This is a genomic window from Photobacterium profundum (genome assembly GCF_003026285.1).
Taxonomy (GTDB): domain Bacteria; phylum Pseudomonadota; class Gammaproteobacteria; order Enterobacterales; family Vibrionaceae; genus Photobacterium; species Photobacterium profundum.
This window is the reverse complement of sequence record NZ_PYOD01000027.1, coordinates 1-42,057: the sequence shown is the minus strand read 5'-3', so window position 1 is coordinate 42,057 and position 42,057 is coordinate 1. Positions and strand designations below refer to the sequence as shown.

Sequence of the window (42,057 nt, the reverse complement as noted above, 5' to 3'; positions counted from 1 at the left end):
TTTCCTATGTGATTTTTAAAGTGAGTACCATCAACAGCTTGTATCAGTTTTGAGACGATAAGTTATTTTTGAGATTTAATTGTTTTCCCATTTTAAAACGTAATTGCCTATTTTGTTTTATTGCTTTTTGTTTATGTGGTTTTTTTATTGTTATTTTTTATCTTGTTGTTTTGTGAGGTTTGTTTAAATGTGGAAATTTTATTATCTGCATCACTATTATATTTAATTTATTAATTCATATTTTTATCGTTATTTTTTGTTTTTTCTTTTTGTATACTTTTTTATTGAAATACAGTGGCTTACGTTTTTATTAGTGTGTTTTCTGTCAGAGCTTTGTCAGAATTTTAGTTTAAGTGGGTGCTGGGATTGAATTGTTGGATAAAAAAGAAGTATATTATTTGAGCGATTCTTAGGTTGATAGGAAAATAGCCTATATTTATTTAATCATTAGGTTCTAATTAAACTCATTAATAGCACTGTTTAATTTATCTATTGAAATACCAAGATTATTACAAATATATTGGAAGTACTCATGCGATTAATATCATTATTACTTATATCTACATTCACGTTAGCTGGTTGTGGTTCTGGCGGTTCTGGCGGTTCTGATAGCGGTCAAGTTTCATCTGGCGGAAACTCCAATACTGGTGGTGACAGCACTGTACCTGATAGCGGTGGAAGTACTGTTCCTGATAGTGGTAATGATGGTGGTACAGACCCAGAAGATGGCGGTGGCTCACCCCCTCAACCAGCACCCGATACAGGCTTCCAAGATGAAATGCTAACAGCAGTAAACGCAGCTCGTGCGACACAACAAGATTGTGGTGGCACAATTATGCCACCAGTACCTGCATTAACGTGGGATACGCAATTAGAGCAAGCGGCTTATACGCATTCAAATGATATGGCAAATTATGACTTTTTCAGCCATACCGGTTCAGATGGCTCAAGCGTTAGTACGCGTGTTACGGCTCAAGGTTATACATGGAGCTCTGTTGGTGAAAACATCGCAGCAGGGCAGAAAGATGTCGATGCGGTTATGAAATCATGGATTGAGAGCCCTGGTCACTGTTTAAATATCATGAGTGCAAACTTCACGCAGATGGGCGCATCGTTTGTGACTAACTCATCGACGCAGTATGGTATTTATTGGACTCAGGTGTTTGCAAAGCCTCGTAGCTAACCTGTTATTAAAATAGGCTGATACTTGCGATTTCAATTACATTAATTGAATTATATCGAGGTAATCACAGCGACCTGTCCATCACTGAAATAGTGGCTGCTTTTTGAAAAAGCAGCGGGGCTTGCAAAGTGCTTAAAAGAAACCTGCCAGCCTTTATTTTGTGCATGTTGAGCGAGACTATCTCGTTCAACATCAACATCCGGATCGATGGCATGTAACACGGTAATAATCCCTTTATAGTGAGCAATTTTTAAATGGTTGTCGTAGCTGATTGCACCGAGCCATATTTGTTCACCTGTTGTTGCTAATGAGCCGGCATACCACCATCGAATATGGTTTCGTTGTAGCAGGTTGCCTGTCTGTTGATAAGCTGACCACTGTGGTTGTTGGTTCCAGTATAAATCAGAAATGGGTGGTAAATCTTGCGCCATCAAAGATAAGTATTTTTTCATTGAGACATTGTCTCGTGAGAATGTTTTATTCTCAATCCAACCTAACTCTTTCATCAAGGTATTTGGCTTATTGCCAATTAAAACAACATTAATGGGTTGCGCTTGGTAGACTGGTGCTAAACCCGGATATGTTTTATATTCCAAGGTGCTTAAATCGGCTGTGGTTTGTAGGTTCGTTGTTTTATTTAGTTTCAAGCTGTCGAACGTTCCAGAATACTCGTTGTTTTTTAAGATGGGGGATTCGTATGCATACACATCACTGATAAAAAAGTGTACGTAGTTCATGCCACATAAAACAACAATCCAACATGCTGCAATGCCAAGCCATCTACTTTTATGTTTTTTTCGATAAAAAAATGCGCTACAAACAGTGGCAATAGTGACTGATATAATCAGTAAACTGTGTTCAGATAAAAACAGGGTGATTGGTGTAATGTCGGGCAATAAATTGATACCCGCCGCAAGCATATAGCCAAGAATGACGAACTGACCGACACCCAGTAACAACCCAATGAATGAATAAAGCGTAAAGACAGTCCATGACATTGCGTAGCTTCCTGCAAGAAAAGGCATGATCCAAGCAACAGGACCAAGTAGCCGCGCGACAGCAACTACTAGTGGCCCTCGTTTATTAAGCGCGAGTTTGGCTTTAGCAAAGGGGCGGCGTGTTTTAGGCATTTTGCGTGTTAGCCAGCGTCTTCCGTTATACCCCAGATACCGACCAATACAATAGCTAATCTGGTCGCCTAGAAAGCCACCTAAGAGAACAAAAATCACTCCTGAAATGAAACCATTATGAAGCGAATATCCAGCCGCTAATAGGAAGGGTTCTCCGGGAAAGAAGAGGTTAGGACCAATTAATGCGTCTAGAAAACTTCCACCAAAGAACCACCACCATGAAAATTCCATTTTTACGCCTTAGTGATTTGGTTGAGTTGTTTGAGGTTGTGCTTGTTCAGGATCTGGCGTTTTAGTCGGTTGCTGTTGCTGTTGCTGTTGCTGTTGCTGTTGTTCTGCCCCCGTCTTTTCGTTGTAGTTATCGAACTTGTATTCCATTTCTTGATTACGCATTTCTCCAAAAAATAAACGGCGTACGTTCGCTTTTAAATAGGTTAAGCCCATTTTGATGAAGCCTTCTTGTTCAAGGCGGCGTGGATCGAAAGTAAACGTGACGGGCAACATGCGGTAGCGCCAGGTTTTTGCTGCACGTTTTACATAATCACAGTCTTCACATAGCGTGATACTTTCATCAAACCCGTCAATCTCGTTGTGTACCCGTTTGGTAGAAAACAAACATGCACCTACAGACGTAGGGAAGAAGAATGATGTAGCAAATAGACCTGCATTGAATATGCCGTAGCCAAGACGATAGCTCAGTGATAGATCGTCTGCACCCATGTACACGCCAGCGACTTCTAATTTATTCTTATCGAGTTTGTGCAATGCATCGGTTAGAAATGTTGGTGAAAGACGCACATCGGCATCAAGAAATAAAAGTCGCTCGTGCTTTGCAAGGCTAGCACCAGTATTTCGACCTAGGCTTGTACCTTTATTGTCCATTCGATGAACAGTAAGTGCAGGTAAGGCCTTAGCAAAGCCCTTTGCAACGTCACATGTGTTATCGGTACTGTTTGAATCAACCACAAGCACTTCAAAGTCTTGGTGAGTTTGTTTACTAAGATCATCCAAAAGGCGACCAATACGTTTTTCTTCATTTAGGGTAATAACAACAATACTTATAGCGTTCATAATTTTTCTCCTTAGTATGTATGGAGTTGATTATGAAAGAGAAGGGCTGAATAAAAGGTGAGGGCTTGATTCATATTTCGTTCATCAAGCCCTTATTGACGTTATTTAAGGGTATATAAGACGGTTTTAGCTAGGGGAATAGCGATTAGATTAGTTACATTGAGGCTCTTTAAATTGGATAAGACGAACCAACAGATGGTGTCCTATCCAGATAGCAAGTGACGTGCCTATAACTGCAACAAATATAGAGCTGAACCGGTAACAGATTGAAAAAAAAGCGTCTTGCTGCTCAGGCACAAACGATGTTGTTAAAGGCACAGTTAAAGCAGACATTGCAGAAAAGCCAATACTGGCTTTAATGGTACCCGATGCTAACCACTTACAGAATATACCTGCTGCGATTGCGTACGCCATCAAAAATAATACTCCGTTATTAGAAAGTGTATATAAACCCAACTGCACCATCATGCCGGCTAAACAGCCTAAAAAGGTGCCAATAATACGGATTTTTGCAGCCCCTAAAGAACCAATTAAAGTCATAGGGGTTAAAACGATGAATATGGATGCTTGTGCCGATAATGAATCACTTAAATCAGCAACTTGGAATAAGATGAATGCAGCCATCGCCACAATCCATCCTAATGCTGCTTGGCGTACTCTACCAATGTCATCTTTACGTTGGTTACTGATATGTATTTTTCTCTCACTTGCTGTTGAAGTGCAAGCCTCTTTATTTGAGGTATTCGCGTTCTCTTTTTCTATGGAATCTGCAGACGAAATACCAACCAACGTTGATGATGATTTTTCAGGAAATAAATACAATGCCATCGCCACGATAGGCGCGGTAACAAGGGCAGAAGCCCATAGCCCCATTACGAATTCTTCAATATCAAAACTGTTGAAGCTACCGAAATTGAGTAGAATCGAGCCAATCAATAGCCCTGTATAGCCAAATAAGTAACTACTTTTATGGGTCATCGCAATGCATTTGGCCATTAATAGAATGCCAACAGCTAGCGTCATCAATACGGGATAAGGCTGGAAGAACCCCACAATAAAAGTGACCTGTATGCTTACCCAAACAATCCCCAACACTAATTGAATTAATATGCCTGAGTTCCATTGGTCAATTTGTGTTAGAACAAATAGGGGTAATAATGCGGCAAACAAGCCGTAAGACCAACCAAACAATAATGTTACAGCTAATCCCGCGACACAACCGAACCATATGCGCATTGTTTTCATTATCGATTACTCACGTTAATAGCGATGATTTAGTAGATGTAATGCAACATGCCGACTAGCGAAACTTGTATTTTGGCCAATAATGCCCAGATAGGGTTACTGCTAGGGTAAATAACAACAGTGGCTCGTGAGCCTACAAATAGTTGTTTAGGTAAAGGTTCATCTGTTGATAAATTCACACGAACCCGTTGGGCATCTCGTACCCATCTGTTATTTGTTTCAACAGCCGTTAATTTACCATTAGGACTTTGCTGTGCGGCGGCTACACCAAAATCACGGCTTTGAATGTTGAATGCGAATGTTTCGCCGGGAAATGCATCAAAAGTCACTAAGGCAGTTGAATGCTCATTCATTAGTGCAATGGCTTTTTCTCGAAAATCAGCCGTTACCCATAACGAATTGGTTGGAATGAATGTCAATAATGGCATATTAGTACTTGCTGTGCTGCCGACTTCAAGCTGTAAGTTGGTAATAATGCCATCACTAGGCGCATTAACTTGGGTGTGTGATAAGTCGAGATTCGCTTGCTCTAGGGCGTTTTCAGCAGCGTGAACCATACTACTTTCTCCGGGAGTTATGCCTAGTTGCACTTGTAATGAAAGTAAGTCTTGTTGTGCGGCATGAAGGTTAGATAAAGCTACACTGTTATTTGCTAACGCGTTATCTAGCATTGATGCTGATACTAGCTTTTGTCGTGCTAATTTCTTAACACGCTGATACTCACTACGCGCATTATTATAAGACGCCTGAGTTGTCGCCACTTTTGCCTTACCTGAGCTCACTTTTGCGTACAAAGCACTTTCTTGTTCATGAGCCTGTTTAAGTGCGACTTCTGCTTTTTTTACCGCTAAGGTATATCGACTTGTATCAATACTAAAAAGAGGTGTCCCTTTTTTTACAGCTTGGTTATTGCTCACTTGTACATCAGTAACAGTACCTGTGACTTCTGGTGCTATCTGAATGACATAGCCTTGAACACGGCTCTCTGTTGTTAAAGGGGCATGCCTATCTGCAACTACTATGTAGCCGGCGAAAAGAATAAAAAGAATGATGAGGCTTTGCATCCAACGGCGAAATTTTAATTCAGCAGTTTGCATGGAATGTCCAAATGTCGATAAATAAGGTTCTATTATAGAAATTGTTGATTAGATTAAATAGAATGACAAATACAACATTTGCGACCTATTAGTGAGACAATGAAAGTAAGTATGGATGATCTTTATCTGTTTGTTTTAACAGTAAGGCATGGCGGAATAAGTGCTGCTGCCAAGGCATATTCGTTACAACGTTCAAAAGTAAGCCGAAGGTTACAAGAATTAGAAAAGGCGCTTGGCAGTCAACTGTTAATTCGAACCACTCGGCATATCGAGTTAACAGAAAATGGACGTTTACTGTACGAGCAAGTGAATCAGCCTCTAACAATGGCTAATCAAGCGGTAAACTTGCTTGAAAACCGACAAAAAGAGTTACAAGGGGTATTGCGAATAGCGGTGCCTGCGGCGTTAATTACCTCTAGCATGTTTGCTGAGCTGATTGATAAATATGCAGTCTGTTTTCCTAATGTATTACTAGAAATACAGCACTGCCAAGAAAGTATCGACTTAAAGCGAGATAATATCGATCTACAGTTATTGCCTAATATTCTGAAGGTTATTAATGAAGATTATGTTCAGCAAACCTTATTGCCATTTCCTTGCTGCTTAGTGGCTTCACCCGATTATATTGCTACACATGGTGCACCGAAAGATCTTGCGAATTTAATGGACCACCGCATTTTAGTTAGCAGGTATAATTCGACCGCATTGGCTGATGGCTTAATGATTCGATTGTGTTCTGATGATTTACGTTTAATACACCACATGGCGAAATCAGCTCATGGTATCGCGTTATTGCCGACAATATTGGTTCGTGAAGCCGTCACTGCGGGTGAGCTAGTTAATGTATTATCTGGCGAACGTTTTCCTGAAATTAAGCTCACATTAATTTATCCTTCACGGGAATATTTACCAGAGAAAACCCGAGCGATGATACAGTTGTTACGTGACACTTTTACTAATGATAGTGTCACGTTGTAACCTTGCTTTAAACGTGCTGACAAAACCAGCTCGTGTCGTTCTTCGTGAAGATTTTTACTTAATAGTTAGCGAGATGTGTCTATTTTCACTATGTTTATTGAGTGGCACAAGTTCAATAAATTAAAACGATCGTATAAAAATACGGCAATATGTAGAGTTGTTCATTCTAGTATCAAGGAGTCGATATGAAGCGTTTGCTCTTAGCGATCGCCCTTTGCCTTGGCATGACGGGAGTCGCACAAGCAATGAAAGTAGAAGATGTAAAAACCCTTACCCTAGAAAATGGAATGAAAGTATTAGTGGTAGAAGATTACACAATCCCCAATGCTAATATGTATTTATTCTGGAAAGTTGGTTCACGAAACGAAGCACTTGGCATTACGGGGTTGTCCCATTTTTTTGAACATATGATGTTTAATGGGGCAAAAAAATACGGTCCGAAAATGTTTGATCGTGTCATGGAATCTGCTGGTGGTGCAAACAATGCTTATACCACTGAAAATACCACGGTATACACCAATTGGTTCCCTTCAAGTTCGGTCGAGAAAATTTTTGATTTAGAAGCTGATCGTATTGCTCATTTAGATATCAATGAAGAAATGCTAGAAAGCGAACGCGATGTTGTGATGTCTGAACGTCGAACAGGTTTAGAAAATTCAAATTGGCGGGTGCTAAATGAAGAGGTTAAAGCGGCTGCATTCCGAGTTCATCCTTATAGCTGGTCTGTTATTGGCCATGAATCTGATATTTTAAATTGGAAGTTGGATGATTTAGTTGAATATCATAAAACGTATTACGCGCCGAATAATGCCTTTGTGGTGATTACGGGGGCGGTTGAATTCGATGAAATTAAAACACTGGCAGAAGAATATTTTGCTCCAATTCCTTCTCAGCCCGAGCCTCGTAAAGTAACGGCAATAGAGCCAGAACAAAAAGGCGAACGCCGTGTTTACGTTCAAAAAAGCTCGGTTACCACGCCAAATATGATGTTGGCGTATCATGTGCCGCAAACCACACACCAAGATTATTACGCATTATCTTTACTCGAAACCATTTTAGGTTGGGGAGGAAGTTCACGGCTAGAGCGTAATATTGTCGATAAAGGGTTAGCGATTTCAGCTGATACTCATATGCCAATGTCGATTGATCCGAATTTGTTTTATTTCTATTTGGTAGCGAGCGAAGATACAAGTTCGGCTGAACTAGAAAAAGCCTTTATTACGCAGTTAGATGATGTGATTAAAAAAGGCGTGACTGAACAAGAACTCACTAAAGCAAAAAATATGAAACTAATGGATTTCTATCGTGAACTTGAAACTATTGATGGAAAATCAAATACGATTGGTACGTATGAATTATATTTTGGTAGTTATAAAGCCCTGTTTGATGCCCCTGATGAATTCGAAAAAGTGACAATAGAGGACATCAAACGTGTTGCCCATATTTACTTTCGACAATCTAACCGCACTGTTGGTGTGTTAGATGCCGCTGAACAGTAGAGGAGTGAAACTAATGACGATGAAATTACCGATTTTAGTCGCTTTTAGCTTGGCACTTGTCGCCTGTACCATGCCACCAAGCGTTAATAATACCAATATGCAAGCTCCAGGCAATGAAGCAACAATGGAGCAGACGATTGCGGTTACTAACCAGAAATCTGCGATTTTTAGTAAAACAGCATCTGATTCGATAACACCGAATATAGATTCAGAGGCAAGTAACACCGCGGGAAAGGTAGGCGTAATAATGGATTCTTCAGCAAAATTGAATGATGATAAGGCTTCAAGCGTGGTTAGTGTAAGTGGTGTAAAGCCAACACCACAAATTTTGGGTTTTGAAGATAAAACAGATACCGAACGTTTAGCTGGAGCCAGAGGCAATAGCTTACTAATTGTTGAAAAGAAGGGTAGCGCGGTGAAAAAAGGGCAGTTTTCTTTTCCCGAATACAAGAAAGCAGTACTTGCAAATGGTATGACAGTTTATTTACTAGAAAAGCATGATATTCCTGTTATTACTGTAAAAGCCATTGTTAAAGCTGGTTCAGTGAATGATCCTATTTCTGGTTTAGCTTCAATGACAGCGGAAGGCTTGTTATTAGGTTCTAAGAAATACAATAAAGTGCAGTTAGAGCAAGTTACCGATAATATCGGTGCAGGCTTTGAAGCGGGATCGAATAAAGAATCGAGCTATATCAATGCTGACTTTCTCACAAAAGATGCGGATGTCATGTTTGATGTGATTAAATCGGTACTGACTGAACCGACTTTTAATGCGAAAGAATTTGCTAAATTTCAAAAACAGAATGTAGAGTTACTGGCACAGCAAAAAGAAAGCCCTAACAAGGTTATTCGGGGTTATTACTCAAAGTTTGTGTTTGATAAACATGCATATGCCAACCCTGTAGATGGTGATCAACAGTCAATCGCGACTATTACTCCTAAACAATTAGCCACGTTCCATAATTCTTATTACCAGCCAGTCAATACTGCCATTACCGTGGTAGGCGATTTCAATTCCAACGTGATGAAGCTTGAATTAGAAGCCTTGTTCGAAGATTGGAATAATACACAGCCTGTACCTCAGCTTGATTTAAATTATGCCGTGCCAGTAATGGATAAGAGCCGAGTGCTGGTGGTTAATAAAGCCAACGCAACTGAAACTACGTTTATTTTTGGTGGGGTAGGTATAGCGAAAGACAATCCCGATTATATTGGCATTCAATTAGTTAATACCATTTTAGGTGGGCGTTTTACATCATGGCTTAACGATGAATTGCGAGTAAATTCAGGATTAACTTACGGAGCAGGCTCTGGTTTTAGTGCTTGGTCTCAATCGGGTTTATTTTCAATTAACTCGTTTACCCAAACATCAACAACAGAGCAAGCGGTTGATTTAGCTATAGAAACGTATGAACGCTTATGGGGGGAAGGTATCGATCAAGAAACACTTGATTCAGCAAAAGCCTATTTGAAAGGTCAGTTTCCACCACGTTATGAAACGTCGGAGCAACTGGCTGATATATTAGGTGATATGTATGTTTATGGTATAAACGAAAGTTATATTAACAACTTTGAAAGTCAGGTTGATTCTCTGACGCTTGATGAAACACAAAGCCTAGTTAACCAATATTTCCCGAATGAAAACTTACAATTTGTGATGATAGGCCAAGCTGCAGAACTTCAACCGTTTGTGAGTAAATACGGTTCAGTTGAGATGTTAAATATTGAGCAAGTTGGTTTTGGCGGTTAAAGTAATTGCGAATAAAACGCGGCAACTTGTTTAGCCACCCATTCTGGTTCATCCAATGTTAGGTCGTGTCCTGCTGTAGTGTGGTTAATTAGCGGCCACTCAGTATGTTTAGCGAGTGACTCACTGCACTGATGGCTTACTAGCCGATCGTTTGATGACCCAAGCAACATGACTGGTTGCTTGGGTTTTTCAGTAAAACAGAACATGGAAGATGCAAGTAACTGGTTGAATACGTTTTGTGCTGTTATAGGGCACTCTTTTTTCCATTGGGTCCAATTTTCAATGACTTTAGCTTGTATTGGTTGGTTCGATGTCATGTTGAATATTAACGTTTCTTGTTGTTCTGATTGGCTTAATAGCATACGAACAGTGGTTAGGTATTGTCGCCAGTTCAAGCGTTGATAAAACGGAGACAGTGGTCGTACGCTGGTATTCATTAAAATGGCAGAGCGTATTTCAGCAGGAAAAAGCGTCATCCAGCTAATTGCAATCATCCCCCCCATTGAAAGAGCAATCAAATCAACGGGGGTATCAGTAGTAAGTTTTAGGCGTAATTGAATACGTAAATCTTGCACCATTGCTGGAATACTTTTGGGTGATTGCAGTTTATGACGCTTTCCATTGCCAGCTAAATCGACACAGATTATTTGACGTTTAGGGAATTGCGTATTGAGTTGATTTAGAAAATCGCCCCAATGTCGCTGTTCGCGTAATAACCCTCGAATTAACACGATGGGATGTGTATTTGAAGTATTCAATATTTTCATACTTACATTGCCCACTTCTTATTTCTTCATTTTAAATGTACTAGGTAGAACGGTATCTAATGCATTTTTTTTGCCATCATTAGGCGGTAGTCTTCACTGCCAATAATCCACGATGGTCGATTAATGATTTTAGCAATAATGAATGTTGGCAATATACAGATTAATAACGGTAGCGATTCATGGAGGTAGACTGAAGCCCGTGCTTTTTCATCAGATACGTAATTTAATACGGCAAGAACATCGAAAATAGCGCCTAGTAGTGCGAGAACCGAGAGAATGACGAGGATCAACCCAAGAAAGTCGCGAAAATATACTTTGGAAGCGTCCATTTATAATACTCCTGTAATCATAATACATAATTATAGGTGATGATTTATCTTCACCCATTCCTTGTGGTGTTAAATATACGCCTAGAGGATAAGCACTAAATTGACTTACATCATACAAATGGATTGATTCAATTTGAAAAAACAAAAACGGCTTAACACCAAGATGTTAAGCCGTTTTTAAAGAAAGTGACAGGTTCTGTATTAGAAGCTGTAGCGAGCACCTAGCTGGTAGCTCATTTCTTTTAGTTCGTTGTAATCACGGTGCATTAGGTTTGCTTCAATGCTCATGTGATCAGACACTTTAATGTTGTTACCAAGGCGAACTTCGTACATTGTCTTGTCGTAATTAGCCATACGAACAGCTGGCTCAACAGTCCACTTGCTCATTAGCTGGTAACGTGCACCAACTTCACCTGTAATACCAGAGTCATCAACGCGACCCGTTACTGAAGTATTTGAGAAATTAAAGACTTCTAATTCTACTTCTGTACGAGAGTAACCCGCTAAACCGTATACGGTTAAGTCGTTATTGATTGGGTGGAAGTAACCTAAGCCTAATACGCTGTTAGAGATAGTAAGATCATCTTTAACTGTTGCGTCACCACGCGTTTCTACAAAGAAGTTGTCAGTGAAGTTCCAGCTACCACGAAGATACATACCAGCAGTATTGTCTGTTTTGCTGGTAGTCATAGTGGATGCTGATGCTGATGAAATAAGGTCATGATTGTAAGTAGAAACCTGTAAACCACCTGAAACGTAGCTGAAATTTTGTGTCAGGTTTTGCTGTGTTGTTTCAGTAGTTTCCGCTTGTGCAGTAAAAGTTGTTGCTAAAAGAGTTGCAAGGGGAAGCAGCATGAATTTATTCATTTTAAAATCCTAATTATATTTATGACAACATATTAATTACTTAATGTTGTTCTTATGTTTTCAACGATGAGGATATTACCCTTATAAAAAACATTGTGCAATAATTATTTGCACGGTGTTTTTTTGTTGGAAGGTGCTGAACATGCTGTTATGCGAGTAAGCTACATGTTTTCGTTAATGCAAATATCAATAATTAGAACTATAAGGCTGTGTGGTTCTAGTTATTGGCCTTGAAGTACCCATCGAAATGCATCAGAGAATACTTTTTTACCATTTTCTGGAATAACTAATCCGTGAGATAAGATTATACGATCGAAAGGCCATGTAAGAATTTCTTGAATAGATTGGCGTAAGCGGGCCTTATCTTTGAATGATAATCGCCAATATAAAGGCATAGCTGGGCGGTAATAGCATCCATTAATGAAGGCTAGCGCCAGTGTGAGTGGGTTGTGGGTATTGTGTAGCCACGCTAATGTATCGCCAACGATTAATGTTTTAGATTGTGGATCACAGAATACGATCTCTTCCATCGTATCACTGCCACGAACAATAGTTTGGAGCAATTGATTTCGCCATAACTCAGGTGTTTTTGCGCCTAATGCATCATCGAATGCTAAATCAGTTCTTTTTTGTTGTAAGCCTGGTGGGGTGAAAAAATATGCTTCAGGGTAGGCAAGCCACCATTCTGATAAAAACAAATGATGATTCATGTTGGGTGTGACGATTATTTGAATTTGCCCTAATTTCGTTAACTCTAATTGCAATTGAGTGGTAAGTTGAATCGGAGAATGAATCAGAAGTTTATCATTTTCTAGCCTGATCACAGTCATACGACTGCCCACAGGTATGCCATTTACTTTAAGCGGCATATCGAAGTACCAGATGCGATCTTTCGTCCATTCAGTCATTGGTTATCCTTAACCGGCTAATAAGCGAGTGTATGAAAGATCATGCTTACAAACACTCGCTGAATGGGCTTTGTCGTGTAGTTTTCCTTTAAAAGCCCATTAGTTTAAGTAAATTTTCTGCTGTATCTATTGCTTGCTGGCGATTTGCAATATTCAATTTCTGATACAAGTTACGAATATGTGTTTTGATCGTTGTAGAAGCAACATCGAGTTCAGATGCAATTTGTTCGTTGCTAAAACCGGCGTAAATTAAGCCAAGCACTTGCCATTCACGTTGAGTCAGTGGGCTTGTACGAATCAGCTCTGGTACATCCGGCAGGTTTAGAAGCTTTTCGACAAAGTTTTCATCAAAGTGTACTGAACGGTTACGTTCTTTGCTGGTCATTTCACGAAGAAGTTGCTGTACTCGGTGAAGCTCTAATTCATTTAGCTGCTTTGTATCAACTAATTCTTGCAGTAAATCGCAAATTTCATTTGCATCACACAGAAAGTTACCGATCATGCCAGTACTGTTCGTCAGAATTAATGCTTGTTTTAGGTGCTCTAAAGCAATTTTACGTTGGCCTTGTTTTTTACACAAAATCGATTGTATAACAAGGTTACGATTACTATCCGTTATTAAGTTGTGCGCTTTACAATTATCCTCAAGCATAGTGAAGATCTCTTCTGCTTGATGATATTCTTCTAAAATGATGCTCGCACGGGCGATGTTTCGCCATTGTAATTGCTGGAAGTGGTTACAAGCGCTATCAGGACGTTCAGCTTGATGCAACCAGTTCGCGATATTGTCTTTTTCACCTTTTACCTGCCAGTAAAAAAGATTAGACAAATCGGTGTTTGCACGCCAGTCAATATGATAATCAGCGCGTTCCATTAAGCTGTTACACAATTCTAAATAACGTGCTGCTTTATCTATCTCACCACGACTAAGTGCAATACGCGCCAACATTGAGTAAGCATGTAATGATTTGGTGTCATCAAAGGGAGCGAGTACTTCTAAGCTCTTATGCGCGCATTCTTCTGCTTCATCGAGTCGGTTCCAGCACCATAAAATCTGAGCGCGTAGGCGTAACAGAAATTCATGAAGAGGAACTTGTTGTAGATGTTGTTCTTTTACTAAGCGATAGGCTTGGTCGAGTAATTCAAATGCAGCTTGAACATAACCTTGAGCAACAAGAATTTCACTTTGTTGTAATAGAGCCCACAGGGCTTGATGATATACATGGTACTGACGTGCCATTTTTTCTGTTTGCTGCATCATAGGTAGTGCACGGCTGAGATTACCTAAACAGTGGTGTACTTCACCCACAACAGAGGTGGCAACGATACGACTGCGGTATGTAGTTGAAGGCAACTGTCCTAATGCTTGTTCAGATAACTCTAATGCATCTAATGGTTTACTTTGGTTAATGGCAACTTGAGCACGAAGCGCATTAAACTCACCTTGTAATCCATCGTCTAACACCAAATTTCGTTGTTTCATTTCTTCCTCAGATTCAGCGATTAACTCACCAACATCATCATAGCGGTGCTGACTTTGTGCCAACCAAGCGCGTAATAGGGTAAGGCGTGGTGCGCTGAATAGTTTCTCAGTGCTGAGTGTCGATACGGAGTCTTCTAAGAGTTTTAATTCTCCGTGATGGTACATATTCCAGCCGTAATCAGTTAGGATCTCTATGGTGAGATCTTCATTTTTACTTTTCATTGCATGCATTAAAGCTTGTTGTGGACTATTTTGTTTTAGCCATGCTTTTGCAGCGTTGTTGTGTAACTCTGTTCGTTGTTGTGGTATTTGAGAGTAGCGCTGGTGGCGTAAAAATTCTGCGAAAAGGTTATGGAAGCGATACCAGTTATCAGCCCCTTCAAGTGTATTCAAGAATAAACCAAAACGGTTGAGTGATTCCAACATAGAGAGTGCGTCACTACGACCCGTTAAGTCAGATACTAATTCAGCATTGAAAATATCTAATACTGAACACTGTAATAGAAATTGCTGGGTTTCACGATCTAATTGGTCAAAGACTTCTTCTGCTAGATAGTCCCACAAATGCCCGCGGTTAAAATTTGCCATTGAAAGGGCAGATTCCGCTAGGTTATTGGGCTTTTGTTGGGCATGCAGGGCGATAAGTTGTAAAGCTGATGGCCAACCTTCGACTTGTTCTCGCAGAGAATTGAGTACTGTTGTTTCAACCTCTGAAGAGACTCGCTTGTGAAAGAAGCGCTCGGTTTCTTCTTGATCGAAAGCCAGTAAATGGTTATCTACTTCAATCAATAAATCGCGTACTCGTAAATTTGCAGTGCCGAGTGGCGGTTGAGTACGGCTGGTAACCACTAATGTGACGCAATCTGGCATGTGCTTGAGGAAAAAGCGCATACCTTCATGGATCTCTTCATTATTGATCACATGGTAATCATCAAGAACTAAATACGTTTGTTCACTATAATCTGATAATTCACCAAATAATTCACTGAATAGCGTTGTTAAACACGCAAATTGGCGGCGTTCTGCCATTGCTTGGGTTTTTAAGCAGGCATTGTTTGTTGCTTTATTAATGGATTGCAGTAAGTAGTTTGCAAACCTAAAGGTATCGTTATCACTTTCATCAACGTTAAACCATCCAGTATGTGAGTGTTTATTCAACCACTGCGCGGCCATTGTTGTTTTACCGTAACCGGCAGGCGAACGAAAAAGAACAAGGCGATAATAAGGCGCTTGATCGAGGCTTTCCAGCAATCGAGAACGAAGAATTGCGTTATGAAGGCGTGCTGGTCGAGTCAGTTTCGAAGGTATCCACATAGTATTCTTTACGTCTTTTATAAGGGTTCAAGATCCGATTTGAAATCTTCCTTTCGTTACAAAGGAATAGTAAGTATGTGCTTTATGCTACTTGCTAATCAAAATCATGCAGTAAATGGCTACTACAATATTTGATCCTAACCATAACTTTACCTTTCTCATGGGTTTAAAGCGTCCTTCTATCGTCTCTCATCCCTAAAAGTATGAACCACTTCACATAATGCGTCTGTGACACAAAAAATTAAGCGGGTAGTTGCACATGGGTGTTTCATTCATAAGTGTGAACTAGGTTGCATGGTTAGCTTGTGATTATTCATCTACACCCTATTTTTATGGAGAGCGTCACAAAAAATACTCGTTAATATTACCTACGCCCCTTCTACTCATCCCTCATACCCCAAAGTTAGGAGGATGTTTTTATGAATAAACACAGGCAACATAGATTCCAGTTGAAATAATCCTAGAGAGAGAATGAACCATGACTACACGTGGTCAAACACAACAATTTGATAAAGCTTTATTTAAAGCATCAGTAGAAAAACACTTAGTGACTACTTATGCGAAAACGCCAGAGACAGCAGATTCACGAAGCTGGTATCTAGCAGTCGGCAAAGCATTAGCTGAGATCAGCACCGGCAGCCTGCTAGAAACGGAAAAGCAAATTGCAGAACAAAATGTACGTAGTGTTAATTACCTTTCTTTAGAATTCTTGATTGGTCGCCTTACTGGTAACAACCTTATCAGCATGGGGTTATACGAAGAAGTGAGCGCAGCAGTAGAAGAGCTAGGGCTTAACTTAACAGATTTACTTGAAGAAGAACGTGATCCTGCATTAGGTAATGGTGGTCTTGGCCGTCTAGCTGCTTGTTTTATGGACTCTTTAGCCGCGCAAGAATACCCTGCCGTTGGTTACGGTCTTCATTATGAATACGGTTTATTTAGCCAATCTTTTGAAGGTGGACATCAAGTAGAAGCGCCAGATGCGTGGCGCGGTATTGAGGGCTACCCTTGGGAAGTTGTTCGCCCTGAACTTGGCCAAACTGTTGGTCTGTTTGGTTCAGTTGAAACATACACAGATAAAGCGGGCACTAGTTGCCGCCGTTGGGTTCCAGCAATGACCGTTGAAGGTGTTGCTTGGGATCTTCCTATTGTTGGTTACGACAATAAGAGCGTTTACCCTCTGCGTTTATGGGAATGTCGTTCACCAGTACCATTCAATCTAGCTCGCTTTAACGATGGCGACTACGTTGGCGCACAATACGGTCAATTAGAAGCTGGTAACGTCACAAAAGTGCTTTACCCAAATGACAATCATGATCAGGGTAAAACATTGCGCTTAATGCAGCAGTATTTTCATTGCGCATGTTCTGTAGCCGATATTCTTCGTCGCCATTTTGCGGCTGGTAACAAAATTGAAGATCTTGCGAAACTTGAATCTATTCAATTAAATGATACTCACCCAACAATTGCGATTCCTGAACTAATGCGCATCCTTATTGATGAGCACAAATTAGGTTGGGATGCGGCATGGGCAATTTCATCGAAAGTATTTGCTTACACAAACCATACATTATTGCCTGAAGCACTGGAAAGATGGAGCGAGTCTCTAATCGCAGACATGCTTCCTCGCCATATGGAAATTATTTTCGAAATTAACCACCGTTTCATGACGTTGGTTGAAGAGAAGTGGCCAGGTAACAACGAAATCAAACGTAAGCTTTCTATTATTGAAGAAGGCCAGCAGCGTATGGTTCGTATGGCAAACTTGTGTGTGGTCAGTACTTACGCCGTTAATGGTGTAGCGGCTCTGCACTCAGAGTTAGTTAAACGCGATTTATTCCCTGAATTCAATGAACTATTCCCAGGTCGTCTTCATAACGTTACAAACGGTGTTACACCACGTCGTTGGTTAAAGTTCTGTAACCCAGGCCTTACTGAGTTAGTGAATGAAAAAATCGGCACAGAATGGCCTGCAAAACTTGAGCAGTTGTCTGGTTTAGCTAAATTTGCGGAAGATAAGAAATTCCAGAAGCGTTACCTAGCAGTGAAGAAAGACAACAAGCAACGTTTTGCTGATTGGGTTCAAGACAACATGGGTATCGAGCTTGATACTAATGCAATCTTTGATGTTCAAATTAAACGTCTACACGAATATAAGCGTCAGCACTTGAATTTGCTTCATATTCTATCGCTTTACCATCGTTTACTGAATGAACCTACGTTTGATATGCACCCTCGTGTGTTTATCTTTGCCGCGAAAGCAGCACCGGGTTATGCATTAGCAAAAGATATTATCTTTGCAATTAACAAAGTTGCAGACAAAGTAAATAACGATCCTCGTCTTGGCGGTAAGCTGAAAGTTGTATTCGTACCTGATTACCGTGTAAGCCTTGCGGAAATCATTATTCCTGCGGCTGACGTGTCTGAGCAGATATCAACAGCAGGTCTAGAAGCGTCGGGTACAGGTAACATGAAGCTTGCACTTAATGGTGCACTAACTATCGGTACGATGGACGGTGCAAACGTTGAGATCCGTGAAGAAGTGGGCGACGAAAACATCTTTATCTTCGGTTTACTGGTAGATGAAGTACTGAAACAAAAAGAAGAGGGTCACGACCCTTACCGTTACTACCACGCTGATAGCCTTCTACGTGCGTCGCTAGATTTATTGAATACAGACGAATTTACACCGGGCAACCCTGGTCAGTTATCGGCGATTCGCCAAAACTTACTGGACGGTGGTGACCCATATTTAGTGCTTGCTGATTTCGCAGACTACGTAAAAGCACATGAGAAAATTGATGCGGAATACCGTGATCAAGCAACATGGGCACGTAAAACGATTTTGAATACAGCACTTGTTGGTAAATTCAGTTCAGACCGTAGTATCCGTGACTACGTTAATAATATCTGGAAACTAAAAGCAGTCTCAGTTAAATAACTGCTTTAAACGGCAAGTGCCATCATTGGTACTTGCCGTAATCATTAACTTTCTTGCTTGTTGATGGCAGTTGCTAGTTAGCAAACAAAGGCATCGATATTTGGAAGTTAAGCGCCACTCTGTATTGGTATCAGCAAATTAAACATCGTAGCGACATTAAGATCGCTATCGGAGAGAACGATGAAAGATGATCAAGTATTAAAACAAGTTGCAGAAATGGCTGGCCTAGCTGACAGTTATGTCAGTGCTTGGGGTGATGAAGCTCAAGTAGAAAACGAAACCCTACGTCGTTTATTATCTGCGCTTGGCTATGACACCAAAAATGATGATGCATTAATGGAATCTGCGCTAAAAAGACAGCGTCCAGATGTATTAGCACCTGTTAAGGTTGTTCGTAATGGCGAACCCATGCACATTACGTTACACCTAGGCATAAGTGCACGAGCAAGTGATTTCAGCTGGAAACTTACTACCGAACAAGGTGTAGTAATGGAAGGTTGGTTACAGTCTCAACTTATTTCTGATGATCGTGAAAATGGCGGTCCTCTTGTTTTTGCATTACCTGATGATTTGGCGTGGGGCTACCATAAATTAGAAGTTTTCCGTAAACGCCGTAAGTCTCCATTTGAAATGACATTGATCGTAACTCCAACGTCTTGTTATAAGCAGCAAGCGCTGCTGGATGATAAGAAACTTTGGGGCACCAGTGTTCAGCTTTATTCTGTTCGCACCAACCATAACTGGGGTATTGGTGACTTTGGCGATCTAAAACAATTAGTTGCTGATATTGCGGCTCGAGGTGGTGATTTTGTGGGACTCAACCCAATTCACTCACTGTTTCCTGCTAACCCAGAAGGTGCAAGCCCATATAGCCCATCTTCACGACGTTGGTTAAACTTGATGTACATTGACGTTAGCTCAGTATCTGAGTTTGCGCAGTGTGACGCAGCCCAACAGCTTGTTGGTAGTACTGAGTTTCAACAACGTTTAGTGGAAGCGCGTAATACTAATTGGGTGAATTATAGCGAAGTGTCTTGCTTAAAGATGGCAGTACTTCCGTTACTATTTGATACTTTTAGTGAGCGTCACTTAGATAATAATACAGAACGTGCAAAACAATTCTTACAGTTTGTTGAAGAGGGCGGTGAGAGCTTACTTCATCAAGCAGCGTTTGATGCATTGCATGCTGATCTTAAGAAGAAAGATGATAATGCTTGGGGTTGGCCTGTATTCCCAGAAGAGTACCGTCATTTCGATAATGCTGCAGTTAAAACTTATATTAAAGATAACGCTAAGCAAGTTCAGTTATACATGTACTTACAATGGCTAGCAGACACTCAGCTTGCTGAAGTGAACGAGTTAGCTGAAGAGAAAGGCATGGCAATGGGTCTATACCGTGACCTTGCCGTTGGCGTTTGTGATTCTGGTGCTGAAACATGGGCTGACCATGGTGCGCTTTGTCAAGATGTTAGTGTTGGCGCGCCACCTGATATTTTGGGGCCATTGGGTCAAAACTGGGGGTTACCACCGCTAAACCCTGAAGCATTAAAAGAAACAGCTTACGAACCTTACATCCAGTTATTACGTGCAAATATGCGTAACTGTGGTGCACTACGAATTGACCACGTTTTAGGCTTGTTGCGCCTTTGGTGGATTCCGAAAGGTGAATTAGCAACGCAAGGTGCTTACATGTACTACCCAGTAGATGACATGATGGCAATCTTAGCATTAGAGAGTCACCGTTTTCAGTGTACCGTCATCGGTGAAGACTTGGGTACAGTGCCAGATGAAATTATAGGTAAACTGTCTACTGCGGGTATTCACTCATACAAAGTATTCTTTTTCGAAACAGCGGAAGATGGTGGTTTCTATTCTCCGGCTCATTATCCATCACAATCTATGGCGGCATTATGTACGCATGATATGCCAACACTTCGTGGTTTCTGGCATTGTGATGACTTGAAAATGGGTGAAGAATTAGGGCTTTACCCAGATAAAGAGCAACTTGCGGGATTATTTGCAAGTCGTGCTGAAAGTAAGCAAAAAATCCTTGATAGTTTAGACTGGCATGGTTATCTTCCTGAAGGGGTAGGTCACGATGCGAGTTATGTTCCAATGGATCTGCACCTGAGTGAAGGTATGCAGATGCATTTGGCTGCTAGTTCGAGTGCATTGCTGAGCCTACAATTGGAAGACTGGTTGGAAATGGATAAGCCAGTTAATATTCCTGGTACAGTTGATGAATACCCTAACTGGCGTCGTAAGCTTTCTACAACATTAGACGATTTATTTACACGTCAAGATATTATTGATCTAACTCGTCGTTTAACAGACGCACGAGGAAAAGCAAGCCAGAAAAAATAATCAGGAGTAGTGCGTTGGACACGATCAAAGTGACACGCAGTGAAAAGGAATATATGCAGCTCGAAAGGGCTGCTTTTTCGGACCCATTTTCGTTTTTAGGTCCACAGTATCAGTCAACAGGCATCGCACTACGTGTGTGGATGCCTGGCGCTGTTTCAGTGGTAGCCGAAATTGAAAATGGTGAGAAATTTCTTCTTACACGCGAAGATGAAAGTGGTTTCATTTTAACTAGTAAGATGGATTTTACCGCTGCAGTATATAAGTTACATATAAGCTGGCCGACTGGTGAGCAGACAATTCATGACCCGTACCAGTTTCATGGGTTTATGCCTTCAGGTGATGCACTAGTATCGCCTTCGAAAATGCATAGCGAGATGGGTGCACAGTTGATCTCCCTTAATAAAGGTGGTCAGCCAATATCTGGTGTACGTTTTCTTACTTATGCACCGAATGCATCAGCAATAAGTGTTATTGGTGATTTCAATGTTTGGGATGGTCGCCGTCACCCTATGCAACGTTTGGATGATGGCCTATGGGGCTTATTTATTCCAGACTTAGACGATGGCACCCAGTATAAATTTGAATTAAAAGATAGCGCAGGAAATAGCTTACCGCATAAAGCTGATCCTTGGGGTTATTCATCAGAACAGTACCCATCTTTTACTTCTATCGTCTACGATCAGTCTCGTTATCAATGGCAAGATAAAGCATGGCAAACACGTCCTGTTAGTGTGAAGCATCAAGAAGCATTGTCTTTTTATGAGCTTCACGCGGGCTCGTGGCGTAGAAATGAGCAGGGTGATTTTTTAACATATCGCGAACTTGCAGAACAGCTGATCCCTTATTTATCAGAGATGGGATATACCCACCTTGAATTAATGCCGGTTTCAGAACATCCGTTCTATGGTTCATGGGGTTATCAACCTATTGGTTTGTTCTCACCAACAAGTCGATTTGGTACACCTGATGATTTCAAATACTTCGTTGATCAATGCCACTTAGCGGGTATCGGTGTCGTACTTGATTGGGTTCCAGCTCATTTCCCTTCTGATGATCACGGTCTTGCTAATTTTGATGGCACAGCATTATTTAATGACCCAGATCCTCGTCGTGGTTGGCATCAAGATTGGAAGAGCTACATCTATGATTACGGTCGCGATCATGTACGCCGCTTCCTAGTATCGAATGCATTGTTTTGGTTCGAGCATTATCATATTGATGGTTTGCGTGTTGATGCTGTGGCATCTATGTTGTATCTCGATTATTCCCGTGAGCACGATCAGTGGATTCCAAACCACGATGGTGGTAATGAGAACTACGATGCAATCAGCTTGCTACGTTGGATGAATGAAGAAGTGTATTCTCATTATCCAAATGCGATGACCATTGCTGAAGAATCAACGGCATTCTCTGGTGTTTCTCGTCCTACTGATATGGGCGGTTTAGGTTTCGGCTTTAAGTGGAATATGGGGTGGATGCACGACAGCCTTTCTTATATTCAAGAAGAGCCTGTGCACCGTAAATTCCATCATAATACGATTACCTTCCCGCTGATTTATGCATTTAGCGAGAACTATGTACTGTCTTTATCTCACGATGAAGTAGTTTACGGTAAAGGTTCGCTATTAGATAAAATGCCAGGCGATGAATGGCAAAAAAGTGCTAACTTGCGTACATACATGGGCTACATGTATGGCCAGCCAGGTAAGAAACTGAACTTCATGGGGGCTGAAATTGCTCAAAGTGCCGAATGGTCACATGATGGTCAACTAGAATGGCACTGGTTAGAGTATCCACGCCATTATGGCATGAAAAAGCTTGTCAGTGATTTGAACCATTTGTACCAAGATTTGCCAGCATTACATGAACTCGATTGTTCTCCTGAAGGGTTTGAATGGCGTGTTCAAGACGATGCTGAAACCAGTGTGTTAGCGCATGAGCGATTTGCACTGAATGGCGATAAAGTACTCGTGATTTCTAACTTCACACCTGTTCCTCGTGAAGGTTACACCTTGGGTGTTCCTGAAAAGGGCGACTATGAAGTACTGCTTAATACTGATGCTGAAAAATATTGGGGTAGCGGCACACCAATACAGCAAACGGTGAAAACGCAGTTGTTAGAAAAACACGGCTTAGCACAATCCATTACGTTGGATCTACCGCCATTATCAACGGTATTTTTAGCATTTAAAAAACACGCATAAAACGCGTGTATAGTATAAATGTGTTTAAAAAAAACGATATGTAATACCTAGTTGCTTAGCAACGTGTTGCACTTACTTTATTAAGATTCAATAGGTTACTAAGTAATGAAGTAACAAAAAAATACGTTGAGTATTTAGAAAATAAAGCCTGTGATCATGCATCACAGGCTTTTTTTTATTCAATCTATAGATAAAACATATGTTTATTTTGTAAATGCTAATCAGTGTCAATTTATTGTCATCTTTGCAATGGTACGGTGGGGCTATGTGGCTGTAATCGCATATTTCAGGTCAATGACCATGCTGTTGAATATAAAATAATAAGAGAAAAATAATGACAAAATCTCCCAAAGAGATGACACATAAAGAGTTGGATAAAGAAGTTGAATATTCACAAGGAATTAATCTGATATCAACCACCGATCCAGCTAGTCACATTACTTATGCAAATCAGCATTTTTGCGATGTTGCGGGGTATAACAAAGAGGAAATGGATGGAGAATCACATAATCTAGTTAGGCATAGTGACATGCCGAAACAGGCGTTCGCTCAACTTTGGCAATACATAAAGTCAGGTAAGAGCTGGATGGGGTTAGTGAAAAATAGTTGTAAAAATGGCGGCTATTATTGGGTTTCAGCTTTTGTAACACCGATCACCAATGACAAAGGTGAAGTAGTTGAGTTTCAATCTGTACGTAGTCGACCCGATCAGGCTAGTGTTAGTCGTGCAATTCAACTCTATAAGCAATTGAACTCGGGCAAGAAAGCCAGCACATTACGGCCTCGCTTTGCACAAACCATTTTAATTCCATGTCTTCTTTCTGTCGCTCTTGTATTGGCGATGGTACAAATATTGATGTCTGGCCTAAATATCATTTCTATCGCGATGCTTTTGGTTATTGTCATAACGAGTGGGATCAGCATACATCTGTATCAACGCTTTAAAAAATTAACAGAGATAGCAAAAGAAGCTTACGACAATCCATTAATGGAGCATGTTTATACGGGAAAAAAAGATGATGTATCTGTGATTGAATTAGCATTACGTATGCGTCAAGCAGAGCTACGAGCCATTGTAGGGCGTGCTAGCGAAACATCGGGTGATATTCTTATTTCTGCTGAGGATGAATTTGGTAACACACAACAAATGCAGACCAATCTTGAACAACAAATGGCGGCAACAGAGCAAGTAAGTGTTGCCATGGGACAAATGTCTTCATCGATCCGTGAAGTGGCAGAAAGCGCAGCACAAGCATCGACGATTACCTCTGAAGCCCAGCAGATGTCGTTAGAAGGACAACAGAGTGTTGAAACGACTATTAATTCTGTACATGCATTGCATCAAGAGTTAGATAACTCCAAGCAGGTCATTAATGCATTATCGGATAGCAGTAAACAAATTGAAGGCATTATGGATGTGATTGGCTCGATTGCAGATCAAACTAACTTATTGGCATTGAACGCTGCGATTGAAGCGGCGCGCGCTGGTGATGCAGGGCGCGGCTTTGCGGTAGTTGCTGATGAGGTGCGTTCGTTAGCGCAAAAAACGCAATCATCTACGGGCGAAATTCAGCAGATGATTGCACGGCTACAACAAACAGCTAGCCAAGCGGTCGATGCTGTTGAACGTGGCGGTGCATTGTCGAAACAATGTAATGATCAGGCTGCAGAAACGGGCACCTTATTAGAGCAGATCAACGAGATGCTTAACCTAGTCACAGATAGCAGCCATCAAATAGCCTCGGCGGTGGAAGAACAAGCTGGTGTTAGTGATGAGATCTCTCGTAATGTTCAAAACATAAACGAACTAACGGTCGCAACGTCAAAAACCAGCAATTATTCTGTTGAGAATACCCGAATGTTAGTCGATCGTCTTGAAACGATGAAGCGCTTGATGGATCAATTTCAACGTATATAAACTGCGTCAGTCATCAACCTCCAAATATTATCTTGCTTATTATTAGGTAAGATATAAACCGATAGATTATTACGCCATTGATGATCGTTATTAAACGATCATCAATGGCGCTTTTGTATATCCCCAAGTTAGCATCAAGATGCTCGTTTCAGCAAAACTTGCCCTTTGGGAGTGATTTTTGAGGTCGCTTGGGTATACATGTCTTCCTAATTTTTTCTGTAGTAGCAATTAACGATTAAACGAACATTATTTGTACGCTGTTCATAATTAACTGTACAGCGTGCATTACCGTTCGGTATACTTTGACAGAATTTTCACATATTGCCTTATATGATATGACGTGCTGTATGTGTATGATTTTTAAAAGAGTGTTTATTCATATAAATACAGACAGTTAAGAATTTTTGGAGTTGTTAGTTCGCATAACTACTGGTTTGATTGTTTAAGTCAGTGACGGTTCACGAAAGGTGAACACCAATGTGCAACTTGTCCTTAATTGACAAAAGAAGATTAAATATTTTGAATGTAAAGGTTGAAAAGATGAGCAGTTATTTGCGTGCGTTGCCTAAAATTGCAGACGATTTATACCCAGGTAGTACTGGATGGCGCAGAATTAAAAAGAATGTGCGTTTCTGTTTGTGGGGCATAACGAATGCAAATGCGGTGAAATCGATGATGACGCTATTTGATAATGAAACGTTATCACCAGTGTTGAAATCTGACCCTCGTATTTTAGAAAAACCCTTGAAGCCGTACTTATGTGTTAATTGGAGTCGCGCCGAGCGTGTAACACATATTCAAGATCACTTTAATTTTTGTCAGCATATTTTTGGCTCTAATTTATCAAAGATTTATGAAAACGTAGGTCTAACCATTTTGTCGTTTGACGACTCGAAAGGTGACTCTTACCAAGTGAAGTTATGTGCAGGTGGAAGCCGAGAAGGGTCTTTAGGCTTGCAGCTAAAAGATGCACAAAACCGTACTATCTATTCATTAAGCTGTCATGTATCTACACGGCCTAAAACCATTTTTTATATCGGTTCAGTGCAAGGACCAAGTGATGATATTGAAGATCGTAACGATGTGATCAAGTTGCTTACACGTTCGGTGCATGGCTTACGAACCAAGGCATTGATGTTAGAGGTAGCATTGATGTTAGCGAAAATCCTAGGCGTTGATGAGGTTCATGGAATCTCTAATAAAGCGCATATTTACCAAGCGTTGCGTTATGTGGGTTCGAAACGTAAATCAGTAACATTTGATTACAATGATTTATGGGAAGAGTATGGCGCTGAAGTTCTGAACAAATACTTCTACAAGATACCACTTCACCCATTGCGTAAAGACCCAACAACATTAAAGAAAACCAAACGTCGTTTGTATGTAAAACGTTACCAGTGGTTGGAAGATAGCGAACAGGCTGTCATGAAAAGTTTATGTGCCCTGAGTACTAATCTTGATTTTATTGCCCATCTAACCTCGATGATAAAAATTGAAGAACCTCACATTGAGGATGCACAAGGCAATACAGCAAAGGTCACAACATCTATCAATGTTTCGGTAACGCCGAACATGGTTAAGAAAGATATAATAAAGATGTCGACGAAAGTTGCCTAGAGCATAGCCTTTCAGGCGGCAGCTAACAATATTATGTAAATAAGAAAGCGAGCATCGAAATGATGTTCGCTTTTGTGTTTAGGGAGTATTCATAAAGTAAATCGGCCGCTATTTTATATGTGGTTAGCCTTTTGGGCATTTAGCTGAAAGCCAGTCGAAGATCTCTATGAGCACATTATCATCGGTGTTCAACAAATTATCACCGACATACCATTCAATGAAGCATTGATTTGGCAGCGCCGCTTGTTGTGGGTTACCGAGCCAAATTTTTTGTTCTTTAGCCAATGTATCGCGTAATGAAATGGCGTTTTCACTGCTGATTGGCAGATACAGATGCATCATATTAACGTGTGGTTTTTCGGGGTTAACGCATAAGTCTGGGTACGCATCTAGTAGATGATAGATCTGCTGAGTACGCTCATAATAAGCTACCATTTTCTCTAAACGTTCATCAAACTGCATCGCAGCAGAAACGATGTATGGCGTACGATGATACACATTGCCACCTTGACGCATCATCCAATAACGGGCTTTCTCGATGTAATCTTTATCCCCGAGTAAAATAGAGCCGCCTAATCCGTTTATACCTTTATAGAGGGATACGTAGACGCTATCAAACCCTTGTGCAATATCTTGATACGATCGTTGATAAAAAGACTGACATTCCCATAAACGTGCACCATCCATATGAAGATGTATCTCGTTTTGTTGGCAATGCGCTTTAATCGCGCTTAGGTCATCCCAAGATGGTAATTGACCGCCAATTTCACGCATAGGTAATTCGTATAAAACAGCAGCTATATTATCTGGCCACAGTTGAAGGTCGTCGAGCGTCCATGTTTGGTAAGGGTTACCGACTGGCAGAACGGTAAAACGATTTTGCAGTTGGTAGCCTTGTCGTTCATGGAGATAAATATGACTAGAAGGGTGCATAGCAACAATTGAACTATGGCGGTTATCACACGCAAGCTGAAGTGCTGTGGGTTGCGTCATAGTGCCTGTTATAACAAATAGCGCTGATTCAAACCCTAAAAGATCGGCGATCTTGGCTTCAAAATCTTGAATAAGCTGACCTTCGCCGTAGGTATCATGATCGATATTATTTGCTGAACACCAATCAGCCATTTGTTGAAATAATGTAGCAGGGGATGTGTTCTCCTGTCCCGGAAGAATGGTGTGGCATTGTGAACGTAAATCCATTGTCATGATAATCCTTTATATCCAATTAACAGATGCTAATTGATTTTTTTTAAAAATGACACTGTTAATAGGTAGTTACAATTTTCGTGAATCTATTCTTGAACAGGAGTACTATCTGTTAGCCTTATGCCCGGCATTTATACCAAGGATGAATAATGCAAATTGCTTCTAAAACAAATGACTGGCGAACACCACAAAATTTTTTACTGATCATCTCTATTGTTGTTCCTATCGCATTTGCCAGTTGGCAGGCTCTACTGAATAACTTTGTTATTGAAGAGGCGGCATTTACCGGTGCTGATATTGGACTATTGCAAAGCGTTAGGGAGATCCCAGGTTTTCTCGCTTTCACTGCCATTTTTATATTATTGTTTATTCGGGAGCAAAAATTCATCATTGCTTCTTTAGCGATGCTTGCAATTGGCGTAGCTATTACTGGCTTTTTCCCATCGGTATTTGGTTTGCTTTGTACGACATTACTGATGTCAGTTGGTTTTCACTATTTTGAAACGCTTAAGCAGTCGTTATCTTTACAGTGGTTAACCAAAGAAGAAGCACCAGAGGTTTTAGGTAAATTAATATCGGTAGGTGCGTTAGCATCATTGTGTACCTATGGCGTACTATGGGTATTGCTCGAGCAATTTGAATTAGCCTTTAAATGGGTGTATTTCATTGCTGGTACAGTTTCATTTGCACTAGTTGCTTTTATTGCTATCGCTTTCCCACAGTTTAAGAGTGCGACTCCGCAGAATAAAAAGCTTATTCTTAGAAAGCGTTACTGGCTTTATTATGCGCTGACATTTATGAGTGGTGCGCGTAGGCAGATTTTTGTCGTATTTGCTGGTTTTTTAATGGTTGAGAAATTTCATTATTCGGCGGCAGACATTACTTTATTGTTTCTGATTAACTATACGTTTAACTGGTTGTTCGCAAAAAAAATAGGTCAAATAATCGGTAAAGTGGGTGAACGAAAAGCTCTGATGTTTGAATATACCGGTTTAATTTTGGTGTTTGTTGGGTATGCTTTTGTAGAACAAGCGGAATGGGCTGCGGCCTTATATGTGGTTGATCATCTATTTTTTGCCCTTGCGTTAGCCATTAAAACCTACTTCCAAAAAATTGCGGATCCTGCCGATATGGCATCGACTGCAGGGGTCGCATTTACCATTAACCATATTGCTGCTGTAGTGATTCCCGTTACTTTCGGATTATTATGGCTTACCTCTCCGGCTAGTGTGTTTATCGTGGGTGCAATTATGGCCATTTTATCATTATTACTTTCATTGAATATTCCGGCTAAACCAGAAGAAGGTAATGAAGTTAGAGTCTTGAGTTGGGGCTGATTTGTTTTTATTGATAGCTTACACAAACGATAATTTATCTGTTGTTAAAGCTGTAAGATGGTAATAAAAAAGCGAACCATTCGGTTCGCTTTTCAGTATCAAGTCAGCCTTCAACTTGATTATCGGTCATCAAAATCTTTAATCTTCGATGTAGCTCTCGATACTTGGGCAAGAACAGATTAAGTTACGGTCACCGAATACGTTATCAACGCGGTTCACTGTTGGCCAGTACTTAGATGCTCGAGTGTGATCTGTTGGGAAGCAAGCAACCTCGCGGCTGTAAGCACGGTTCCACTCAGTTTCCATTAAATCTGCTTGCGTATGCGGAGCATGTACCAACGGGTTATCATCGATTGGCCATTCACCTTCTTGAACGCGTGCAATTTCTTGACGAATTGCAATCATCGCATCGCAGAAACGATCAAGCTCGGCTAAATCTTCAGATTCAGTTGGTTCGATCATTAGCGTACCAGCAACAGGGAAAGACATGGTTGGCGCATGGAAACCGTAATCCATTAAGCGCTTCGCTACATCTTCTTCAGAAATGCCAGATGCTTCTTTCAGTGGGCGAATGTCGATAATACATTCGTGAGCAATACGACCTTCAGTACCACGGTAAAGAACAGGGTAGTGTGGGCGTAGACGTTCCATTACGTAGTTAGCGTTCAAGATAGCAAGCTTCGTTGCTTCAGTAAGGCCTTCTTCACCCATCATCGCGATGTAAGCGTATGAGATTGGGAGAATAGAAGCTGACCCCAGCTCTGCTGCAGAAACAGCGTACTGCTGGCCTTCATCAGCAGTCGATTGAACGTGACCAGGTAGGAAAGGTGCTAGGTGTGATTTAACACCGATAGGACCCATACCCGGACCGCCACCACCGTGTGGAATACAGAATGTTTTATGTAGATTAAGGTGCGAAACATCTGAACCGATAAAGCCAGGGTTAGTTAAACCAACCTGTGCGTTCATGTTTGCGCCATCAAGGTAAACCTGACCGCCAGCATCGTGTACAAGGTCGCATACTTCACGTACGGCTTCTTCGTATACACCGTGTGTAGAAGGGTATGTGATCATAATGCATGATAGGTTATCGCGGTGTTTTTCGATCTTAGCTTTCAGATCTTCAACATCGACGTTGCCTTTTTCATCACAACCTACAACCACAACTTTCATTGATACCATTGCCGCTGATGCAGGGTTAGTACCGTGCGCAGAACTAGGGATCAAACAAACATTACGGTGGCTGTCGCCATTGTGCTGGTGGTAACGTTGAATCGCGATTAGACCTGCATATTCACCCTGTGCACCAGAGTTTGGCTGTAGAGAAAACGCATCGTAACCCGTTACAGAACACAGCATTTCAGAAAGCTTAGAGGCAAGCTCTTGATAGCCTTTCGTTTGATCTGCTGGTGCAAATGGGTGTAATGAACCGAATTCAGGCCAAGTGATAGGAATCATCTCTGCTGCTGCATTCAGCTTCATTGTACAGCTGCCTAGCGGGATCATACCGTGTGTCAGCGAGTAGTCTTTGTTTTCAAGTTTCTTCATGTAACGCATCATTTGCGTTTCACTGTGGTGCTCGTTGAAAACAGGGTGTGTTAGGTACTTACTTGTACGACGGCAGCTTTCTGGAATTGCAGCAAATTCGTCAGCAGCAATATCTGCTGTGAACATCGATGCTTTTAATTCGTTGCCAGTAAAGATAGCCAGTAGCTCTTCAACGTCAGAAACCTTCGTGGTTTCATCTAGGCTGATACCTAGCTGAACGTCAAACTTACGCAGGTTGATACCAGCAGCTAATGCTTTTTTGTAGAAATCGTCAGTTTTCTTGCCAGTGTTAAGCGTAATCGTATCGAAGAATGTATCACTAGCTAGCTCGATACCTGAATTACGTAAACCTGCAGCAAGAATCGCTGTTAGGTGGTGAACACGACGGCCAATTTTACGAAGACCTTCAGGACCGTGGTACAGGGCATAGAATGCAGCCATATTGGCTAATAGCGCCTGTGCGGTACAGATGTTCGATGTCGCTTTTTCACGACGAATGTGTTGCTCACGCGTTTGCATTGCCATACGAAGAGATTGGTTGCCTCTCGCATCTTTAGAAACACCGATGACACGGCCTGGCATAGTACGCTTGTGCTTGTCTTTAGTTGCCATGAAACCAGCGTGTGGACCACCGAATCCCATTGGTACACCGAAGCGCTGTGCACTACCAATCACTACGTCTGCGCCCATTTCACCAGGTGCTTTAAGCAGTGTTAGTGCTAGTAGATCAGACGCTACAGCAACCAGTGTTTTTTTCGCATGTGCTTTTTCAATGATGTCTGTTAAATCAGTGATTGAACCCGTTGTACCTGGGTATTGTACCAAAGCACCAAATACATCGTGGTTATCCAGCTCTTCAACTGAACCTGTGATGATTTCAAGACCAATGTATTCTGCTCGTGTGCGAACAACATCAACCGTTTGCGGGTGTAGGTCGTTAGAAACAAAGAAGGCTTTGCTCTTACTCTTACCTGCACGCAAACACAGTGTCATTGCTTCTGCTGCTGCTGTTGCTTCATCAAGCAAAGAGGCGTTTGCCAGTTCCATGCTTGTTAGGTCCATAATCATCTGCTGGTAGTTAAGCAGAGATTCAAGGCGACCTTGAGAGATTTCAGGCTGGTAAGGTGTGTACGCAGTGTACCAACCTGGATTTTCAAGAACGTTACGAAGCACAACATTTGGCGTTAGGTTGTTATAGTAACCTTGACCGATATAGCTACGATTAATGATGTTCTTACTTGCAATCGCTTTAAGAGAAGTCAGCATGTCTGCTTCACTTTGTGCTGGATCCAGCTTCATAGGTTCTGGCAGACGGATATCCGCTGGAACTGTTTGTGCTATTAGCTGCTCAACGCTTTCTGCAGAAATTGTTTTCAGCATAATGTCTTGCTGTGCAGCATTAGGGCCATTGTGGCGACCCGCAAAATCTTGGTCGTCGCTTAAAGCATTTAGAAGAGTCATGTCGGTCATGGTTCTTTCCTGAACAGTTGCTACCAATTACATCCATTGTGATTCAATGATCTGACGTAATTGCTATAAGTCATCGGAGTATTACTTAAAACGGCTTTTGATTGGAATCTGTAGAAGCAAGTGTCTAAAAGAAGACATCGCTCAACCAAAAGCCGAGATTTACCTAGTTTCAAAAGATACTTAGATTTCGATAGAAACCTTAGTCTTCGATAGATTCTAAGTATTTGTCACCAGCAGTAAGCTTAGCTAGCTCTTCAACGTCGCTGATCTTAATTTTAGCAATCCAGCCGCCTTCGTACGGTTCTTCGTTTATAAGTTCTGGGCTATCTTCTAGTTCGTCGTTGATCTCAACGATTTCACCAGTAACTGGTGCGTAAATGTCAGATGCTGCTTTTACTGATTCAACAAGAGAGAATGTTTCACCTGCTTCAATTGAATCACCAACTTCTGGAAGATCCACAAAAACCACGTCGCCTAAAAGACCTTGAGCGTGGTTAGAAATACCCATAGTGATAGTGCCGTCACCGTTATCACGAACCCACTCATGGCTTTCAGCAAACTTTAGTGTATTTTCCATTTTAAACTCCTTGCGTAAATGTTCCGCAGATAATGTTTTTTATAAAAGCGTGCTGTTTATACAGACAGGCCATTTGAATCAATCATTTTTGTTGTTACATGCTCTCTATAACGATGTTCTTTATAAAAAGATGTGTTACGAGAGCATGATATGTTGCTAACTATAGTTTTTTACTGATAAAGCGGGAAACGGCTACACAGCTTCTGAACTTGCTGCTTAACACGTTTTTCCACTTCACTGTTGTCTTCTGGATTAGCCGCTAGACCGTCTAGTACATCGCCAATCCATCCACCAATTTGCTTGAATTCGTCATTGCCGAAGCCACGGCTTGTACCTGCTGGTGTGCCTAAACGAATACCCGAGGTTACCATTGGTTTTTCTGTATCAAACGGGATACCATTTTTATTACAAGTGATGCCTGCTCGCTCTAGTGCATTTTCAGCAGCATTGCCTTTTAAGCCCTTAGGGCGAAGGTCAACCAACATCAAGTGGGTATCGGTGCCGTTAGTTACAATATCGCAGCCACGAGTTTGTAGTACTTCTGCTAATACTTTGGCGTTACTAATCACATTTTTGATATAAATTTTGAAATCAGGTTCTAATGCTTCACCAAATGCGACAGCTTTCCCCGCAATAACATGCATTAATGGACCACCCTGAAGGCCAGGGAATACCGCAGAGTTAATCTTTTTATTGATGTCTTCTAGGTTTGTTAGAATCATGCCACCACGTGGACCACGTAATGTTTTGTGTGTTGTTGTTGTAACAACATGTGCATGTGGGATAGGGCTAGGGTGTTCACCAGCAGCAATAAGACCTGCGATGTGTGCCATATCAACCATTAGGAAAGCGCCAACTTCATCAGCGATTTCACGGAATTTTTCAAAATTGATTGTGCGAGGAATAGCAGAACCACCCGCAATAATCATTTTTGGTTTGTGCTCTATAGCCAGTTCACGCACTTGGTTGTAATCAATTTCTAGTGTGTCTTTGTTCACGCCGTATTGAACAGCATCGAACCACTTACCAGAAAGAGCAGGACGTGCACCGTGTGTTAAGTGACCGCCAGCATCTAAAGACATACCTAAGATAGTGTCACCCGGTTGAAGTAGTGCAAGCATGACGGCACCGTTTGCTTGAGCACCTGAATGCGGTTGAACGTTAACGTATTCACATTGGAATAACTGCTTGGCACGAGCGATAGCGATCTTTTCTACTTCATCAACATGTTCACAACCACCGTAGTAACGACGGCCCGCATAACCTTCAGCATACTTGTTGGTTAAACAAGTACCTTGTGCTTGCATTACCGCTTTAGAAACGATGTTTTCAGAGGCTATTAGCTCAATTTGCTGATTCTGGCGGTTAAGCTCAGCTTCGATGCCTGCGTTAACGGCACCGTCAACCTGTGCAAGGTTGGTTGAAAAGAACATTTCTAAATCATGATTTTGATACGAAGCTTTCATTCACGTTATCCTCAAGTCGAGCTCCAAGGCAGTTAAGCATTTATCAGAGCCGTTCATATTTGTAGGTATGGTTTATTCTAATTTTAATAACGTTTCGTCTTGTATTGTTTAGGCAGTGAAGAGCAATTCTACCAACAAGTACGTAACATACCCTTCTATAGATAGCCGATCAAACAAAAATTTCCAATAGTGAATTTTTATTTCTTTTAATGTGTTTTATTGTACGCAAACGATTGCGCCCTGTCATGTGAATTCCTATGATAAGACCAAATAGTTAGTCAATTTCAGTTTACAGCGAGGCGTTGATAGTTTGTTTTAATTTGTGATAACCCCTTTAACAGAAAGGGATGAGGGATATTTCTAAATACATTAAATTGAAATAATATCGGCGTTGTAAATGATGAGTTTTCCCTTGATTAAGGAGCAGTTTCAGTTTTACATTTTCCAGGTTTCCTAAAGGAAACTTTGTTTCAAATATGATGCATGGGTCATGTTTTTTATTTGCGATAACTTTTAAGTTTCGGGCAAGCTATGCCAGAATGAAGATACAGTATTGGGCAAGGAGGGCCGTAATGACCGATAAAAACGAACAAGATATTTACCCATCAATGAGCGTTGCGAAAGAATTAGAAAGTGAAAAAATTAAGCCGCTAAAGCTCGGTAAACGCTTAAAAGAAATTCGCATGGCACATGGTTTAACACTTGAAGAAGCGAGTAAAAGAACTGGTCTTGCTCGTTCAACGCTTTCTAAGATTGAAAACGAACAAATATCGCCAACATTTCAAGCGATGCAAAAGTTAGCGAATGGTTTAAGTGTTGATATACCTCAACTTTTTGCACCACCGAAGCAGATAAAAGCAACAGGTCGCCGTGATATAACACGTACTGGCGAGGGGCAGCCACATCCCACTTCAACTTATGAGCATGAGCTATTAGCAACACAGTTAACGCATAAGAAAATGATGCCGTTTAAGTCTCGTGTTCGTGCCCGCTTTTTTGAAGATTACTCTGATTGGATTCGGCATGATGGTGAAGAGTTTTTATTGGTGTTGTCAGGGCAGATAACCTTCTATTCTGAGTTTTATGAACCCGTCGTGTTAAGCGAAGGAGACTCCGTATATTACGACGCAAACATGGGGCATATGCTTGTTTCCTTAAGTGAAGATGATGCACTTATCCTTTGGGTTACAGCCTCTTAGCCCAATGTGTGTGATGAAGATCTTCTTTTTAACATTTGTTTTTTAAGCTTGATGATAGGTTTGTCAGTTATTTGTCATTATTGACAAGTGTTTAACATTTAAGGTTTTTTAAGGGAATCAAGCAACATATCACAAGTGTGTTAGTGCTTGGTTATCTAGACATCATCGACAGATTCGGAAAGAAATCTGAATTTCTGTGGGTGAGTACGGGTTGAACTAAACTAAACTTTGTCTATTATAGGAAACTCATTAACAAAAACATAACAATCAGCATTGGTAGTTGTTGTTTAAAACAAAGCCGACTATGTTTTTGCAGAGATAGTGATAATAGCGAGGATAGTGTTCCCCATGGAAGCTTTAACGAACTTGATATCTGCAATAAATGGTGTGGTGTGGGGTGTTCCCATGCTAGTGATGATTCTTGGTGTAGGATTATTTTTAACATTTGGCCTGAAATTAATGCCAATTTTAAAGCTAGGTACTGGCTTTAAATTGTTATGGACTGGGCGAATTCCTGAAAAAGAAGAAAATGTAAAAGGTGAGATAAGCCCGTTCAACGCGTTAATGACATCCCTTTCAGCCACCATCGGTACAGGTAACATTGCAGGGGTAGCAACGGCTATCTTCTTAGGTGGCCCGGGTGCATTGTTTTGGATGTGGTGTACCGCGCTAGTCGGAATGGCAACTAAATATGCAGAAGCTGTTTGTGCGGTGAAATACCGTGAAACAGATGCAAATGGGAACCATGTTGGTGGCCCAATGTATTACATCAAAAATGGTTTAAGCAGTAAGTGGTCTTGGTTGGGCACTGCGTTTGCTATTTTTGGCTCTATTGCCGGTTTTGGTATTGGTAATACAGTGCAATCGAATTCCGTTGCAAGTGCTGTTGAATCAAGTTTTGGTGTCTCACCAATGATTTCAGGCTTGGTAATGATGGTACTGGTTGGCTTGGTATTGATGGGTGGCATAAAGCGTATTGCTGATGTCGCAGGAAAGTTAGTACCACTGATGGCTGTTTTTTATATTGCAGCTGGCTTAGTCGTATTGATGACCAATGCGACAGAAATACCGGCAGCCGTTGCATTGATTTTTGAAAGTGCATTCACCCCAGTTGCTGCTGAAGGTGGGTTTGCTGGTGCGGCTGTGTGGGCTGCAATTCGTTTCGGTGTCGCACGTGGTGTGTTCTCGAATGAAGCCGGTTTAGGTAGTGCACCTATTGCGCATGCGGCTGCTCAAACAAAGAACCCAGTATCACAAGGCCTAGTCGCGATGTTGGGTACCTTTATTGATACCTTAGTGGTTTGTACCATTACTGGTTTAGCCATAGTTGTATCAGGTGAGTGGACATCTGGCGCAACAGGGGCTGCACTGACTTCCGCCGCTTTTGCTTCAGCATTACCCGGTATTGGTAATTATCTTGTCGCGATTGCTCTATCAGTTTTTGCTTTCACCACAATTTTAGGCTGGAGCTTCTATAGCGAAAAGTGTGTTCAGTATCTTTTGGGTGTGAAAGCGGTAGTTCCATTTCGAGTGCTATGGATTTTGGCGGTGCCTATTGGTGCAACCAGCTCTTTAGAGTTCATTTGGTTACTCGCAGATACATTAAACGCAATGATGGCAATTCCTAACCTAATTGCTCTGATGTTGCTAAGTCCTGTGGTCTTTAAGCTGACAAAAGAATATTTTTCTAATCAGCAAAAAGGCGATGAACAAGCAGGTGAATCATAAGGTTGGAATGGTTTTATTACCAACTAGTATGGATTAATTGACCGCAGGGTATGCGGTCTATGGAGTATTAAACGTATGTCTCACGAACTTCTGGTTACCCCTCTTCATGCGCTACATGTTGAAATGGGCGCAAAAATGGTTCCATTCGCTGGCTATGATATGCCTGTTCAGTACGCATTAGGTGTACGTAAAGAACACTTGCATTGCCGCGATGCAGCCGGATTATTTGATGTTTCTCATATGGGGCAACTACGTCTGCATGGGGCAAATGCAGCGAAAGCAATTGAAGCATTGGTACCTGTCGATATTATCGATTTGCCTTCAGGCAAGCAGCGTTATGCTTTCTTCACGAATGAAGAAGGCGGTATCAGCGATGATTTAATGGTGACGAACTTTGGTGATCATCTATTCGTTGTTGTTAACGCAGCATGTAAAGATCAAGATATTGCACACATTCACGCGAATCTGCCTGAAGATGTAACAATGGAAGTGATTGACGATCGCGCTCTACTTGCACTTCAAGGGCCAAAAGCGGCTGAAGTATTGGCACGTTTGAACCCTGCAGTGAGCGACATGGTATTCATGGACGCAATGAAACTAGAATTGTGTGGCGTTGAATGTTACGTAAGTCGTTCTGGCTACACTGGTGAAGACGGATACGAAATCTCTGTACCAGCAGATACAGCTGATGCATTTGCACGTGAGCTATTAGCATATGCAGAAGTCGAGTGGATTGGTCTTGGTGCTCGTGATTCACTACGCCTTGAATGTGGTCTGTGCTTGTACGGACACGATCTTGACCCAACAACAACACCAGTAGAAGCAAGTCTACTTTGGGGTATCAGTAAGTGCCGCCGTGCAGATGGTGAGCGTGCGGGTGGTTTCCCAGGTGCAGATCTTATTCTAGAGCAGATCAAAACCAAAGATGTGGCTCGCAAGCGTGTAGGTCTTCTTGGTCATTCAAAAGCACCTGTTCGCGAAGGTAGCAAGCTATTTGATGTTAACGATAATGAAGTTGGTATCGTAACAAGTGGCACGTTTGGCCCTTCTAAAGGCATGCCCGTTGCAATGGCTTATGTTCAGACGGGTCTTGCAGTGATTGGTACAGAGCTATTTGCAGAAGTTCGTGGTAAGAAACTACCGATGACTGTTGAAAAAATGCCGTTCGTACCACAGCGTTACTACCGCGGTTAATTAGCATAACCCACTATCTTGCGACTAGGGTAGTGGGGTTCTTGATTATGTGCTTATGAAGAACAGAAAGTGCTAGTGAGATGATTAATTAAAAAAGGAGCGATTTTAGCTCCTTTTTTCATGCCAAATTTATGCGGATTATCAACCTGAAACAGGCTCCATATAAACAATGTAAATATGTGTGGCATGTAAACGATAACAGCGTAAACCAACGTCTATGTTGGTTAATGGCTTTTTACCATTGTCTGGTAAACAGATTTGAACATTAGGTTAAATCCGTCTTGTGAAATCTCACGTGCTGTCATTTTTGCCGCTTTTAGTCTGCGATAGCACTCATTAAGGGTAGCAAGTACGACTTCTTGTTCTTTAGGGTTCAATTTATTCATCATTGTTGGCTCACTGTCAGTAGTAATAAACATTGTTTTTTTTATCACTCAAATATATCTGACGTTTTATGAATCAACTCTGAACAAAGATGAAGAAATAGTGTAATTATCTTACTCGTATTAAGCGGTGTGGTATGCCTTCCAAATTAAAGCCCTTCGCTTGTGAGCGCTTCATATTAGAAACTTGTACAAGCATGGTATTTGTGTAGTGTTTTCTTTTCATCCATTGTAGTGGCTCGGTGAAACTGTCTTCATCGACGACGAAAGTGTCACAACTTAAGCCTTCACCTATGCTGACAATCCACACGCGTTGCTGAAAATCCATGACTTCGAGACATGAGCTTGAAAACCGCTGCCACAGTGTTTGGGTGTGACTACTCATCATATAATCCTTTAAAATTTACTCAAAAAGAAAAGACTCATTATTATCAAGCCAAAGAGGGTATTTTGCCATTACTTTCGAAAACACATCGCTCTCTAAGTGTTTCGCTAACCAGTCTTGAATCTTCGGATAAGATGATTGCTCAAACCATTGCCGATCAACATGTGCGAATTGACGAATAAAGGGGAAAATCGCATAGTCCGCTAGGGTGGGCGCTGTTCCCATTAAATAATTGGAAGTACTCAATCGCTCTTCGAGTACATTTAAAAAATGCATACCTTGTTGGCGGTAGTACTCTTCTGGAAAGTCAGGGTGACGGTCAGCATATTTGTATTTGTCTAACCAGCCTTTGAATTCGCTATCACAAGTCGCAATTAATGCGTCAATATCAGATTGAATGGATGGATTGTCGATACTAAGTAAATTTTCTGGGTCATTTTGTTGAAGTGCCCATTTCATAATATCTAGGCTTTCATCTATCACCGACCCATCATTCAAAATCAAAACGGGTACAGTCCCTTTTTCTGATGCAGCAAGCATGTCGGCAGGTTTATTTTTTAATATTATTTCACGCAGCATAACAGAGCGCTTTGCTAATAATAATCCCATTCGTGCACGCATAGCGTAAGGACAGCGGCGAAAAGAATACAGTATAGGCTGTGGCATGTGTTTTCCTGAATACAGCAAAAAATCTATCGCTATAGTAACGTGACTTAACATAATTAACAGTTAATGAATTTTAGTAAATACTCTAGAAAAAAAGATAATGTGAAAATCTCCGTCTATAATTTTAGTCAGTCATGTTTGTATGAACAATATGGATTAATACTCAACACAAACACACTTAAATAAGGGAATAGTTCTGATGACAGCTTTAAAAGGTGTTACTGTTTTTATTACCGGCTCTAGCCGAGGAATTGGTCGTGAAATTGCTTTAATTTGTGCTCAACAAGGCGCTAACATTGTTATTGCTGCAAAGTCTGATCAACCACACCCTAAATTAGCAGGCACCATTCATAGTGTTGCTCAAGAAGTCGAAGAGGCGGGTGGCAAAGCGTTAGCGATTAAGCTAGATGTACGCGATGAAGACGCTGTTAACCTTGCAATGCAACAGGCGTTTGAAACCTTTGGCAGTATTGATGTATTAATTAATAATGCCAGCGCAATAGTACTAACACGGTTACAAGATACAGACACTAAGCGCTTCGATCTCATTAGTTCTATTAATGTTCGGGGCTCATTTGTGTGTTCCAAAGCGGCGATACCGTACTTAAAGAAAAGCCGTAATCCTCATATTATTACACTATCCCCTCCTATTAATCTCGCTTCGCATTGGTTGAAACCCTATATTCCCTACACAATCACCAAATATGGTATGACATTGCTAACAATGGGATTAGCCGAGGAGTTAAGAGATGATGGCATTTCAGCTGCAACACTATGGCCGCAGACATCAATAGCCACTGCTGCGGTTGAATTTGCGATTGGCAAAGAGCTACTAAAACAGTCAAGAACACCTCGTATTATGGCAGAGGCAGCGTTAGAGATTATTAAGACAGAAGGTTTACAATTGAGTGGTCAAACATTGATTGATGAAGGCTTACTTAAAGAAAGAGGCTTTACAGATTTCGATCAATATAAGCATGATCCTAATTCTGATTATTTGATGCGTGATCTATTTTTGGATACGTAACACTGACCATTTGATGTGAACGTGATAACTGAACACTTATATAGACTAAATCGTAAGAATCAATAGTTTGTATGAACTTAATCACTGCAGGGTAGCCTTTTGCTTGCTAATCTAATTAATAGAGCTTTAGGTTACAAGTGTGTTGTATCGGTTGTATCAATAGAAGGGGACGACTTATGAATTCTCATTTAACAATTACTCTTGCAGGTAAAGATCACCCACAATTAATTAATCAACTTGCAGCAAAAACCCATGAATTTGGCGGGAAATGGCTAGTAAGTAAAATTAGCCGTTTAGACCAACAGCTAGTGGGTATTATCAAGATCGAAATTCCAGACGCTTTTGCAGAACAGTTAGAGTCTGAATTCAATAAGCTTAGTGACTTTTACGTCAAGATTGTAAAAAGTGATCAACCACAGGTATTTGTAAAAACAGAGCACATCACATTAAAAGTTGAATCAAGCGACCGTCCCGGCATTGTTAACGATATCACCAATATTTTACATGATATCGGCATTAACATTGATCGAATTGAAAACCATCGAATTGGGGTGCCAGATTTAGGGAAAACGTTGTTTTTTGCTGAACTTTCAATTGATGTTCCTAACCAAACAAATTTAGAACAATTAATCGAATCTGTTCAGCAAGTTGAAGGTGATATGCGAGTCGAAGTTATTGATTAATAAAGAGTAACGCTAAAGCGCCTTATTGCCTTTCTGTGTAAGCGAGTAGGTTGTTCGATCTTAATATCGAGTGACTAAAAAACAGAATGTAACACTGTACTCGATGTAAACAACACCAATCCACAACAATTTATCTAGTCCTAAAATAGGTTGATGCTCTTATGAAGTCAGTTGGTATTCTCAACTGGCTTTTTTGTTACTTTTTGACACTTAATCATTAAAACGGCTCACATTGCGAGCCGTTGTCTTTTTCTTGGGTTCAACGAGGCTTTGTTAGAAACGGCGATGTTCTGTTACAAAACGTTGATTAATTCCTCACTGACATTAAGAGATTATAATGCACAAGTGGGTGAAGTGTATGCTGCAATCCGAGCAATGAATAAGTTAACGATGCTGGGCATGCCAGTTACACAGGCAGTTCGCTAATGTTTAAATTAATCGCGGAGATCTATCTGATTTTTGATTTAGGTAACAAAACCTAATGATAGTGTAATTACTCTTTCATAATAATCAGGAATTATAT

At 40.9% G+C, this 42,057-nt stretch carries 31 protein-coding genes and 1 pseudogene; 16 read left to right on the top strand and 16 right to left on the bottom strand.

Annotated elements, in window-relative coordinates; all coding sequences use genetic code 11:
* The first annotated feature begins 532 nt into the window (after positions 1-532).
* Positions 533-1,183: a CAP domain-containing protein gene (locus C9J48_RS26865; RefSeq protein WP_006230111.1), complete on the top strand. Its 651-nt coding sequence runs from the start codon at positions 533-535 to the stop codon at positions 1,181-1,183.
* Positions 1,184-1,233: 50 nt separating this feature from the next.
* Here C9J48_RS26865 and C9J48_RS26860 read toward each other — a convergent pair whose 3' ends face one another.
* From C9J48_RS26860 to C9J48_RS26845, 4 genes are all read right to left on the bottom strand, one after another.
* A complete protein-coding gene (locus C9J48_RS26860; protein WP_006230110.1) occupies positions 1,234-2,544 on the bottom strand; it encodes an LssY C-terminal domain-containing protein in 1,311 nt (436 codons plus the stop codon).
* 9 nt (positions 2,545-2,553) lie between these two features.
* Positions 2,554-3,384 carry a glycosyltransferase family 2 protein gene (locus C9J48_RS26855; protein WP_006230109.1) on the bottom strand — a complete coding sequence of 277 codons (831 nt, stop codon included), beginning with the start codon at positions 3,382-3,384 and terminating at the stop codon, positions 2,554-2,556.
* Positions 3,385-3,534: 150 nt separating this feature from the next.
* Positions 3,535-4,629 (bottom strand): DUF2955 domain-containing protein, encoded by a 1,095-nt coding sequence (locus tag C9J48_RS26850; protein WP_006230108.1) that lies wholly within the window; start codon positions 4,627-4,629, stop codon positions 3,535-3,537.
* Positions 4,630-4,658: 29 nt separating this feature from the next.
* On the bottom strand, positions 4,659-5,726 hold the full coding sequence (locus C9J48_RS26845) for an HlyD family secretion protein (RefSeq protein WP_006230107.1): 1,068 nt from the start codon (positions 5,724-5,726) through the stop codon (positions 4,659-4,661).
* Positions 5,727-5,825: 99 nt separating this feature from the next.
* On the opposite strand from C9J48_RS26845, the gene C9J48_RS26840 reads away from it, so the two are divergent.
* The 3 genes from C9J48_RS26840 (at position 5,826) to C9J48_RS26830 (ending at position 9,953) form a co-directional block, all read left to right on the top strand.
* A complete protein-coding gene (locus C9J48_RS26840) occupies positions 5,826-6,704 on the top strand; it encodes a LysR family transcriptional regulator (protein WP_036802725.1) in 879 nt (292 codons plus the stop codon).
* A 185-nt stretch (positions 6,705-6,889) separates the two neighbouring features.
* Positions 6,890-8,203 (top strand): M16 family metallopeptidase, encoded by a 1,314-nt coding sequence (locus C9J48_RS26835; RefSeq protein ID WP_006230105.1) that lies wholly within the window; start codon positions 6,890-6,892, stop codon positions 8,201-8,203.
* A gap of 13 nt (positions 8,204-8,216) precedes the next feature.
* Positions 8,217-9,953: a M16 family metallopeptidase gene (locus tag C9J48_RS26830; RefSeq protein ID WP_006230104.1), complete on the top strand. Its 1,737-nt coding sequence runs from the start codon at positions 8,217-8,219 to the stop codon at positions 9,951-9,953.
* On the opposite strand, the gene C9J48_RS26825 is transcribed toward C9J48_RS26830, so the two are convergent.
* The 5 genes from C9J48_RS26825 to malT all read right to left on the bottom strand — a co-directional run bounded on the left by C9J48_RS26825 (position 9,950) and on the right by malT (position 15,621).
* Positions 9,950-10,720, bottom strand: coding sequence for an alpha/beta fold hydrolase (locus C9J48_RS26825; protein ID WP_006230103.1), 771 nt, complete (start codon positions 10,718-10,720; stop codon positions 9,950-9,952). The two genes, C9J48_RS26830 and C9J48_RS26825, sit on opposite strands and share 4 nt — an antisense overlap.
* 56 nt (positions 10,721-10,776) lie before the next feature.
* Positions 10,777-11,049: a hypothetical protein gene (locus C9J48_RS26820; RefSeq protein ID WP_006230102.1), complete on the bottom strand. Its 273-nt coding sequence runs from the start codon at positions 11,047-11,049 to the stop codon at positions 10,777-10,779.
* A 201-nt stretch (positions 11,050-11,250) separates the two neighbouring features.
* Positions 11,251-11,916, bottom strand: a complete 666-nt coding sequence (locus tag C9J48_RS26815; RefSeq protein ID WP_006230101.1) for an outer membrane beta-barrel protein — start codon at positions 11,914-11,916, stop codon at positions 11,251-11,253.
* Positions 11,917-12,137: 221 nt separating this feature from the next.
* Complete coding sequence (locus tag C9J48_RS26810; protein ID WP_006230100.1) at positions 12,138-12,824, bottom strand: DUF4336 domain-containing protein; 687 nt, start codon at positions 12,822-12,824, stop codon at positions 12,138-12,140.
* Positions 12,825-12,912: 88 nt separating this feature from the next.
* Positions 12,913-15,621, bottom strand: coding sequence for an HTH-type transcriptional regulator MalT (malT, locus tag C9J48_RS26805; protein WP_006230099.1), 2,709 nt, complete (start codon positions 15,619-15,621; stop codon positions 12,913-12,915).
* Positions 15,622-16,099: 478 nt separating this feature from the next.
* Between malT and C9J48_RS26800 the strand changes: the two genes are divergently transcribed.
* From C9J48_RS26800 to C9J48_RS26780, 5 genes are all read left to right on the top strand, one after another.
* A complete protein-coding gene (locus C9J48_RS26800; protein ID WP_006230098.1) occupies positions 16,100-18,562 on the top strand; it encodes a glycogen/starch/alpha-glucan phosphorylase in 2,463 nt (820 codons plus the stop codon).
* 180 nt (positions 18,563-18,742) lie between these two features.
* Positions 18,743-20,926, top strand: a complete 2,184-nt coding sequence (gene malQ / locus C9J48_RS26795; RefSeq protein ID WP_006230097.1) for a 4-alpha-glucanotransferase — start codon at positions 18,743-18,745, stop codon at positions 20,924-20,926.
* A 53-nt stretch (positions 20,927-20,979) separates the two neighbouring features.
* Positions 20,980-23,130: a 1,4-alpha-glucan branching protein GlgB gene (gene glgB / locus C9J48_RS26790; protein ID WP_006230096.1), complete on the top strand. Its 2,151-nt coding sequence runs from the start codon at positions 20,980-20,982 to the stop codon at positions 23,128-23,130.
* Between the two features lie 334 nt (positions 23,131-23,464).
* Positions 23,465-25,048 (top strand): methyl-accepting chemotaxis protein, encoded by a 1,584-nt coding sequence (locus C9J48_RS26785; RefSeq protein ID WP_006230095.1) that lies wholly within the window; start codon positions 23,465-23,467, stop codon positions 25,046-25,048.
* Between the two features lie 540 nt (positions 25,049-25,588).
* Complete coding sequence (locus C9J48_RS26780) at positions 25,589-26,665, top strand: VirK/YbjX family protein (protein ID WP_258191573.1); 1,077 nt, start codon at positions 25,589-25,591, stop codon at positions 26,663-26,665.
* A gap of 123 nt (positions 26,666-26,788) precedes the next feature.
* On the opposite strand, the gene C9J48_RS26775 is transcribed toward C9J48_RS26780, so the two are convergent.
* Complete coding sequence (locus C9J48_RS26775) at positions 26,789-27,871, bottom strand: threonine aldolase family protein (RefSeq protein WP_036802722.1); 1,083 nt, start codon at positions 27,869-27,871, stop codon at positions 26,789-26,791.
* A 149-nt stretch (positions 27,872-28,020) separates the two neighbouring features.
* Between C9J48_RS26775 and C9J48_RS26770 the strand changes: the two genes are divergently transcribed.
* On the top strand, positions 28,021-29,208 hold the full coding sequence (locus tag C9J48_RS26770; protein WP_006230091.1) for an MFS transporter: 1,188 nt from the start codon (positions 28,021-28,023) through the stop codon (positions 29,206-29,208).
* A gap of 138 nt (positions 29,209-29,346) precedes the next feature.
* On the opposite strand, the gene gcvP is transcribed toward C9J48_RS26770, so the two are convergent.
* The 3 genes from gcvP to C9J48_RS26755 all read right to left on the bottom strand — a co-directional run bounded on the left by gcvP (position 29,347) and on the right by C9J48_RS26755 (position 34,269).
* Positions 29,347-32,226, bottom strand: coding sequence for an aminomethyl-transferring glycine dehydrogenase (gene gcvP / locus C9J48_RS26765; protein WP_006230090.1), 2,880 nt, complete (start codon positions 32,224-32,226; stop codon positions 29,347-29,349).
* Positions 32,227-32,425: 199 nt separating this feature from the next.
* Complete coding sequence (gene gcvH, locus C9J48_RS26760) at positions 32,426-32,803, bottom strand: glycine cleavage system protein GcvH (RefSeq protein ID WP_006230089.1); 378 nt, start codon at positions 32,801-32,803, stop codon at positions 32,426-32,428.
* 170 nt (positions 32,804-32,973) lie between these two features.
* The gene (locus C9J48_RS26755) at positions 32,974-34,269 is read right to left on the bottom strand and encodes a serine hydroxymethyltransferase (protein ID WP_006230088.1); all 1,296 of its coding nucleotides are present in this window, start codon (positions 34,267-34,269) and stop codon (positions 32,974-32,976) included.
* Positions 34,270-34,841: 572 nt separating this feature from the next.
* Between C9J48_RS26755 and C9J48_RS26750 the strand changes: the two genes are divergently transcribed.
* From C9J48_RS26750 to gcvT, 3 genes are all read left to right on the top strand, one after another.
* Positions 34,842-35,468, top strand: coding sequence for a helix-turn-helix domain-containing protein (locus tag C9J48_RS26750; protein WP_006230087.1), 627 nt, complete (start codon positions 34,842-34,844; stop codon positions 35,466-35,468).
* Between the two features lie 348 nt (positions 35,469-35,816).
* Positions 35,817-37,196, top strand: a complete 1,380-nt coding sequence (locus C9J48_RS26745; RefSeq protein ID WP_006230086.1) for an alanine/glycine:cation symporter family protein — start codon at positions 35,817-35,819, stop codon at positions 37,194-37,196.
* A gap of 75 nt (positions 37,197-37,271) precedes the next feature.
* Positions 37,272-38,390 (top strand): glycine cleavage system aminomethyltransferase GcvT, encoded by a 1,119-nt coding sequence (gene gcvT / locus C9J48_RS26740; protein ID WP_006230085.1) that lies wholly within the window; start codon positions 37,272-37,274, stop codon positions 38,388-38,390.
* A gap of 224 nt (positions 38,391-38,614) precedes the next feature.
* On the opposite strand, the gene C9J48_RS28045 is transcribed toward gcvT, so the two are convergent.
* The 3 genes from C9J48_RS28045 to C9J48_RS26730 form a co-directional block, all read right to left on the bottom strand.
* Entirely contained in the window at positions 38,615-38,779 is a 165-nt protein-coding gene (locus C9J48_RS28045) for a hypothetical protein (protein ID WP_165481756.1), read from the bottom strand.
* 103 nt (positions 38,780-38,882) lie between these two features.
* Entirely contained in the window at positions 38,883-39,158 is a 276-nt protein-coding gene (locus tag C9J48_RS26735) for a hypothetical protein (protein WP_006230083.1), read from the bottom strand.
* 18 nt (positions 39,159-39,176) lie between these two features.
* Positions 39,177-39,824, bottom strand: a complete 648-nt coding sequence (locus tag C9J48_RS26730) for a glutathione S-transferase (RefSeq protein WP_006230082.1) — start codon at positions 39,822-39,824, stop codon at positions 39,177-39,179.
* Between the two features lie 199 nt (positions 39,825-40,023).
* Here C9J48_RS26730 and C9J48_RS26725 point away from each other — a divergent pair, with 199 nt between their 5' ends.
* From C9J48_RS26725 to C9J48_RS26715, 3 genes and pseudogenes are all read left to right on the top strand, one after another.
* Entirely contained in the window at positions 40,024-40,851 is an 828-nt protein-coding gene (locus C9J48_RS26725) for an SDR family oxidoreductase (protein ID WP_006230081.1), read from the top strand.
* Positions 40,852-41,027: 176 nt separating this feature from the next.
* Positions 41,028-41,534, top strand: a complete 507-nt coding sequence (locus tag C9J48_RS26720; RefSeq protein WP_006230080.1) for a glycine cleavage system transcriptional repressor — start codon at positions 41,028-41,030, stop codon at positions 41,532-41,534.
* 267 nt (positions 41,535-41,801) lie between these two features.
* Positions 41,802-41,960 (top strand): annotated as a pseudogene (locus C9J48_RS26715) (IS5/IS1182 family transposase); the annotation flags it as partial.
* Positions 41,961-42,057: the final 97 nt, after the last annotated feature.

Bases quoted from the DNA above. Each gene is read 5' to 3' on its own strand.
- malT (WP_006230099.1), bottom strand. From the start codon at position 15,621: ATGTGGATACCTTCGAAACTGACTCGACCAGCACGCCTTCATAACGCA.
- malQ (WP_006230097.1), top strand. From the start codon at position 18,743: ATGAAAGATGATCAAGTATTAAAACAAGTTGCAGAAATGGCTGGCCTA.
- C9J48_RS26770 (WP_006230091.1), top strand. From the start codon at position 28,021: ATGCAAATTGCTTCTAAAACAAATGACTGGCGAACACCACAAAATTTT.
- C9J48_RS26840 (WP_036802725.1), top strand. From the start codon at position 5,826: ATGAAAGTAAGTATGGATGATCTTTATCTGTTTGTTTTAACAGTAAGG.
- C9J48_RS26865 (WP_006230111.1), top strand. From the start codon at position 533: ATGCGATTAATATCATTATTACTTATATCTACATTCACGTTAGCTGGT.
- C9J48_RS26725 (WP_006230081.1), top strand. From the start codon at position 40,024: ATGACAGCTTTAAAAGGTGTTACTGTTTTTATTACCGGCTCTAGCCGA.
- C9J48_RS26845 (WP_006230107.1), bottom strand. From the start codon at position 5,726: ATGCAAACTGCTGAATTAAAATTTCGCCGTTGGATGCAAAGCCTCATC.
- C9J48_RS26830 (WP_006230104.1), top strand. From the start codon at position 8,217: ATGACGATGAAATTACCGATTTTAGTCGCTTTTAGCTTGGCACTTGTC.
- C9J48_RS26755 (WP_006230088.1), bottom strand. From the start codon at position 34,269: ATGAAAGCTTCGTATCAAAATCATGATTTAGAAATGTTCTTTTCAACC.
- C9J48_RS26785 (WP_006230095.1), top strand. From the start codon at position 23,465: ATGACAAAATCTCCCAAAGAGATGACACATAAAGAGTTGGATAAAGAA.
- gcvH (WP_006230089.1), bottom strand. From the start codon at position 32,803: ATGGAAAATACACTAAAGTTTGCTGAAAGCCATGAGTGGGTTCGTGAT.
- C9J48_RS26800 (WP_006230098.1), top strand. From the start codon at position 16,100: ATGACTACACGTGGTCAAACACAACAATTTGATAAAGCTTTATTTAAA.
- C9J48_RS26775 (WP_036802722.1), bottom strand. From the start codon at position 27,871: ATGACAATGGATTTACGTTCACAATGCCACACCATTCTTCCGGGACAG.
- C9J48_RS26810 (WP_006230100.1), bottom strand. From the start codon at position 12,824: ATGACTGAATGGACGAAAGATCGCATCTGGTACTTCGATATGCCGCTT.
- C9J48_RS26815 (WP_006230101.1), bottom strand. From the start codon at position 11,916: ATGAATAAATTCATGCTGCTTCCCCTTGCAACTCTTTTAGCAACAACT.
- C9J48_RS26825 (WP_006230103.1), bottom strand. From the start codon at position 10,720: ATGAAAATATTGAATACTTCAAATACACATCCCATCGTGTTAATTCGA.
- C9J48_RS26850 (WP_006230108.1), bottom strand. From the start codon at position 4,629: ATGAAAACAATGCGCATATGGTTCGGTTGTGTCGCGGGATTAGCTGTA.
- gcvP (WP_006230090.1), bottom strand. From the start codon at position 32,226: ATGACCGACATGACTCTTCTAAATGCTTTAAGCGACGACCAAGATTTT.
- C9J48_RS26730 (WP_006230082.1), bottom strand. From the start codon at position 39,824: ATGCCACAGCCTATACTGTATTCTTTTCGCCGCTGTCCTTACGCTATG.
- C9J48_RS26820 (WP_006230102.1), bottom strand. From the start codon at position 11,049: ATGGACGCTTCCAAAGTATATTTTCGCGACTTTCTTGGGTTGATCCTC.
- gcvT (WP_006230085.1), top strand. From the start codon at position 37,272: ATGTCTCACGAACTTCTGGTTACCCCTCTTCATGCGCTACATGTTGAA.
- C9J48_RS26735 (WP_006230083.1), bottom strand. From the start codon at position 39,158: ATGAGTAGTCACACCCAAACACTGTGGCAGCGGTTTTCAAGCTCATGT.
- C9J48_RS26860 (WP_006230110.1), bottom strand. From the start codon at position 2,544: ATGGAATTTTCATGGTGGTGGTTCTTTGGTGGAAGTTTTCTAGACGCA.
- C9J48_RS26835 (WP_006230105.1), top strand. From the start codon at position 6,890: ATGAAGCGTTTGCTCTTAGCGATCGCCCTTTGCCTTGGCATGACGGGA.
- C9J48_RS26720 (WP_006230080.1), top strand. From the start codon at position 41,028: ATGAATTCTCATTTAACAATTACTCTTGCAGGTAAAGATCACCCACAA.
- C9J48_RS26750 (WP_006230087.1), top strand. From the start codon at position 34,842: ATGACCGATAAAAACGAACAAGATATTTACCCATCAATGAGCGTTGCG.
- C9J48_RS26855 (WP_006230109.1), bottom strand. From the start codon at position 3,384: ATGAACGCTATAAGTATTGTTGTTATTACCCTAAATGAAGAAAAACGT.
- C9J48_RS26745 (WP_006230086.1), top strand. From the start codon at position 35,817: ATGGAAGCTTTAACGAACTTGATATCTGCAATAAATGGTGTGGTGTGG.
- C9J48_RS26780 (WP_258191573.1), top strand. From the start codon at position 25,589: ATGAGCAGTTATTTGCGTGCGTTGCCTAAAATTGCAGACGATTTATAC.
- glgB (WP_006230096.1), top strand. From the start codon at position 20,980: ATGCAGCTCGAAAGGGCTGCTTTTTCGGACCCATTTTCGTTTTTAGGT.
- C9J48_RS28045 (WP_165481756.1), bottom strand. From the start codon at position 38,779: ATGATGAATAAATTGAACCCTAAAGAACAAGAAGTCGTACTTGCTACC.